Here is a 56,418-nt window from a genome sequence, read left to right on the forward strand (position 1 = left end):
GGGCGAGGGCGCTTACGGACATGCGCATTATTCTAGATCTGGCTCAACGTCCAAAACTTGCGATAGACGATATTGGACCGTTCTTTGCGAGGTTCCTTGTTGATGGCTCCCCAGGAGAGGGCGAAGACCTCGAAGTCGAAGAGAATGACGTCGAGGCGGTCATATGGTCCTGGGAGCAGGAACAAGAGCTGTCGGGTGGTGCCGTGCCGCATGTCTTTATGAGTTTCACCGGCGAAAGCGGCAACGTGTTCTGCGATCCAGATGCGGGCAGGCCCCCTTCCGAAGACTCAGCCACCTTTTCGTTCTCCGTAGTGAACCCGACGGGCGCATATCAAACTGGGAGCAGGTTGCGACGCCGGACGGTCTATACTGATCAAGGTCTCGTTCTCGGCACGAGGGGTCATCACCTGGAACTTGGCTCGGCTGTGATGGTCCTCGCGAAAGAACTCGTCATTGACGCCGACACAATTCGAGTGACAGCGAAGAGCGGCGAGGCTGCTGGAATCTTCGCCGCCCATGTCTCGGCAAATACATTGTCGCGAGTGGAAGCGCCTGCGGATTCTCTGCGTGTGGGCACCTCGAACCCACCACCTCTTCTTCGGCCCTACGCGAAGGGGTCACGGGGTGACACTTCGGAATCTGCGGTCCGGAGGCTTTTTGTGGATTACTCGCAGTTTGTTGACCTGCGAAATGTGTTAATGGCGTTCTTGCCCAGCATGACTGGGGCTCGATCCCATATTAATTATGTCGAGAATCGGATCATACGTGGGGCCGATTTCCGGAGCGCGCTCCTGGCCGATCTAGAAAAGCGGAAGATCATTCGCCGCGAGGGTCAGTGGTTCTACCTTGCGACCAGCAGGCTCACCGACCTGGGCTTCGGCCTGATGGACGTCAAGAGCGGGGAGCCGGGTCCTGCGGTTCTGGACTACCTAGCCAGCGTCAAGGTGTAGCGGCCTGTAGCGGAGGCGGCAGGGTCGTGCGGAGCGTGTCCGTCTCGGTGTGTCGGTACCGCGTGACAGAGTAGGCGTGTGCCAGACGAGTCCGAGAAGCAGTTGCACATCGCTCCGACCGTGGTTGACATGTTCTGTGGGGCGGGCGGGTTGGCTCGAGGCTTCGAGCGAGCCGGCTTTCGCGTCACTGCAGGCACGGATCACGACCCCGACGCGATGGCGACGTTCGCCGCCAACTTCCCGAACGCGCACGCGATCACCGGCGACCTTCGGAAGCCCAAGGTCCGTGCCCAGCTCGTCGATGTAGCCAGAGGTGCCGACGTGGTCGTCGGTGGTCCTCCCTGTCAGGCGTTCTCGCAGGTCCGAAACCACTCGCGACTCATTGATGATCCGCGCAACTCGCTCTACAGGGAGTTTGTACGCGTTGTCGATCGCCTTCGCCCGCGGATCTTTGTGATGGAGAACGTTCAGGGCATGGCCCAGATGGGGGTTAAGGAGCAGGTCATGCAAGACCTGTCGCTCCGCGGTCGGTACCGGGTCAGCGCGAAGGTCCTCGATGCTGCCGACTTCGGCGTCCCGCAGACCCGAAAGCGGCTCATCTTCATCGGCGTACACCGTGATCTTGGTGTCGAACCGCCCCTTGTCGGAGGAAGTGGTGCGAGCGTTGCTCTCGCTCTGATGGCAGATTCGGTTGCAAAGCGTGGTTACCGCCTTGGCCTGCGTAACGACGCCGTCGCGGAGGAGTTGCTTGATCGACTGCGTGACCCCTCCGACCTGGGTATCACATCGGTGGAGCAGGCAATTGGCGATCTGCAGTTTCTAGAGGCGGGAAACAAGATCGACTCGGTGGCAGTCTCCACGCTCGTAAGCCCGGGTTCGGCGTACCAACGAGTGGTGCGTAACATTGATACGCTCGAGAACCTCAGTGTCCCGCGGATGAATCCCGACACGACCATGCGCCTTCATGGCATTCCGCCCGGAGGCAACTACAGAGATCTGCCTGAGGAGCTCCTTGCTCGTTACCTGACGGGTCAGAAATGGGGACCCAGCACGGGATCTGACAACTTAGCTCGCAAGCACTACTCCGCTTACCGCAGGTTGCACCCGGATCTGTGGGCTTGGACGCTGAACACGAAGGCTGACGCGGTCTACCACTTCTCACGACCGCGTGCTTTGAGCGTTCGAGAGTTCTGCCGGCTTCAGTCGTTCGACGACGCCTTCGTCGTTCGAACCGATTCTCGGCGTGGCGAGATTCCTGGACGTCTCCCGAACGGGTCGACCCACAGCAAGTACCGCCAGATCGGGAACGCAGTTCCTGTCCTCTTGGCTCAGCAGATTGCTGCTCGTTTGCTCGAGGTACTCGGTGCCCCGAAAGGTGTGGCGGTTTGACGAACGACGCGGTTGTCGGTGCCGACCCACCCGACCGCGCCTTCGGAGCGGAGAACCGAGCACGTCTGCTCACCGAGTACTTCGACGCGGAGGCCGCCGAAGAGGTCAGGGTCGACACCTCTTGGCGCCACGTCTATCACCTGCTGATGTGGATCGACCGGACCATCGGGTTGGCTCACTGTTACGAGAGTGACAAGTGCCAACCGGGAAGACCTTGGTACGCACGGTCGCTTCGCTTCCATCAGTGGCTTGCAGAGGAGTTAGGCACAACCGCCTCCGACCTGAGTCCTCGAATCGACTGGCTCTTTACGACCGCGGCACAGGACTTGGCGCGTTCGACGGAACTTCGGAGTTCAGCGCTTGGTGATCGTGGTCTCCAGCAGCGGGCGCCTTACGAGCACTTGGGAATGCCTCTTCCGGGGGAGGACCCTGAGCTAGCGAGTGTCATCTCCGAGACTCTGGATGAGCTCCCGCACCCGATTCCTGACGGCCTAGCGAATCGTCTCGCGGACCGGATCCTGGTCTATTTGGGCAGTGAGAACAAGCGGAAAAACCTCGTTGGTGAGGGCTTCGAAGACACTCTTGCGAGCATATTTAGGCGAGTGGACGGCATCGCTGATCGCTACGACATTTTCCTCCGTCCTGCACTCCACGAGCTCCCTGGATTCAACAGGCCGCGCGGAGGCGACAAGACGAAGCGCGTCGACCTTGCTCTGGTCAGGAAGTCGGACAACTGGCGAGTGCTCGTCAGTTGTAAGTGGAGTGTGCGGAGTGATCGTGAGGAGCAGTTCGGCCGCGACTTCGATGCTTACGCTCGACTCGAGTCTCTGGGAAAGAACTTCGGATACGTTATGGTCACGAATGAGTTCGACCCAGCACGACTCGCTGCGGCATGCGAGATGCGCCAACTCAATGAGTTGATCTTTACGGACGTCGTTCACGTGAATCCGGAGGGTCCTCGGGCGGTATATGAAGTGGGCGCCCCGCGACGAATTGGTGGCGGGATTGAACGGGTCATAGGCCATATGGATACAGGTCGGCTTTCTAGCCTGGAGTCGTGGCTTCGCGGGCTGCAGGTGTCCTCGTAGCCAACCTTCTACGACGACTCCGACGATTCCGACTGCTCGTCGTCGGGAACCTCCGGAAGTTCATCAAGAGCTTGCGCATCCAGGATCCCAGAGTCTGGCTGATCTTCTGCCGTCTCGGCTTCGCCGGACGGTTCGGGAATGTGCTCGCCGGGGAAGCCCCAGATTGCTGCCACGGACTTGCTCATCTCAATCTGACGTTTGTTGATGGTGTCGGTCGACCAGTCGTCATAGTCCATGAGTGCCTTCGTCATCAAGATTTCTGACGTGGCGTACGCCTTTTTCTTCTTGGTTGCGAAGTCGGCGTTCTTGATCGAAGTGTTCAGTTTGCGGCTGAGGAGGCTCAGGTTGCCTAGCCTGTTGAGCACTTGGGCATGGTTCGGCCAACGGGCCGCGTCGGGCGTTTGCGGGTAAATGTGCTCAACGTGGACCCGATCCGTGTCCTCCACGGACATCTCCTCAGTGAACCGCATCTCTTGCTCAATCTCGCGAAGCAGGTAGCGAGCGGTAGCGATACGAGCGACGCTCGCGCGGCGGAAGGCGGCAATGAAGGCCGGGGCGCCGGGGGCAAGGTTCTGGAAAGCCGTAACGGCTGTGTCGATGTCTTGGTCGGTTCGCAACGCTGCGGCGGCCTTATAGATCGTGGACTCGAGGGTGGTGCTTTCCTTGCCGCCGATGACGCTATACCTCACTATCAAGGCGGTAAGGGCTTCCGCCAATCTGCGCAAGTCAGCCTTGTCCTCACCCTCGTCCAACATCGCGTAGCCAGAGAGGAGAACTGGGTAGGAGACCTTGGCACCGAGAGCGCGCAAACCGAGTAGCAATCGCTGAAGTTCCTTGTCGGCGTCTCGGCCCCTGACGATCTCTCGATAGATCGGCGCGCTCTCCGCGAGTGCCAACGAGAACTCCACGGAGTCCACGTTCTCCGCCAAGATCGTGGTCTTGATTTCGCGGTAGAGTTTTCTAGCCTTGACGTCACCTCGTTCGCTGACCCAGTAGTGCCGAATGAAGTCTTCAACGCTAGCCTCGTCCGCTATCCCGAGGATGACCTGCCACGCGGCGACGATCCGTTGACGGGCATCAGGACCGCTTGCCCTCCGAAGGAGGAGGTTACGGAGCAGGTCTGGTGTGGACAGGCCGATCCCGCGGTCATTCAGCGTCTCGAATACGGCAGCTGCGTTGTCCTCGTCGGTCGAGGTGACCACCACAACTGACATGTGGTCGCAGAGCACCTTGCCAATGCGGGTGTTGCGGTTGAACCCATCCTGGCCGCCACCGGCAGCTGATTCTTGTTCGGCGATCTTCTCCGAGAAGTAGTCCCGCGCCTTCCGGATGAGTCCGTGCGATTTCAGTTTTGCTGCCGGCCGACTTTGGCCGTCGTATCTCTCATCTTGGACTTCGGCGCGGTAGTAATCTTTGTCGTACACATTCATGGTGAGGACAGGGGTCGTGACGTCACTTGCGTCGTCGAAGTCCGCGATGTATTTACCCTGAAGGCGGGTCGCCGCATCTTTCTTCCACTTGACTCGTGCGTCTCGAAGAACCGAAAGCAAGATGGTTGCAGTCGCGAGCCTTTGCTGACCGTCGAGAAGCAGGTTAGTCGCGCCGCCCGTTACGAGGACGGCAGAGCCGAGGAAGTATTCCTCATTGGTGATGTTGTTGCCTGGGTATGCTTCGTCGAATGCGAGCAGGTCCAGCCAGAAGGCCTCGATCTCCGCCGAGGCCCAAGAATAGGACCTCTGCCACTCCGGCACTTCGATACGAGGACTAGTGGTGCTCAGCAGGGTGCCTATGGTGCGGCGGCCAGCGTCGTATCTCTCGTCGGGCATGCCCACACTCTAGGGACGTGTCAGCCATCGCTACCTAAGGCCGACCCATTGAGGCACCGAGCTAGTTGTGATGTCCAGGGACGTTGGTGCGGTGGGTCGTCCTGATAGGTGAAGGCCTCCGGCGGTGGAGTGGAGCTGTCTAGTTCACCGCTCCTCACACCGGAGGCCTTCATGTCTCACGCTAATGCCACGCTCACTCCGCTGACCCGGTTGCGGCTCGCGCAGCTGGTCGTCGATGCCGGGTGGACCTACGCCGCGGCGGCCACGATGTTTATGGTCCATCCCAGGACCGCGAAGAAGTGGGCTGACTGTTACCGCGAGCACGGCCGCCCGGGCATGGCTGATCGCAGTTCACGCCCGCGGTGCAGCGCCACGAAGACCCCATCAGATGTGGTGCGGCGCATCGTGCGGCTGCGGTGGCGCCATCGGCTGGGACCGGTCCAGATCGCGGGCCGACTGGGCGTGCCGGCCTCGACCGTCCACGCCGTCCTCACCAGATGTCGGATCAACCGGTTGTCACACATCGACCGCGTCACCGGCGAACCCCTGCGCCGCTACGAGCACGACCACCCCGGGTCGCTGATCCACGTCGACGTCACGAAGCCATCAGGGGTTCGCCAACATCTCCGGCGGGGGCGGCTGGCGCTACGTCGGACGCCAACAAGGCGGGAGGAACGCTCGTGACACCGCCCGCCGCACCGGTGAACGCGGCAAGAAGTCACGACCCAAGATCGGCACCGCGTTCGTCCACACCGTGATCGATGACCACTCCCGGGTCGCCTACGCCGAGATCTGCACCGACGAAAAGGCGGTCACCGCGATCGGGGTCCTCCATCGCGCGAGCGCCTGGTTCAACGAACGAGGAGTGCACGTCGAGCGAGTGCTGTCCGACAACGGCTTGGCCTACCGCTCCCACGCCTGGCGCGATGCCTGCGCCGATCTCGGCATCGTCCACAAACGCACCCGGCCCTATCGGCCCCAGACCAACGGCAAGATCGAACGGTTCCACCGCATCCTCGGCTACGGCTGGGCCTACGCCCGTCACTACGACAACGACGCCCAACGCCGCGACCAACTACCCAGCTGAGTCCACTTCTACAATCACCACCGAGCACACTCCGCCACCGGCGGACAACCACCCATCAGCAGACTCACCAACCTGCCTGGACATCACAACTAGTGGGGGATGACCCCCGTCGCACCCTGTTGGGGGACCGCCTTGTCGTAGCAGGCGAGATCCTGCCACGGTTCCAGGGCCGTTCGCGGCCTGCGCCAAGGTCCCCGGATACGACGAAAAACCCCCAGCCCGGTGATGGGCTGGGGGCTTCGTCATTGCATGACCGCGAGGGTCTACCTCGGACGAGGGGGAGACCTCACCGAAGCGGGAGCGGCGCTCTGACGCCGGGCCTCGGTGGCTCAATCCGGGGGTTTCTGGGGAACGAGAGCCGCACCTTCACCAGTCTGCCCGTGGTTGTGGGCCCCGTGGGGATCGAACCCACAACCCGCGGATTAAAAGTCCGCTGCTCTGCCAGTTGAGCTAGAGGCCCGCGCACGTGCGCGCGGTGAGCCTAGGCGGTTCGCGCGCGCGGGCGGCGACCGGCGCGGGAGGATGCGCCGGTGGACGCGACAGCACCGCAGGACGCCCCCGGCCTGGCGAGGTGGCTGGAGGGCCTCCGCCTGCCGACGACCCGCCTGCGGGAGGGGTACGAGGTGTCGGACGTGGACGCGTTCCTCGCGGGGGTGCGCGACGACCTCGTGCGACAGGTCCCGCTCGACCGCGGACGCGTCGACGGCGCGGCCTTCCGCCCCACGCGGCTCTCGACCGGCTACGCGATGGGCGCCACCGACGCCGCGCTCGCCCAGCTCGCCCAGCGCCTCGACGGCCTCCGGGCGCCGTCGGCGTCCCCCTCCGGCGACGTGGCGGACCGTCCGGTCGCCGACCCCGGCCTGGCGGCCTGGGTCGCCGGGCTCCGGTTCGCCACCACCGAGTGGACCCGGCAGGGCTACGACCAGCAGCAGGTCGACCGGCTCCTCGCCGGGGTCCGCGCGGACCTCGAGGGCCCCGGGCCGCCGCCGGACCCCGGGCGCGTGCGCGCGCCCACCCTCGACAGGGTCCGGGCGACCCCGGGCTACGACGTCGCCGCCGTGGACGCCGCGCTGGCGGAGCTCGCCGTACGGCTCGACGCGGTGGCGGGCGCCGGGCCCGTGGCGGCTGCCCGGCCGTCCCCACCCTCTCCGACCTCGCCGCACGCCGCGACCCGCTCGTTGGTGCTCCTGCTCCTGCTGACGGTGCTGGCGCTCGGGGCGATCGTCGCCTTGGGGCTGCTGACCTGAGGGCGTGGGCCACCCGGGCGTCCGTCACGGGCTGCGGACTGGGTCCGGGCCCCACCTCGGCGGTAGCGTCGAGCCGGTGTCCGCCCCCGACCTCGACGAGCGTCCCCGCCGTACCTTCGCCGTCATCAGCCACCCCGACGCCGGCAAGTCGACCCTGACCGAGGCGCTCGCGCTGCACGCGTCGGTGATCTCCGAGGCCGGCGCGGTGCACGGCAAGGCCGGGCGCCGCGGCACGGTCTCGGACTGGATGGAGATGGAGCGCGCCCGCGGCATCTCCATCACCTCCGCGGCGCTGCAGTTCTCCTACGGCGGCCACGTGGTCAACCTGGTCGACACCCCGGGCCACAGCGACTTCTCCGAGGACACCTACCGGGTGCTGTCGGCCGTCGACTCCGCGGTGATGCTCGTCGACGCGGCCAAGGGCCTCGAGCCGCAGACGATGAAGCTGTTCAAGGTCTGCACCCTGCGGGGGATCCCGGTCATCACCGTCATCAACAAGTGGGACCGCCCCGGCCTCGAGGCCCTCGAGCTGATGGACCTCATCGAGCAGCAGATCGGGCTCAAGCCGACCCCGCTGACCTGGCCGGTGGGGGAGTCGGGCGACTTCCGCGGCGTGCTGGACCGCCGCGACGGCGGGTTCATCGCCTACACCCGCACCGCCGGCGGCGCCACCCGCGCGCCGGAGCGGCGCATGGATCCGGCCGAGGCGCTCGCCTCGGAGGGTGAGGCCTGGTCGCGGGCCGAGGAGGAGCACGAGCTGCTCTCCGCCGACGACGCCGACCACGACCCCGAGGCCTTCCTCGCGGGCCGCTCGACCCCGGTGCTGTTCGGCTCCGCGCTGCTGAACTTCGGCGTCGCGCGGATCCTCGACGAGCTGCTCACCGTCGCCCCCGGCCCCGGACCGACGACCGCGGTGGACGGCTCGGTGCGCCGCCCCGACGACGAGTTCAGCGCGTTCGTCTTCAAGGTGCAGTCCGGCATGAACGCCGCCCACCGCGACCGGCTCGCCTACGCCCGCGTCTGCTCGGGTGTCTTCGAGCGCGGGATGGTCGTCACCCACGCGCGGACCGGTCGTCCCTTCGCCACGAAGTACGCCCAGACGGTGATGGGCCGCGAGCGCACCTCGGTGGAGACCGCGCTGCCCGGCGACATCGTCGGGCTCGTCAACGCCGCGGCCCTGCGGCCGGGCGACACGATCTACGCCGGCCCGGCCGTCGACTACCCGCCGATCGCGACGTTCGCCCCGGAGCACTTCGCGACCGCCAGCAACGTCGAGACCGGCCGCTCCAAGCAGTTCCGCAAGGGCATCGAGCAGCTCGACCAGGAGGGCGCCATCCAGGTGCTGCGCTCGGACGTCCGCGGCGACGCGAACCCGGTGCTCGCGGCCGTCGGCCCGATGCAGTTCGAGGTCGTGCAGGCGCGGATGCAGGCGGAGTTCGGCGTGCCGATCCGCCTCGAGACCCTCTCGTACTCGCTCGCGCGGGTCACCGACGCCGCCGGCGCCGAGATGCTCGCCGGCACGTCCGGGGCGGAGGTGCTGTCCCGCTCCGACGGCACCCGCCTCGCGGTGTTCGCCGACAAGTGGCGGATGGCCTCCGTGCTGCGCCAGCACCCCGACCTCCACCTCGAGCCCCTGCCCGCCGGCGTCGTCTGAGTCGGCTCCCGGCGACCGGGGGCGGAGCGCCGCGGGGTCCGTGCGCGGAACGGGGCGGTGCGTCCCGCTGCAGGGCCGGTCACACCGCGTCACGTCAGCGGGTGGCCGTTCGGCCGGTGGGGCCGGTGCGGGGGTCGTGGGCGCGGCGCCTCAGCCCGACGTACGGCGGGAGCGGCGCACCAGCGCGCGGTGGAGCTCGTCGGCGGCGTCGAGGAGGAGGGCCGCCACCTCCGCGTGGCGCTCCTCGAGGCGGTGGGTCGGTCCGGAGACGCCGAGGGCGGCGACGACGCCGTCGCCGGCGCCGCGGACCGGGACGCCGACCCCGTCCAGGCCGACCTCGAGCTCGCCGCGGGTGGTGGCCCAGCCGCGATCGCGGGACCGCTCCAGCTCGGCGCGCAGGGTCGCGTGGGTGGACAGGGTGGCGGGGGTGCGGATCTCGAGCCGGCCGAAGGGGAAGCGGACGGCGTCCCAGGCGATCAGCGCCTTGCCGAGCGCCGAGCAGTGGGTGGGCACGTCGTAGCCCACCCAGCTCGCGGCGCCGACGATGTGGGGGCCGTCGACCTGCTCGACGATGACCACGGTGTCGCCGTGGGCGACCGCGAGGTGCACGGTCTCCGCCGTGCGGGCGGCCAGCGTCTGCATCAGCGGGCGGGCGGCGGCGATGAGGGCCTCGGTGCGGTCGAAGCGGGCCGCGTACTCCACGAAGAGCGGACCCCCGCGGTAGCTCCCGGACTCCGTGCGCTCGACGAGGTCGTTGCGCTCGAGGGCGGCCATCGTCCGCGACACCGTGGAGCGCTGCATGCCGGTCGCGTCGACGAGCTCGGTGAACGTCGGGCCGCGCTCCGCACGCACCACCAGTCCCAGCAGCTGGGCGGCGCGATCGAGGACGCCGGGTGGGGGGGCCTGCTCGCTGTTGCGCACAGTGCAACTCTAGTTGCGCTCAACGGAACTGGTCAAACGACTGTCCACCGGGTGTTCGCGCAGGTCAGAGGCCTTCTTGCGGCATTCTTGATGGAGGTCACAAGAACGCGAGATTTCGTCCGTGTTTCGTCTGGCGTGGTGCTTGACGAGGCCCCGTCCGGAGTCCCAGGCTTCCCCTAACTCAGCACGATCCCGGGAGAGCCCATGCACCACTTGTGCGCACTCGACGACGTCGTCCCCGGGGAGGGGCTGCGCGTCGCCACCGTCTCGCCACCGGTCGCGGTGTTCCGCACCGACGACGACGAGGTCTTCGTCCTCGACGACACCTGCTCCCACCAGGACGCGTCCCTCGCGGACGGCTGGGTCGAGGACTGTCGGGTGGAGTGCCCCCTGCACGCCTCCCGCTTCGACCTGCGCACCGGCGAGGTCGACCAACCGCCGGCCAAGCGTGGGGTGCGCGTCCACCGCGCCGAGGTCCGCGACGGCGAGGTCTGGGTCGAGCTGTCCACCGCCGCGCCCAACCTGCCTCCCGGTGTGACGGCCGGCGTGACGACCGCGACGGGGGTGTCGGCATGACCCGCCACGTGGTGGTCGTCGGCGCCTCGCTCGCCGGTCACGCGACGGCACGCTCCCTGCGCGACGCCGGGTACGACGGCGCGCTGACCGTGGTGGGCGACGAGCCGCACCGCCCCTACGACCGGCCCCCGCTGTCCAAGGGCTTCCTCGACGGGTCGCTGTCGGCGGAGGACCTCGCCCTCGAGGACGCCGAGGAGGACCTCGGCGCCACCTGGCTCGTCGGGCAGCGCGCGACGTCCCTCGAGCGGACCTCGGCCGGGCCGGCGGTGACCCTCGACGACGGCACCGTGCTGCTCGCCGACGCGGTGGTGCTCGCCACCGGCGCCCGGGCACGGCGGCTGCCGACCGCCATCGGCGGCGACCTCGCCGGCGTGCACTCCCTGCGCACGCTGGACGACGCCCTCGCCCTGCGGGCCGACCTCGTGCCCGGCGCGCGCCTGGTGCTCGTCGGGGCCGGGTTCGTCGGTGCCGAGATCGCCGCGACGGCGCACCACCTCGGCCTCGACGTCACCCTGGTCGAGGCCACCCGCACGCCGCTGGCCGGCCCGCTCGGCGCCGAGGTCGGCGCCGCCGTGGCGGGCCTCCACGCCCGCCACGGCGTCCCGCTGCACGCCGGTGTGCCCGTCTCCGCGCTCCTCGGCGCCGAGCGTGTCGAGGGCGTGCTGCTCGACGACGGCACCCACCTGCCCGCGGACGTCGTGGTCGTCGGGGTCGGCTCCGCGCCGGCCACCGGCTGGCTGCACGGCTCCGGCCTGGACCTCGACGCCGTCGGCGCCGTGCGGGCCGACCGCGCCGGCGCCACCGCGGTGCCGGGCGTGTGGGCCGTCGGCGACTGCGCCGCCTGGTGGGACGACGCCCTCGGCGACCACCACCGCACCGAGCACTGGAACGACGCGCTGCACCGCCCCCGCGCCGTCGCGGCCGCGATCCTCGGCACCGCCGCCCCGGCCGCCCCGGCGCCGTACTTCTGGTCCGACCAGTACGGCGTGCGCCTGCAGTTCGCGGGCCGCCGGCACGGCGACGAGGTGCTCACCGTCGAGGCGGGCACCCTCGAGGGCGGTGACGCCCTGGTCGTGTGGTGGCGCCACGGGACGCCCGTCGCGGTGCTCGGCATGGGTCAGCCCAAGCTGTTCAACCGCTGGAAGCGGGGCCTCGGCGCCGCCGCGGTGGCCGCGTGACGACCCTCGACCCCGGCCCCGCCCCCCTCGAGGAGCACGGCCGGCCCGAGGCGCAGGACCAGCACGGGGAGCCGCCGGTCACCACCACGCCCGAGCAGGCCGCCCGCGGCGTGACGCCGTCGAGCCTGCTGCGCACGCTGCCGGGCCCGACGTACACCGACGCGGGCTGGTGGGCCGCGGAGTGCGAGCAGGTCTTCGAGCGCTCCTGGTTCTGCGCGGTGCGCGCCGACGACCTCCCACGGCCCGGCTCGTTCCGCACCGTCACGGTCGGGCGCGAGTCCGTGCTGATCAGCCGCACGCGGCGCGGCGAGGTGCGGGCGTTCCTCAACGTCTGCCGCCACCGTGGCGCGCGGATCTGCACGGAGGAGTCCGGGGAGCGGCAGCGGTCGTTCCAGTGCCCCTACCACGCCTGGACCTACGACTTCGAGGGCAAGCTGGTCGCGGCGCCCAACCTCACGAGCATGCCCGACGTGGACCGCGTGGAGTTCGGTCTGCGCACCGTCGACGTCCACACCTGGCTCGGCTACGTCTGGGTCAGCCTGGCGCGCCTGCACGGTGACGAGCCCCCGTCGTTCGCAGAGACCGTCGAGGCCGAGGTGGTCGAGCGGCTGGGCAGCCTCGCCCCGCTCGCGTCGTACGACGTGGACGGGCTGCGGCTGGGCCGGCGGATCACCTACGACGTCGCGGCGAACTGGAAGCTCATCGTCGAGAACTTCATGGAGTGCTACCACTGCGCGACGATCCACCCCGAGCTGACCGAGGTGCTGCCGGAGTTCGCCGACGGCCTCGCCGCGCAGTACTACGTCAACCACGGCGCCGAGTTCGGCGACGACGTCGCGGGGTTCACGGTCGACGGCTCGGCGGGGTTCGACCCGCTGCCGGGCGTCGCCGAGGACCAGGACCGCCGCTACTACGCGATGACGATCAAGCCGCAGGTCTTCGTCAACCTCGTCCCCGACCACGTGATCGTGCACCGGATGGTCCCGATGGGGCCCGAGCGGACCGTGGTCGAGTGCGACTGGCTCTACGCGCCGTCGGTGGTCGAGCGGGCCGGGGCCGGCGACGCGGACGTGCTCGCGCGCCTGGACGCGAGCGTCGAGCTCTTCCACCGCGTCAACAGCCAGGACTTCGAGGCCTGCGAGCGCTGCCAGCCCGCGATGGGCTCGCGGCTGTACGCCGAGGGCGGGGTGCTCGTGCCCAGCGAGCACCACATCGAGGCCTTCCACGACTGGGTGCGTGACCGGGTGGAGGGGGTGGCCCGATGAGCGGGACCCAGCAGAAGGTCGTCGTGGTCGGCGCCGGCGTCGTCGGGGCCGCGGTCGCCGACGAGCTGACGATGCGCGGCTGGACCGACGTCACCGTCCTGGACGCGGGACCGATCCCGCACACCGGCGGCTCCACCACCCACGCGCCGGGCCTGGTCTTCCGGGCCAGCGGCTCGCGGATGATGACCGAGCTCGCCGCCTACACCGTCGACAAGCTCGGGTCGCTGGCGACCGAGGAGGGGCCCTGCTTCCTCCCGGTCGGCGGGCTGGAGGTGGCGACCACCCCCGAGCGACTCGCCGAGCTGCACCGCCGTGCCGGCTGGCTCGCGGGCCACGGCATCGAGGCCCGTGTCGTCGACGCGGCCGAGTGCGTGCGGCTCCACGACCTGCTCGACCCCGACGCGGTCCTCGGTGGCCTGCACACCCCCGGCGACGGGCTCGCCAAGGCGGTCCGGGCGGTCGACGCCCAGACCCGCCGCGCCGAGGCCGCCGGCGTCACGCTCCGCGGCGGCGTCGAGGTCACCGGCCTCGTGCGCGGCGACGACGGCCGGGTGGCCGGCGTCGAGACCACCGACGGCGTGGTCGACGCGGACGTCGTCGTGTGCTGCGCCGGCATCTGGGGCCAGAAGGTCGCCGCGATGGCCGGCCTGCGGCTGCCGCTGGTGCCGCTCGAGCACCAGCTCGCCACCACGACCGCGCTGCCCGCGCACGCGGGGCGGTCGGCTCCCGAGGGCCGGGAGGCGTGGCGCCCGATCCTGCGCCACCAGGGCGAGGACCTCTACTACCGCGACCTCGGCGAGAAGCAGATGATCGGCTCCTACGCCCACCGCCCCATGCCCGTCCGCGTCGAGGAGTTCGAGGGCTGGGGCGGCGCGGTGATGCCGTCGGTGCGCCCGTGGACGCCCGCCGACTTCGAGGGCCCGTGGAAGGCCTCCCAGGAGCTGCTGCCCGCCCTGCGGGAGGCCGAGGTCGAGTCCGGCATCAACGGGATGTTCTCCTTCACCACCGACGGTGGTCCGCTGGTCGGCGAGAGCCGCGACGTCCCGGGCTTCTGGGTCGCCGAGGCCGTCTGGGTGACCCACTCCGCGGGCGTCGGGCGGATGGTCGCCGAGCTGCTCGTCGACGGGGTCTCCACCGTCGACCCGGCCGGCGCCGACCTGCACCGGTTCCCGCCCCACGGCGACGGCCCGGCGTACGTCTCGGCGCGGGGGCAGCAGGGGTTCGTCGAGGTCTACGACATCGTCCACCCCCACCAGTCGATGGACGACCCGCGCCCGCTGCGGCTCCCGCCGTGGCACGACCGCCAGGCCGCGCTCGACGCGGTGTGCGAGTCGGCGGGCGGCTGGGAGCGCCCGCTCTGGTACGGCGCCAACGCGGGCCTGGTCACCGACGCCGACGAGGCCGTGCGTCCCGGCGACTGGGCGGCCCGCTACTGGTCGCCGATCGCCGTCGCCGAGGCGCGCGCGACCCGCGAGGGCGTGGCGCTCCACGACCTGTCGTCGCTGACCCGCGTCGAGGTGAGCGGCCGCGGTGCGGTCGCGTTCCTCGACGGCCTGGTCACCGCGAAGATGGACACCCCGGTCGGGCGCGTCACCTACTGCCTGATGCTCGACGAGCGCGGTCGCGTCCTGTCCGACGTCACCGTCGCGCGGCTCGCCCCGTCGTACGGCCGGGACCGGTTCCTGCTCGGCGTCAACGGGCCCCTCGACGTCGACCGGCTGAAGGCCCTCGCGCCCGACGACGTCGCCGTCGTCGACCTGACGCCCGGCACCTGCTGCGTCGGCCTGTGGGGACCGCGGGCCCGCGACGTGATCAGCGCCGTCAGCACCGACGACTGGAGCAACGAGGCGCTCGGCTACTTCCGCGCCACCGAGGGCCACGTCGGGATGGTGCCGGTCACCGCGATGCGGGTCTCCTACGTCGGGGAGCTGGGCTGGGAGCTCTCGTGCTCCGCCGACCTGGGCCGGCGCCTGTGGGACACGCTGATGGCGGCCGGTGCCGAGCACGGGATCGTCGCGGCCGGCCGGGTCGCGTTCACCTCGATGCGCCTGGAGAAGGGCTACCGGGCCTACGGCTCGGAGATGGGCCGCGACCACACGCCGGCCGAGGCCGGCCTGTCGTGGGCGGTGCGCCGGGGCCGGGGCCCCGAGGTCGTGCCGGAGCCCACCCAGCGCCTGGTCTGCCTGACCTCGCCCGACCCGGCCGCGGTCGTGCTGGGCCACGAGCCCGTCCTGGGCCCCGACGGCGCGTGCGTCGGCCACACCACGATCGGCGCCTGGGGCGCCACCGTGGGCCGGGCGGTGGCCTACGCCTGGGTGCGCCCCGACCTCGCCACCCCCGGCACCGCCCTGGGGGTCTCCGCCTTCGGGACCACCCACCCCTACGAGGTCACCGCCGAGCCGCTGTGGGACCCCGAGATGACCCGCGTGAAGGGCACCTGATGGCCGGCTCGACCAGTGGCATGACCCCCGCTCCCCGTCTGCCGGAGCACCCGCCCCGGCTGTGGCGCGACGCCGAGCCGAGGAAGGCCTACGACGTGGTCGTCGTCGGCGGCGGCGGCCACGGCCTCGCCACCGCGTACCACCTGGCCGCGGACCACGGCATCACCGACGTGGCGGTCCTGGAGAAGGGCTGGCTCGCCGGCGGCAACATGGCGCGCAACACCACGATCATCCGGTCCAACTACCTGTGGGACGAGTCGGCCGGCATCTACGAGCACGCCCTGAAGCTGTGGGAGACCCTCGAGGAGCGGCTCGGCACGCAGGTGATGTTCGACCAGCGCGGGGTGCTCAACCTCGCGCACTCGCTGGGCGACGTCCGCGAGGCCAAGCGCCGGGTCAACGCCAACCAGCTCAACGGCATCGACGCGCAGTGGCTCACCCCCGCCGAGGTCGGCAAGCTCGCGCCGGTGCTCGACGTGTCCGACCGGCCCCGCCACCCGGTGCACGGGGCGACGTTCCAGCCGCGCGCCGGGATCGCGAAGCACGACTACGTCGCCTGGGGCTACGCCCGCGCCGCCCACGACCTCGGCGTCGACCTGGTCTCCGACTGCGAGGTGCAGGGCTTCGACACCGTCGGCGACCGGGTCACCTCGATCCGCACCAGCCGCGGCGACATCGCGGCGGGCACCGTGGTGCTGTGCGCGGCGGGTCACTCGGCGGTGCTCGCCTCCGAGCTGGGCGTGCGGCTCCCGGTGCAGAGCCACCCGCTCCAGGCGCTGGTCTCCGAGCTGCTCGAGCAGGTGCTGGACACCGTCGTGATGAGCAACGCCGTGCACGTCTACGTCAGCCAGGCCCACAAGGGCGAGCTGGTGATGGGCGCCGGGGTCGACCAGCACGTCGGCTACGGACGCCGCGGGTCGTTCCACGTCATCGAGGAGCAGATGGCCGCCGCGGTCGAGCTGTTCCCCGTCTTCGCGCGAGCGCACGTGCTGCGGACCTGGGCCGGCATCGTCGACGTCACCCCCGACGCCTCGCCGATCGTCGGCCCGCTCCACGCCCACGACCGCGCGTGGGAGAACGCCTGGATCAACTGCGGCTGGGGGACCGGCGGCTTCAAGGCCACCCCCGGCATCGGTCACGCCTTCGCCGACACCGTCGCCCACGGCCGCGCCCACCCGCTCGTCGCGCCGTACGCCCTGGAGCGGTTCACCACCGGCCGCCTCATCGACGAGCACGGCGCCGCGGCGGTGGCGCACTGATGCGCGAGTCGGCCCGGGTGCGCACCGGACGGGGCCCGCGCCGTCCCGGATGCTCATCAGGGGCGCACACGGCTGCGGACTCGACCGACGAGGAGGGGTGAGGTCGTGCTGAGGATCCCGTGCCCGCACTGCGGGGAGCGCGACGAGACGGAGTTCGGCTACGGCGGCGAGGCCGGCGTCGACTACCCCGCCGACCCGGCGGCGCTCGACGACGCGGCGTGGGGCGACTTCCTGTTCGTCCGCGCCGACCCGGCCGGGTGGTTCACCGAGCGCTGGTGCCACGTCGCGGCCTGCCGCGAGTGGCTGGTCGTCGAGCGTCACACCGTCACCGACGAGATCCGGTCCGCCCGCTTCGCGGGCGACCCGGTGGGAGGCACCCCATGAGCAGGCGACTGCCCACCGGCGGCAGCCGGATCGACCGCACCCGCGAGCTGACCCTCACCGTCGACGGCATCGCGGTCCCCGCGTACGCCGGGGACACCCTGGCCTCCGCGATGCTCGCCGCCGACCTCGGCCAGGTCGGTGCCGGCATCTACACCGGCCGGCCCCGTGGCGTCGTCGGCATCGGGCGCGAGGAGCCGAACGCCTGGGTCCAGGTGCTCTCGGGTCCCGACGGCACGGGCGCCGAGCCGATGGTCCAGGCCACCACCCTCGAGGTGTACGACGGGCTGGCCGTCGAGCGTCTCGCCGGTCGCGGCCGGCTGCTGCCCGAGGTGCTGCCCTACGACGGCGAGGCCCGCTACGACACCCTCCACCTCCACGCCGAGGTCGTCGTGGTCGGCGGCGGGAGGGCCGGCGCCGAGGCGGCGCGCGCGGCGGCGGCGGCCGGCGAGGGCCGGGTGCTCCTGGTCCACGACGGCCCGGCCGGCCTCGCCGACCCCGCCGACCTCGACGGCGTGCGCGTGCTGACCCGCACCACCGTGGTCGGCGGCCACGCGCACGGCCGCCTGGTCGCCGTCCAGCACCGCCCCGGCGAGCGCACCCGACGCCGGCTCCTGCACCTGCAGGCCGGCCGGGTGGTCCTCGCCGGCGGCTGCGAGGAGCGCCCGATCGCCTTCGCCGACAACGACCGGCCCGGCGTGATGCTGGCCGGGGCCGCCGCGTCGTACGTCGAGCGGTACGGCGTGCTGCCCGGGGAGCGGGCCGTCGTCTGGACCGCGCACGACGGCGGCCTGGCCGCCGCGGACGCGCTGCGCGCCGCGGGGGTCGACGTCGTCGCCGTCCTCGACGCCCGGGACGGCCGCGACGGCGGGCCGGCGGCCGAGGTCCTCGGCACCGACGCCGACGCCGACGGGCGCCTGCGCGCCGTGCGGACCACCACCGGGACCCACGAGGTCGACCTCCTCGCCGTGTCGGGCGGTCTCGACCCCGACCTGCGGCTGTGGACCCACGCCGGCGGGACGACCCGCTGGTCCGACGTCGCCGCGGCCTTCCTGCCCGACGCCGCCCCGCCCGGCGGCCGGTGGAGCGTGGTCGGCAGCGCCGCGACCGGCAGGCCCGGCTCGGCGTGCTTCTGCGCGCACGACGTCGCCGATCCCGAGCGGGTCTTCCTCGACACCCACCGCGACGCCACCCTCGGCGACGTCCGCCGCGCGCTCGACGCGGGGCTGCGCAGCGTGGAGCACGTCAAGCGCCACACGACGATCGGCACCGGCGCCGACCAGGGCCGCAGCTCCGGGGTCGTCACCGCCGGGGTCGTCGCCGGCCTGCTCGGCGAGCCGCTGGGCCGCGTCGGCCACACCGGCGCGCGCCCGCCGCTGGTGCCGCTGTCGTTCGGGCTGCTGGCCTCGCGCCACCGCGGCGTGCTCAGCGACCCGCTGCGGGTCACGCCGATCCACGACCGCGTCGCCTCCGCCCCCATGGAGGACGTCGGCCAGTGGCACCGCCCCCACGCCTTCCCGCGCCGGCGCGAGGACGGCACCGTCGAGACCCTCGACGAGGCCGTCGTGCGCGAGTGCCGCGCCGTGCGGACCGGCGTCGGGATGATGGACGCCTCCACCCTCGGCTCCATCCACCTGCGCGGCGCCGACGTCGGGGCGCTGCTCGACATGGTCTACACGAACCTGTTCTCGACGCTGGCCGTCGGCAAGGTCCGGTACGGCGTGATGTGCGGCCTCGACGGCATGGTCGTCGACGACGGCACCACGATGCGGCTCTCCGAGACCGACTGGCTGATGTCGACGACCACGGGCAACGCCGCCGCGGTGCTGGACACGCTGGAGGAGTGGCTGCGCACCGAGTGGCCCCACCTCGACGTCGTCTGCACCTCGCAGACCGACCACTGGGCCACCGTCGCCGTCGCCGGACCCCTCTCGCGGGCCGTCGTCGAGGCGCTGGCGCCCGATGAGGACTGGTCCGCGGAGGGCTTCGCCTTCATGGCGCACCGCGAGGCCGACCTCGCGGGTCTGCCCGGCCGGGTCGCGCGGGTGTCGTTCTCCGGGGAGCTGGCCTTCGAGCTGACCGTCCCCGCCTGGTGGGGCGCGGCGCTGTGGGACGCGGTCGCGGCCGCGGGAGCGCCGCACGACATCACGCCGTACGGGACGGAGACGATGCACGTCCTGCGCGCCGAGAAGGCGTTCCCCATCGTGGGGCAGGACACCGACGGCACCGTCACCCCCGCCGACCTCGGCCTGGGCTGGGCGCTGTCGCGCAAGAAGACCGACTACGTCGGCAGGCGCTCGCTGGCCCGCGCCGACGCGCAGCGCGAGGACCGGCGCCACCTCGTCGGCCTCGCGCCGCTGGACGGCACCACCCGCCTCGTCGAGGGCGCCCAGCTCGTCGACCACGGGGCCGACCTGGCCGCCGTCCCCGTCGCGATGCACGGCCACGTCACCAGTGCGTACGCCGCGGGCGTCGACGGGCCGTTCGCGCTCGCGCTGCTCGACGGCGGGCGCGACCGGATCGGCGAGGTGCTCGACGCCGTCGACGACCTCGTGCCCACGCCCGTGCGCGTCACCGCGCCCGTGACCTACGACCCCGAGGGGGCCCGCCGTGACGGCTGAGAGCGTGCTGGGGACCCGCCGGACGCCGTTGACCGGCACCGTCTTCGGGCTCGACGCGCCCGCGCTGCGGATGTCCGAGACGCCGTACCGCTCGTTGGTGGAGGTGCGCGGCGGGCGCCCCGCGACCCCGGTTGACGGCCACGTGTGGGGCCTGGGCCCACGGTGGTGGCTGGTCGACGGACCGCCGCCGGAGGTGCCGGCGCTCGAGGTGCCGCTCGCGGCGGAGCTGGGGGGCGTGGACGTCTCCGGCCAGCGCACCGCCCTCGTGCTGTCCGGCGAGCACGCCCTCACCGTGATGGCCCACGGCTGCCCCGTCGACCTCGAGGTGGTCGCCGTCGGCGGCGCCGTCCAGGGCCTGCTCGCCGGCTGCCAGGTCGTCGTCGGCCGGGTGGGGGAGCAGGAGTGGCGCTGCTACGTCCGCGCCTCGTTCGCCCGCCACCTCGCCGCCTGGCTCACGGACGCCGCCTCCGAGTACGCCTGAACGCCGAGTCGTCACGAGATCACCAGATCTCGTGACGACTCGGCGTGCCCGGGGCGGGAGCTCGCGACGGCTCGGCGGGGTCAGCGCCGGTGGGTGCCGACCGCCTCCGCCCGGTGGGCGCCGGGCTCGGTCTGCCCGTCGTCCGTGGCGGGCGAGAGGGTCTCCGGCTCGGGCTCCGTGGCGCCCTCGGCGAGGGCCCGCTCCTCGGCCATCTGCTCGATGCCGGTCTTGGTGCCGAGCGGCAGGTTGGGCAGCAGGGCGACCGCGACGAAGGCGACGACCGCGAGCGGCACCGCGGCGAGGAAGACGTGCGCGACGGCCTCGCCGTAGGACTGCTCGACGACCAGGCGCACCGGTCCCGGCAGCTGCGACAGGTCGGGGATCTGGCCGCTGCCGCCGGAGCCCATCGCGGAGGCGGGGACGCCGAGCGACGCGAGGCCGTCGACGATCCGGCTCGAGGCCTGGCTGCCGAGCAGCGCGCCCATGGCGGACACGCCGACCGCGCCGCCGAGGCTGCGGAAGAAGGTCACCGACGAGGAGCCGGCGCCCATCTCGGTCACGGGCAGCACGTTCTGCGTCACCAGCATGAGGTTCTGCATGACGGCGCCGATCCCGATGCCGACGACGGCCATGAAGACCACGAGGTGCCAGAACGGCGTGTCGTAGTGGATGGTCCCCATCAGCGCGAGGCCGACGGTGAGGAAGAGGGTGCCGGTCACCATGTAGCGCTTCCACACCCCGGTGCGGCTGATCAGCTGACCGATGACGATGGAGGACACCACGGAGCCGAGCACCATCGGCAGCGTCAGCAGGCCCGAGGTCGTCGGGGTCTCGCCGCGCGCGAGCTGCATGTACTGCGAGAGGAACACGGTGGTGCCGAACATCGCCACGCCGACCGCGATGCTCGCGATGATCGTCAGGACGACGGTGCGGTTGCGGAACAGCCACATCGGCAGCAGCGGGGAGTGGGCCCTGCGCTCGACCAGCACGAACAGCACGGCGGCGAGCACCGAGCCGCCCACCATCAGGTACGACGTGAGCGAGGCCCACCCGAACTGCGACCCGGCGAGCGTCACCCAGATCAGCAGGGTGGACACGGCGGCGGTCACCAGCACGGCGCCGAGGTAGTCCAGGCGGACGTCGCCGCTGCGCTCGCGCTTGGGCAGGTGCAGCGTCTTCTGGATCACGACCAGCGCGCCGAGGGAGAGCGGCACGACGAGGAAGAAGTTGGCGCGCCAGCCGACCGCGTCGGTGACCAGGCCGCCGAGCAGCGGGCCGCCGATGGTGCCGATCGACATCACGCCGCCGAGCACGCCCATGTACTTGCCGCGCTCGCGGGGGCTGATGATGTCGGAGATCACGATGATCGCCAGCGACATCAGGCCGCCGACGCCGAGGCCCTGCACGCCGCGGCAGGCGATCAGCTGGCCCGTGGTCTGGCTGAACGCCGCCAGGATCGAGCCGATCGTGAACAGGCCCAGCGACAGCTGCAGCAGCAGCTTGCGGTCGAAGAGGTCCGCGAGCTTGCCCCAGACCGGCGTCGAGACGGTCATGGCGAGCAGGGTGGCCGTCACGACCCAGGTGTAGGACGACTGGCCGCCGCCGAGGTCGGCGATGATCCGCGGCAGGGACGTCGACACGACGGTGCTGGAGAGGATCGCGACGAGCATCCCCAGCATCAGCCCGGACAGGGCGGTGATGATCTCGCGCGGCGTCATGGGCGCGGGGCTCGCGTCGGCGGTCCCCGAGGACGCGGCCGGCGACGTGCCCTCGGCGCGGGTGGTGGGATCGGGCGGTGCGGTGGTCATACGGCGCTCTCCTGCAGGTGCGTGGCGGTGGCGTGGGAGGACGAGACGGCGTCCGGGAGCCGGGAGATCCCGTCGTGCAGGCGGGCCATGAGGCGGGCCAGCGCGACGGCGTCCTCGGGGTCCCAGTCGCCGAGGACGGTGTCGATGGAGGCGATGAGGTCGGCGTGGACGCGCTCGAGCAGCGCCCGGCCGTGCGCGGTCAGCGTCAGCCGGTGGGCCCGGCGGTCCTCGGGCGCGACCTCGCGGGCGACGAGGCCGTCGTCCTCGAGCTGGCGGACCTGGCGGCTGGCGACGGGCAGCCCGATGTGCTGCGCCGTCGCGACGTCGCTGACGCGCGCGGCCTCGCCGTGCTTGTCGGCCTCGGCGATGACGCGGAGCGCGGTCAGCCCGCCGGGACCGACCTCGTCGGGCACCAGCCGGGCGATCTCGCGGCGCAGCGGGCCGATGAGGCGCAGGGCCTCGACGATCTCGCGACTGGCCCGCTGCGTGGCCTCGTCGCGGCTGGTGACCGACATGCCTACCTCCCACAATGATTGCTTTCGGCAATGGTAACCGCGCACAACCACCGGATGTTCCCGGGCGGCGACGACCTCGGTCACCGCACGTTCAGGGGAGGGCCATCCACAGTTCGGACGCGGGGATGGCGGCATCGGTGCCGCGGGTTGCTAGTGTCAGTGGTGCTGAAGGTGCATGTCTTTGCAGGTCGACGCCCGCGGAGTTCGTGTCCAACGGCGTTTCTAGTCCGTGTACTTCTCGGTGTGCGGGTGGGAGCGACGTGTCACCCGCACCTGAAGCGGGTCGCCGAAGTGGCGGCTCACACTGATAGAGGAGTACCAGCACCATGGCTCAGGGCACCGTGAAGTGGTTCAACGCCGAGAAGGGTTTCGGCTTCATCGCGCAGGAGGACGGCGGCGACGACGTCTTCGTGCACTACTCGGCGATCCAGACCCAGGGCTACAAGTCCCTGGACGAGAACCAGAAGGTGGAGTTCGACGTCACCCAGGGTCCCAAGGGCCCCCAGGCTGAGAACGTTCGCCCCGCCTGACCTCAGGCGTCGCCTGTCACCAGGCATCGCAAGACCCCGTCCGGCTCCGCCGGGCGGGGTCTTCGCACGTCCGGAGCCCGCGGCGGGCCGCGGGAGCCCTCAGCAGGCCGCGAAGAGCAGCGGACCCGTCGAGAGGTCCGACACGACGAGCTGGCCGCGCCGCGGGCTCATGTCCATGACGACCGCGCGGCCGTCGGCGACGACCTCCTCGAGCCGGAACCGGTCGCGGAAGCTGCCGCCCTGCCCCGGGGCCTCGCCGGACGCGAGCCGGGCCCGGGGGTCCGCGTCCTCGCGGGCCGCGTCGGCGGTCTCGAGGCCCAGCACGGTGCGGACGTCGCCGCCCGGCACCCGCGCCATCGCGAACGACGTCAGCGGGTGCACCCCGCCGGCCTCGTCGACGAGCCGGTCGCCGCTCGCCTGGTCCACCTCGTCGGCGGTCGTCATCGCGAGCTCCCCGCACGCGTAGGTGCCGGTGTAGACGGCGGCCGAGAGCGCGTCGGGCAGCGGTCCGACGACGTCGGCGACCTCGTCCAGCATGCCCGAGGCCTCCCCGGTCGCGGAGGCCCGGGCGGTCCGGAGGTACGCCGCGGAGTCCGACGTCAGCACGAGGCCCTCGTCGGCCAGCAGCACGACGTAGCCGAACACGGGGCTGAACGCCGGGTCGAGGCGCGCCAGGAGGTCCGCACCGCCCTGCCACACCCCGTCGGCCTCGTCCGGGCGGGCGAAGCCGAGACCCGCGAGCCGCTCGCCGAGCGCGTCCAGGTCGGCGTCCTCGGGCAGCTGGAGGCTGACGACCGCGCCGTCGGTCGACTGGCTGAAGCCCTCCCACTCCACCGTGCCCGGGGAGAGGCCGAACTGCTCCTGCAGGGCCTCGGCGGAGGCCACCGTGGCGCTGGTGGAGACCAGGTCGGAGCGGTAGGCCTCGTCGAGGAAGCGGCGGACGGCGGCGCCGGAGCTGTCGGCGTCCAGGTCCGCCCCACGCTCGGCGCGCACGCCGGCCCAGTCGGTGAAGGACAGCCGCTGCGACGCCGCCGGCGAGACCTCCGCCGCCCGGGCCAGGTCGCCCTCCGGGCCACCGAGCGCACGCACGGCCCACAGCGCGACCCCGACCACGAGCACGACCGCGAGCCCCAGCGCGAGGACCACCCGCCGCGGGCCCGGTCCGAGGGGGCCGAACCGCTCGGCGACACGGGTCATGGGGCGGGTCCTCCTGGTCGCCGGGTGCTGTGAGACTAACGGCCATGGCCCAGCGCAGCGCGCCCTCCACGTCCTCGGATCCCTCGCGCTCGGCGAAGGTCGCCGCGGCGGGCGCGGTCGTCACCCGGGCCGGCGACGACCTGCCCGAGGTGCTCCTCGTCCACCGCCCGTCGTACGACGACTGGTCACTGCCCAAGGGCAAGGTCGACCCGGGCGAGCACCCCACCCGGACCGCCGTGCGGGAGGTCGAGGAGGAGACCGGGCTGCGGGTGCGGCTCGGCCCGGCGCTGCGCGACCAGTTCTACGTCGTCGGCCACGGCCGTGGCGCCCGCACCAAGGTCGTGCACTACTTCGTCGCCCGCGTCGAGGGCGACGACGACGTGACGGGCTACCGCCGCGGCCAGGAGATCGACGAGGTCGCGTGGGTGCCCTGGCTGGACGCGCTGCGCCTGCTGACCTACCCCCGCGACCGGGACACCGTGCGCGAGGCCGCCGCCCTCCGCCGCCGCGCCGACGTCCTCGTCGTGGTGCGCCACGGCCACGCCCGCGCGCGCAAGTCGTGGCGCCGCGACGACCGCGTCCGCCCGCTGACCGCGGCCGGCGCCCGGCAGGCCGAGCGGCTGGTGCCCCTCCTGGAGTCCTACGGCGTGCGCCGGGTGCTGAGCTCCTCGTCGACGCGCTGCGTGCAGACGCTCACGCCGTACGCCGAGGCGCACGACCGCCGGCTGCACACCCGCGAGGAGCTCTCCGAGGAGGGGGCGAGCGCCTCCGGGGTGGCGGAGGTGATCGACGACCTGCGCTCCCGCACGGGTCCCGCCGTCGTGTGCACCCACCGCCCCGTGCTGCCCCTGGTCTACGACGCGCTGGGCACGCACGCGGCCCGGCTGGAGCCCGGCGGCCTGCTGGTCGTGCACCGTCGCAGCGGTCTCGTCCTGGCCGCCGACGAGCTGCCCGCTCCGCGCGGCTGAACGCCCCGGGTCACGGAACGGTCACACGATGCCGGGTGACGTGAGCCACGTCTCCCTCTTTGCCCGTCCGGCGCCGAGTCTCCGGCGTGCGTTCACCGCTCGTTCACCGCTGACGGCGCGCGCGGTCACCTGGTCTGCCTAGCGTCCTCGGCGTCAACTGAACGACCTCTGCAGCACAGACGAACCAGGAGAACGACGTGCGGATCACTTCCCAGCGCCCCCGGCTGAAGCGGGTCCTCCCCGGCCTCGCGGCCGTGACCCTCACCGTGGCCCTCGCCGGCTGCTCGGCGGGCAACGAGGACACCGGCTCCGGCAGCGGAGGCGAGGGCGGCGACAGCGACCTGTCCGGCACCATCGCCGGCGCCGGCGCCAGCTCGCAGGAGGCGGCCCAGGCCGCGTGGCGCGCCGGCTTCCAGGAGGCCAACCCCGACGTCACCGTGAACTACGACCCGGTGGGCTCGGGCGGTGGCCGCGAGCAGTTCATCGCCGGCGGCGTCGCCTTCGCCGGCACCGACTCCTACCTCGACGAGGAGGAGCTCGCCGCCGCCACGGAGCGCTGCGGCGGCGACCCGATCGAGGTCCCGGCCTACGTCAGCCCCATCGCGGTCATCTACAACCTCGAGGGCGTCGACGAGCTCAACCTCGCGCCGGAGACCATCACCGGCATCTTCGAGGGCGACATCACGACGTGGGACGACCCGGCCATCGCCGAGGACAACCCCGACGCCGACCTGCCCGACACGGCGATCACCCCCGTCCACCGCAGCGACGACTCGGGCACCACCGAGAACTTCACCGAGTACCTCTCGGCCGCCGGCGGCTGGGCCGAGGAGCCCAGCGACGTGTGGCCGATCCAGGGCGGCGAGGCCGCCAGCGGCACCTCCGGCGTCGTGGACGCGGTCGGTGGCGGCGACGGCACGATCGGCTACGCGGACGCGTCCCAGGCCGGCGACCTCGGTGCGGCCAACGTCCTGGTCGGCGAGGAGTACGTCGCGCCGTCCCCCGAGGCCGCCGCGGAGATCATCACCGCGTCCCCGGCCGTCGAGGGTCGCGAGGCCAACTCCATGGCCGTCGACATCGACCGCGAGACCGAGGAGGCCGGCGTCTACCCGGTCGTGCTCGCGTCCTACATGCTCGCCTGCCCCTCCTACGAGGACGCCGCCGAGGGCGAGCTGGTCAACGCCTTCCTGACCTACGTGGTCAGCGAGGACGGCCAGGCCGCCGCCGCCGAGACCGCGGGCTCCGCCCCGCTGTCGTCCGAGGTCAGCGAGCAGGCGACGGAGATCGTCAGCCAGATCGGCTGATCGCCACGACGACAGACAGCACCACGGCGGCCCCGCGACATGGGGGCGGGAGTCGCCACGGGGGTCCCGGGACTGCGAGCATGACGGTCCCGGGACCCAGGCGCGAGGCGGGTCCTCGCGTCACGGAGCGCGGACACCGCGAGGAGAACGAGTGAGCACCACGGTTGAGGAGTCACGGCGGTCGGGCCGACGCGTCGGTGACAGCGTGTTCAGCGGTCTGGCGCTCGGCGCCGCGCTGGTCATCCTGGTCGCCCTCGCAGGCGTCGCGATCTTCCTGGTGCTCGAGGGCCTGCCCGGCCTGACGGCGCCGGAGGAGAACCTCGGCGGCGCGTCCAGCTTCTGGGGGTTCGTGTGGCCCCTGGTCTTCGGCACCCTGCTGGCGGCGCTGATCGCGCTGGTGATCGCGACGCCGCTCTCGGTCGGGATGGCCCTGGTGATCTCCCACTACGCCCCGCGCCGGGTCGCCAAGCCGATCGGCTACGTCGTCGACCTGCTCGCCGCGGTCCCCAGCGTCGTGTACGGCGTGTGGGGCATCGTGGTGCTCGGCCCGCAGCTGGTCCCGTCGTACGGCTGGCTGGCGGAGAACGCCTCGTTCATCCCGTTCTTCGCGGGCCCGGCCTCCACGACCGGCCGCACCATCTTCACCGCCGGCCTGGTGCTGGCGATCATGATCCTGCCGATCGTCACCGCGATCTGCCGCGAGATCTTCGCCCAGACCCCGACGCTGCACCAGGAGGCCGCCCTGGCCCTCGGTGCGACGCGGTGGGAGATGATCCGCATGGCCGTCTTCCCCTACGCCAAGTCCGGCATGGTCTCGGCCGTGATGCTCGGCCTGGGCCGCGCCCTGGGCGAGACGATGGCCGTCGCCCTGGTGCTGTCGGCCTCCGGCGTCATCACCTTCAACATGATCTCCTCGACCAACCCCTCGACGATCGCCGCCAACATCGCCCTGCAGTTCCCCGAGGCGAGCGGCCTGACCGTCAACGTGCTGATCGCCAGCGGCCTCGTGCTGTTCGTGATCACGTTCGGGGTCAACTTCGCGGCCCGCGCGATCGCCGGCCGGTCCGAGCGGAGGCTCGCACGATGACCGACACGCTCACCCGTCCGGACGCCCGCGACGCGATGCCGCTGTCCGGGCCGCGCCTGCCGCAGTCGGCGCCCTGGATCGTCGCCGCCGTCGCGGTGGTCGTCGGCGTGGGCCTCGGCCTGCTGCTGGGCCGCGGCGTCGTCGTGATGGCGATCCTCGCGGGCCTCACCTTCGTCGTCGGCATCACCGTGTGGGCCGCGAGCCTCGAGGGTCGGCGCGGCGCGGTCGACCGGCTCGTCACCTCGCTGGTGTGGACGGCCTTCGCGATCGCGCTCGTCCCGCTGCTCTCGCTGGTGTGGACCGTGGTCTCGCGGGGCTTCCCGGCCCTGTCGGTCGACTTCTTCACCTTCTCGATGCGCGGCGTCATCGGCGATGCGCAGGGCGGCATCTACCACGCCCTGATCGGCACGCTCCTCGTGACGCTGGGCGCCGCGGTGATCTCGATCCCGATCGGTGTGATGACCGCGATCTACCTCGTCGAGTACGGCGTGAAGTCCCGCCTGGCCCGGGCGATCACCTTCCTGGTCGACGTCATGACCGGCATCCCCTCGATCGTCGCGGGCCTGTTCGCCTACGCGCTGTTCGTGCTGTTCTTCGGCGAGGGCATCCGGCTGGGCCTCGGCGGCTCGGTGGCGCTGAGCCTGCTGATGATCCCCGTCGTGGTGCGCGCGACCGAGGAGATGCTCAAGCTCGTGCCGGGCGAGCTGCGCGAGGCGGCGTACGCGCTCGGCGTGCCGAAGTGGCGCACCATCACCAAGGTGGTGCTCCCGACCGCGATGAGCGGCATCGTCACCGGCGTCATGCTGGCCATCGCCCGGGTCATCGGCGAGACCGCCCCGCTGCTGATCATCGCGGGCCGCACCGACTCGGTGAACTTCAACCTCTTCGAGGACCGGATGACGACCCTGCCGGTGTTCATCTACTACTCCTACACCCAGCCGGGCGTGCCCCCCGGGCCCGGCGTCGAGCGTGCGTGGGGCGCCGCGCTCGTGCTCATCGCGATCGTCATGGGCCTGAACCTGCTGGCCCGCGTCATCGGCCGGGCCTTCGCCCCCAAGACCGGCCGCTGACCCGCCACCGCCCAGAGAAGGACAGACTCACACCATGGCCAAGAGCATCGACGTCTCGGACCTCAACATCTACTACGGCGACTTCCTCGCCGTGCAGGGCGTCAACATGACCATCAAGGCGCGCTCGGTGACGGCGTTCATCGGTCCGTCCGGGTGCGGCAAGTCGACCTTCCTGCGGTCCCTGAACCGCATGCACGAGGTGATCCCGGGCGCCCGCGTCGAGGGCAAGGTCGTCGTCGACGGTTAGTCGCTCTACGACCCCTCGGTCGACCCGGTCGCGGTCCGCCGCCAGATCGGGATGGTCTTCCAGCGCCCCAACCCGTTCCCGACGATGTCGATCTACGACAACATCCTCGCCGGCAACCGCCTCAACGCCCGCCGCATGAAGAAGTCCCAGGCCGACGACATCGTCGAGAAGTCCCTCAAGGGCGCCAACCTCTGGAACGAGGTCAAGGACCGCCTCGGCAAGCCCGGCATGGGGCTGTCCGGCGGCCAGCAGCAGCGCCTGTGCATCGCCCGCGCCATCGCGGTCGAGCCGCAGGTCCTGCTGATGGACGAGCCGTGCTCGGCCCTCGACCCGATCTCGACCTCGGCCATCGAGGACCTGATCCACGAGCTCAAGACCGACTACACGATCGTGATCGTCACCCACAACATGCAGCAGGCCGCCCGCGTCTCCGACGAGACCGGCTTCTTCAACCTCAAGGCCACGGGCGAGCCCGGCCAGCTGGTGGAGTTCAACCCCACCAAGAAGGTCTTCTCCAACCCCGACGAGCCCTCCACCGAGGCCTACATCTCCGGCCGCTTCGGCTGAGCCCGGCCCCACCCGGGTCTCGCCCCCCGGGGACTCGGCGGACCGACCTCGTCGTCGCCCCGCGGCCCGCGCTGGCGGCGTAGCAGCCACGGTCTCGTCGTCCCGTCCGACCGGGTCGGTCGGCACCACGCGTTCGTGGGGGGACCACCCGGGCGGGGCCGCGACTAGCCGACGGGGAGGACGGCGTGGAGCACCAGGTACGCCGCGGCGGCGGCGGCGCCGGCGGCGGGGAAGGTGAGGACCCAGGCGGTGAGGATGGAGCGGGCGACGCCCCAGCGGACGGCGGACAGGCGCTTGGTGGCGCCGACGCCCATCACCGCGGAGGTGATGGTGTGGGTGGTCGAGATCGGCGCCTCGTACACGTACGCCGTGGTGTAGAGGACGGTGGCCGCGACCGACTCGGCGGCGAAACCGCGGGCGGGGTCGAGGTCGATGATCCGGCGTCCCAGGGTGCGCATGATGCGCCAGCCGCCCGACCAGGTGCCGAGCGAGATGGCGGCGGCGGCGGAGAAGATCACCCAGATCGGCAGGTCGTCGCCGGCCGACACGAACCCGCCGGTGAGCAGCGCCAGGAAGATCACGCCCATCGTCTTCTGGGCGTCCTGCAGGCCGTGGCCGAGCGCCATCGCGGCCGCCGAGACCGTCTGCGCGGCGCGGAACCGGCGGTTGGCGCGACCGGGGTTGGCCCGCCGGAAGATCCACATGATCGCGATCATCACCAGAGCGCCGGCGCCGAAGGCGAACAGCGGCGACAGGATCATCGGGATCAGGACCTTGTCGACGACGGTGTCCCACTTCACGACCGTCCCGGCCACGACCGCGGACCCGGCGAGGCCGCCGATCAGCGCGTGCGACGACGAGCTGGGCAGCCCGAAGTACCAGGTGATCATGTTCCACGTGATCGCCCCGACCAGGCCGGCGAGGACGACGACCAGCCCCGAGGTGCTCTGGGGCGGGCTGATCACCTCCGAGACGGTGCTGGCGACCTGCTGGCCGAGGAACGCGCCCACGAAGTTCATGACCGCGGCCATCGCCAGGGCCACCCGCGGCGTGAGCGCCCGGGTCGACACCGAGGTGGCGATCGCGTTGGCGGCGTCGTGGAAGCCGTTGGTGTAGTCGAAGACCAGCGCCACGACCACGACGGTGACGACGATTGCGAGCTCGGGGCTCATCTGGTCCTCAGGACTCCTTGACCGCGATCTGCTCCACCGTGTTGGCGACCGACTCGAAGGCGTCGACCGCCTGCTCGAGGGTCGTCACGATGTCCTTGAGCTTGAGCACCTCGAGCGCCTTGAAGCTGCCGCTGAACAGGGAGGCCAGGATCCGCCGGTGGTGCTTGTCGGCGAGGTTCTCGAGCCGGTTGATCTCGATCCAGTACTCGCTGAGCTCGCTGTCCTTCATCGACCGCAGCTTGGGCATCGCCGCGGCGGTGATGTCCGCGCACTGCTGGAGCACGTCGACCTGCTCGGACAGCTCGGGAGGCAGCACCTTCACCTCGTAGAGCAGGATGAAGTCGACCGCCTCGTCCATCAGGTCCATGACGTCGTCGAGGCCCGAGGCGAGCGCGTAGATGTCCTCGCGGTCGAACGGCGTGACGAAGGTGCTGTTGACGGCGCGGATGATGCCGTGGGTGGTCTCGTCGGCGGCGTGCTCGGCGTCCCGCATCCGGCGGGCGACGTCCTCGCGGTCCGCGCCCTCGGCGAGCATCTCGGCGAGCAGCGCGGCTCCTCCCACGAGGTGGGTGGCCGAGGTGGCGAAGAGGTCGAAGAACGACGCGTCGACCGGGCGGAACCGGAATGCCACTGCGCTGACCTCGGATGCGTGGGGGACGGGCGGCCACCAACTCTAGGGCCGCCCGTGCCCGGGCCTGCAACCCGAGGTCAGGTGCGGCGGCGCCGCTGCCGCTCGACCAGCGTGTCCTGCACGTGCAGGGTGCCGGGGTGACGGGTCCACGCCCCGTCCGCGTCCAGGTGCCAGGTGTCGGCGTCCTCGGCCGTCACCATGTCGAGCAGACCGCCGACCTCCGCGACCGCGGCCTCGCCGGGGAGCCGGACGAGCACCTCGACCCGACGGTCCAGGTTGCGGTGCATCAGGTCCGCCGAGCCGATCCACACCGCCGGGTCCCCGCCGTTCTCGAACCAGGCGACCCGCGAGTGCTCGAGGTAGCGGCCCAGCACCGAGCGGACCTGGATCGTCTCCGACAGCCCCGGCACGCCGGGGCGCAGCGCGCAGATGCCGCGCACCCACAGCTCGACGCCGACGCCGGCCTGGGAGGCGAGGTAGAGCGCGTCGATGACGGCCTCGTCGACGACGGAGTTGGCCTTGAGCCGGATCCGCGCGGGCCGGCCGGCGCGGTGGTGCGCGATCTCGCCGTGGATCTGCGCGACCAGGCCGTCGCGCACCGACTCGGGGGCGACCAGCAGCCGCTCGTAGGACGACTGACGCGAGTAGCCCGACAGGTTGTTGAACAGGTGGGCCACGTCCTCGCCGATGGTCTCGTCGGCCGTGAGCAGCCCGAGGTCCTCGTAGAGGCGCGCGGTCTTGGGGTTGTAGTTGCCCGTGCCGATGTGGGTGTAACGACGGATCCCCTCGGGCTCGTCGCGCACCACCATCGCCAGCTTGCAGTGGGTCTTGAGCCCCACCAGCCCGTAGACGACGTGGCAGCCGGCGTGCTCGAGCTTGCGGGCCCAGCGGATGTTGGCCTGCTCGTCGAAGCGGGCCTTGATCTCGACGATCACCAGCACCTGCTTGCCGGCCTCGGCGGCGTCGACGAGGGCGTCGATGATGGGGCTGTCGCCGGAGGTGCGGTAGAGCGTCTGCTTGATCGCCAGCACGCGGGGGTCGGCGGCGGCCTGCTCGATGAACCGCTGCACGGAGGTGGCGAACGAGTCGTAGGGGTGGTGCAGCAGCACGTCGCGACGTCGGACGGACTTGAAGACGTCGACGGGCGAGGCCGACTCCACCTCGGCGAGGTGGGTGTGGGTCGTCGGCACGAACGTCGGGTACTTCAGCTCCTCGCGGGGCAGGTCCGCGATGTCGCCCAGGCCGCGCAGGTCGAGCGGGCCGGGGAGGCGGAACACCTCGTCGGGCGCGACGTCGAGCTCGGAGACCAGCAGCCGCAGGACGTCCGGGTCGATCGACTCCTCGACCTCGAGGCGCACGGCGGGCCCGAACTTGCGGCGCAGCAGCTCCTTCTCGAGCGCGGCGAGGAGGTTCTCGGCGTCGTCCTCCTCGACCTCGAGGTCCTCGTTGCGCGTGACGCGGAAGGTGTGGACCTTGACGATCTCCATGCCGGGGAACAGCCGCTTGAGGTGCTCGCGGATGACGTCCTCGAGGGGCACGAAGCGCTGGTTGCCCAGGGGCACGAACCGGTCGAAGATCGGCGGCACCTTGACCCGCGCGAAGGCCTCCTTGCCCGTCTTGGGGTGGCGGACCATCACGGCGAGGTTGAGCGAGAGCCCCGAGATGTAGGGGAACGGGTGCGCGGGGTCGACCGCCAGCGGCGTCAGCACGGGGAAGACGCGGTCCTTGAACAGGCGCTTGCAGTGCTTCTGCTCGTCGCGGTCGAGGTCGTCCCAGCGCAGCAGCTGGATGCCCTCGGACTCGAGCGCGGGGATCATCGTGTCGACGAACAGCCGCGAGTGACGCTCCGCCAGCGCGTCGGTGGTCGCGTGGATCGCCGCGAGCACGTCGCGCGGCATCATCCCGGACGCGGCCCGCACGGCCACCCCGGCGGCGATGCGTCGCTTGAGACCGGCGACGCGGACCATGAAGAACTCGTCGAGGTTGGAGGCGAAGATCGCCAGGAAGCGCACCCGCTCCAGCAGCGGCAGCGACTCGTCCTCGGCCAGCTCGAGCACCCGCTGGTTGAACGCCAGCCAGCTCAGCTCGCGGTCGAGGAAGCGGTCGTCGTACTTCTCGACGGCGCCGAGCGCCTCGTGGTCCGGCACGTACGGCGGCTCGACGTCGAAGCTGTCGGTCTCGATGGCGCCGGTCCCGAGGTCCACCGGGCCGTCCTCGACCGATCCGGCGACGTGCGCGGCGAGGGACTCCTGACTCATCCTCCGATGATCCCACCCGACGGTGAACGGTCGGTGACCTCGCGGCGGCGGTGGGACCGCCCGGGGCGTAAAGACGTCGACCCGCCCCGGTCCGAGGTCCTAGCGTCGTCCCCGGCGGGCGGCGATGAGTCCGGCGCCCCCGTCCGGTCGGAGCAGGCAGGGGCCGGACCCGCCGGCAGCCGGAGGAGGCACGATGAGCTCACCGCTCGCGATCGAGACCCGGGACCTGGTGAAGGTCTTCCGGGGCAAGCAGGGCGACAACCGCGCCGTCGACGGGGTCGACCTCGCGGTCGCCGGCGGCGGCATCCACGGCGTGCTGGGCCCCAACGGCGCCGGCAAGACGACCACGATCCGGATGCTCGCGACCCTGACGGTGCCGGACGCCGGCGAGGCCCGCGTGCTCGGGTACGACGTCGTCCGCGAGGCCGCCGAGGTGCGGTCGCGGGTCGCGCTGACCGGCCAGTTCGCCTCCCTCGACGAGGACCTGACGGGCACCGAGAACCTCGTCATGCTGGCGCGGCTCTACGGCTACTCCCGCACCGCGGCCCGCGAGCGCGCCGCCGAGCTGCTCGACGCCTTCGACCTGACCGCGTCGGCCGGCAAGCAGGTGAAGGCCTACTCCGGTGGCATGCGGCGGCGCATCGACATCGCCGGGTCGATCGTCGTCCGGCCGGAGCTGATGTTCCTCGACGAGCCGACGACCGGGCTCGACCCCCGCAGCCGCAACCAGGTGTGGGAGATCGTCCGGGCCCTCGTGGGCGCGGGCACCACGATCCTGCTGACCACCCAGTACCTCGAGGAGGCCGACCAGCTGGCGGACCGGATCTCCGTCATCGACCACGGCCGCGTGATCGCCGAGGGCACCAGCGGCGAGCTGAAGGCCTCGGTCGGCTCTGGCGCGGTGAAGGTCCGCGTCGCCGACCCGGCCGAGCGCGCTGAGGTCGCCCGGCTGCTGGCCGAGTCGCTCGACCAGGTGCCGGACCTCGACTCCGACCCCGCCTCGCTGAGCCTCCGGGTGGCCCGGCCCGAGCTGGTCGCCGGCGCGCTGCAGCGGGTGGGGGAGCGGGGCCTGGTCGTCAGCGAGTACTCGCTGGGCCAGCCCAGCCTCGACGAGGTCTTCCTCGCCCTCACCGGCCGGCCCGCCGAGGACCAGGCGGACCCCGCGACCCGGACCGACCGGCCCACCACCACCACGACCGACGACGCGCCCACGACGACCCGGGAGGCCCGCGCATGAGCACCGTCCCCACCACCGCCCGGGCCGTGCCCGACAGCGCCGCCGCCGACACCGCGAAGGTGCTCGCCGCGATCGGCTCGGCCGAGCGGCCCGCCCGCGCCGGCGCCGTCAGCTCGTCGCTGACCTTCGGCTGGCGCGCGCTGCTGAAGATCAAGCACGTGCCGGAGCAGCTGTTCGACGTGACCATGTTCCCGGTGCTGTTCACCGTCATGTTCACCTTCGTCTTCGGCGGCGCGATCTCGGGCTCCCCGGGGGACTACCTGCAGTACGCGCTGCCGGGGATCCTCGTGCAGACCGTCGTGTTCATCACGATGTACACGGCCATGACGATCAACACCGACATCGAGAAGGGGGTCTTCGACCGCATCCGGTCGCTGCCGGTGTGGCGGCCCTCGCTGCTGGTCGGGGCACTGCTGGGCGACACCCTGCGCTACCTGATGGCCTCCACGGTGGTCGTGGTCGTCGGGGTGCTGATCGGCTACCGCGCCCCGGGCGGGGTGCTGGGCGTGGTCGCGGCGGTCGCGGTGCTGCTGGCGTTCTGCTTCTCGATCAGCTGGCTGTGGCTGATCCTCGGGCTCAAGCTGCGCACCCCCAACGCGGTCATGGGCACGGCGATGATGGTGCTGTTCCCGCTGACCTTCGTGTCGTCGGTCTTCGCGCCCCCGGAGACGATGCCGGGCTGGCTGCGGGCGTTCGTCGAGGTCAACCCGGTCTCGCTGCTCGTCGAGGCCGCCCGCGGGCTCATGGACGGGGTGCCGGACGGCGGGGACATCGGCCTGGTGCTGGTGCTCGCCGTCGTGGTCACCGCCGTGTTCTCGCCGATCGCGATGCGGCTGTACAACCGCGCCTCCTGACCGCCGGGCGGCACGAGCACCGGCGGTCGATAGGGTCGCGGCCCATGACCCGACGTCGCGGTGCGCAGGAGCTGGCCCAGGCGGCCGTCTTGAAGGGGGTCCTGGCGCTGCCGGGCTCGGTACGGCGGCGCCTGACGTCCGCGCACGGTGCGCACGGCCAGTGGCTGGCCAACGACGTGCGGCTGATGCTGCGCCTGATGCAGCTGGCCGGCGAGCCCGGCCCCGAGACCCTCCCGGTCGACGAGGGCCGGGTGGCGATGGCCCGGCAGACCGCCGCGGCGGGCGGGCGGCGACGGGTGGCGTCGGTGCGCGACCTCCGTCTCGGGGAGGGGGACGACGCCCTCCTGGCCCGCCTGTACGTGCCCCGGTCGCGGCTGCTGGAGCAGACCGCGCCCACGCTGCTGTTCCTGCACGGCGGCGGGTTCGTCTTCGGCGACCTCGAGACGCACGACGGCGCCTGCCGCTTCCTCGCGGAGGAGGCCGGCGTCCGGGTGCTGGCCGTGGACTACCGCCTCGCCCCCGAGCACCCCTTCCCGGCCGCGCACGACGACGCCTGGGCGGCGTACCGCTGGCTGCTCGAGCACCCCGAGCTCGTCGGCGCCGACCTCGACCGCCTGGCCGTCGGCGGGGACTCGGCCGGCGCGAACCTCGCGGCGCACGTCGCCCGGCGCGCCGCCGCCGAGGGCCTGCCGCTCGCGTTCCAGCTGCTGGTCTACCCGATCACCGACGCGACGCGCACCGGCGGCAGCCGGGAGGCCTACGCGGAGGGCTACTACCTCACCGGCGGCTTCATCGAGCTCGCCGAGCGCAGCTACACCCCCGACCCGGTCAGTCGCACCGACCCGCGGATGTCGCCGCTGCTGGCCGACGACGTCCCCGACGGGCTGGCGCCCGCGCACGTCGCGACGGCCGGGTGGGACCCGCTGCGCGACGAGGGCGAGGACTACGGCTACGCGCTGCAGCGCGCCGGCGTCCGGGTCGAGGTCCGCCGCCACCCCAGCCAGATCCACGGCTTCCTCAACACCGTCGGCGTCGCGCCGACCTCGCGCCTCGCCGTGCGGGAGGTCGCGGCGGCGCTGAAGGAGGCGCTGGGCTGACTCGGCCCGGATGCGCAGGCGGAGGGGCTCGAGTCGGCCCGGATGCGCAGGCGGAGGGGCTCGAGTCGGCCCGGATGCGCAGGCGGAGGGGCTCGAGTCGGCCCGGATGCGCAGCCCGATTCCGTGCGGGAGGTCGCGGCGGCGCTGAAGGAGGCCCTCGGCTAGGGGCGGGCGTACATCACGTGGGTGTCGACGTCGGCGTGGGTGAACCCGTAGCCGGCGTACAGGGCGACCGCGGCGGTGTTGTCGGCCTCGACGTACAGCTCGACCTCCCGTACGCCGTGGCCCGCGGGGCCGCCGTCGACCAGGTGGTGCAGCCCGGCGAGGGTCAGCACCTTGCCGAGACCGCGGCCCTGGGCGGCGGGGGCGATGCCGAGCACGTAGACCTCGCCGAGGTCGGCGGTGCTGCGCTTGGTCCAGTGGAAGCCCAGCAGCTCCCCGGTCGCGGCGTCGCGGGCGAGCAGCAGTCCGGCCGGGTCGTACCAGTCCTGCGCCATCCGGGAGGCCAGGTCGGCCGCGTCCATCGCGCCCTGCTCGGGGTGGGCGGCGAAGGCCGCGGCGTTGACGGCGAGCAGGTCGTCCGCGTCCGCGTCGGTGTACGACGCGACCACCACGCCGTCGGGCACCGTCGCCGGGTCGAGCGGGGTGCTCGAGGGCCGGCGCATCACCCACAGCTCACGCACCCGCGCGAAGCCGTGGGACGCGGCGAGCGCGGCCGCCGCCGGGTGGTCGGCGTGCGACCAGGCGCGCAGCGGCTCGCCCTCGGTGACGGCGAGCACCTCCTCCAGCAGCCCGGTCCCCAGGCCGGCGCCGCGGGCGTCGGGGGCGACGGCCAGCCCGAGGTCGCCGTCGACCTCGACCGCCACGCCCCCCTCGGCCAGCCACCAGCCGACCTCGACGGCGGGCCGGTCGTGCAGGGCCCGCCAGGTGGCCTCGTCGAACGGCGCGGCGCCGTCGGCGGCCTCGCACGCCGCGGCGACCTCACCGATGCGCACCAGGACGTCGGTGTCCAGGGGCGTGCCGGCGTCGGGGGGCAGGTCCTGCGGGGCACCGTCGCTCATGCGACGAGCCTAGGAAGGGCCCCGCTCAGGCGTCGGCGGGGGTGCTGCGGGACGCCCCGTCACGGGCGTCGCGGGCCCCGTCGTCGGCGGCGTCCGCGGACGCGGCCCGGTCCGCCTGCTCGCGGGCGCTGGGCAGCACGAACCGGTAGCCGACGTTGCGCACGGTGCCGATGAGCGTCTCGTTCTCGGGGCCGAGCTTGGCGCGGAGGCGGCGCACGTGGACGTCGACGGTGCGGGTGCCGCCGAAGTAGTCGTAGCCCCACACCTCCTGCAGCAGCTGCTGGCGGCTGAAGACGCGGCCCGGGTGCTGGGCCAGGAACTTGAGGAGCTCGAACTCCTTGAACGTCAGGTCCAGCGAGCGCCCCGACACCTTCGCCGTGTAGGTCGCGTCGTCGACGAGCACCTCGCCGGTGCGGATGACGTGGGCCTCGGGGTCGTCGGCCTCCCGCGCGGCGGCGAGGCGGTCGGCGGCGAGCCGGATCCGGGCCTCGAGCTCGGCGGGGCCGCAGGTGTGGAGCACGACGTCGTCCATCGCCCAGTCCGCGGCGACCACCGAGAGCCCGCCCTCGGTGACGACGAGCAGCACGGGGACCTCGGAGCCCGTCGTACGGATCAGGCGGCAGAGGTCGCGCGCGGAGGCGAGCTCGGTGCGACCGTCCACGAGGATCAGGTCGGCCGCCGGCGCCTCGAGCAGCGCGCTGCCCTCGGCGGGGAGCACCTTCACCTGGTGGCGCAGCAGCGACAGGCTGGGCAGCACCTCGGTGGAGGACTGGAGGGCGCTCGTCAGCAGCAGCAGCGTGCTCATCGCGGTCCTCCTCCGGCCCGGCTGGAGTGACCGAGGATACTTCACCCATGACGGGTCCCGGCACGACCGACCAGCGTGAGAGCGGCCACGCCGCGACGGCGGGCACGGTGCGGGTGCAGTACTGGGCCGCAGCGCGGTCCGCGGCCGGGGTCGGCCACGACGACGTGCCGGTCCACGGCGACGTCTCTCTCGCGGAGCTCCGGGAGGCCGCGCTGGCCCGCCGCGGGGACGACGACCGGCTGCGCCGGGTGCTCGACGTCTGCTCGGTGCTGGTCGGGGACCGGCCCGCCGGCGCGGGCGACCCGGCCGAGGTGCTCGTCCGGCCCGGCGAGCAGGTGCAGTTCCTGCCGCCCTTCGCCGGGGGCTGAGGCCGGCGAGCGACCCGCCGGGCTCGCGCCCGTCCGGCGGGTCCGGGGAGGACCGGCGGCCGGTGAGGCAATAACCCGCGCGCTCGTGGCGTTCGGCCCGGTGTGACCGAGACCCCCCACCTGCGCGACGAGCTCGACGCGCTCGGCGTACGACGGGGGGAGCGGGTGACGCTCGTGCAGCTGTCGACGAAGTTCTGCGCGCCGTGCCGCGCGACCCGCACGACGCTCGCGGGCGTGGCGGAGCTGGTGCCCGGTGTGGTCCACGTCGAGGTCGACGCCGAGGAGCACCTCGCGCTCTCCCGGCGCGTGGGGCTCGAGGTCACCCCGACGACGCTGGTGCTCGACGGCGCCGGCGTCGAGGTCTCCCGGGCCGCCGGGGTCCCGCGGCGGGAGCAGGTCCTGGGGCTTCTATCCCAGATCGTGGACGACGTGTCCACATGACGAGACATCCTGGCGACCGCCGGCAGCTCGGCCCCTACGGTGGAGGCGTGCCCACGATCATGCTGACCCGTCGACGCGCGGTGGACCACTGCCGCGTCCGCTCGGCGCTGTGTCGCATGCCCTGACGCGGCGCACCCGTCTGTCCTGACCGCGGCCCTGTGGTGGCCCGCCGTCGCCGCGCCCGTCCGGTCCTCCGGGCCCCGACGCCCCGCGTCGGTCCGAGCACGTCAGCAGCACCTCAGCACGCATCCAACCCAACGAAAGGTCGCCCATGAGCCGCGAGTCCGCCCTCGTCACCGCCCAGTGGGTCGAGGACAACCTCGACAACCCGAACGTCGTCCTGGTGGAGGTGGACGAGGACACCGCCGCCTACGACAAGGGCCACATCAAGGGCGCCATCAAGCTCGACTGGACCACCGACCTGCAGGACCAGGTGCGTCGCGACGCCATCAGCTCCGAGGGCTTCGGCAAGCTCCTGAGCGAGAAGGGCGTCAAGAACGACGACACCGTCGTCCTCTACGGCGGCAACAACAACTGGTTCGCCGCCTACGCCTACTGGTACTTCAAGCTCTACGGCCACGACGACGTCAAGCTGATGGACGGCGGCCGCAAGAAGTGGGAGCTGGACTCCCGCGAGCTCGTCTCCGACGAGGTCAGCCGCGAGGCCACGACGTACTCCCCGAAGCCCGCCGACCTGGCGATCCGGGCGTTCCGCGACGAGACCGTCGAGGCGATCGGCACCAAGAACCTCGTCGACGTCCGCAGCCCCGACGAGTACGCCGGCCGCCTGATGGCCCCCGCCCACCTCCCGCAGGAGCAGGCCCAGCGCGCCGGCCACATCCCGACCGCCGCCAACGTGCCGTGGTCGAAGGCCGCCAACGACGACGGCACCTTCAAGTCCGACGACGAGCTGAAGGACATCTACACCGAGGCCGGCGTCGACTGGAGCAAGGACACCATCGCCTACTGCCGCATCGGCGAGCGCTCCAGCCACACCTGGTTCGTGCTGCACGAGCTGCTGGGCCAGGAGAACGTCAAGAACTACGACGGCTCCTGGACCGAGTACGGCTCGCTCGTCGGCGTCCCCGTGGTGCTGGGCGACGAGCGGGGTGAGGCCTGATGTGCGGCGCCACCGAGGGTGGCCTGTCGCTGGACGGCATCGACGTCGCGAAGGAGGCCATCATCCAGGGCCAGGTCCTGCGCGGCGGCGAGGGCGGTGAGCCCGTCGGCAACGCCTACGTGCGCCTGCTCGACCGCACCGGCGAGTTCACCGCCGAGGTCCCGACCTCCGCGTCGGGCCACTTCCGCTTCTTCGCCGGCGACGGCGAGTGGACCCTGCGGACGCTGGCCCCCAAGGCCGACCCGGTCGACAACACCGTGACCGCGAAGACCGGCGTCGTCGCCGAGGTCGCCGTCGCGATCTGACGTCGCTGCTGTCCGCACGCCGGCCCGCCGCCCCTTCCCGGGGTGGCGGGCCGGCGTCGTCGGCGGCCCGTGGTGTGGGCGCGACCCGCGCAGGGTAGGTCGAGACCATGGACGCCTCCCTCCCGCCGATCGGCCGCTCGGCGCTCGACCCGATGACGGCCCCGCCCCGTGACGGTGGTGCGGTGATCGCACACGGTCGGAGGCCGTCCTGACCGCCCCCGGGGGTGCCCGGGGCTCCCGGCGCCACCCGTACGCGCCTCCGGACCCCCGGTCGACCTGGAGCCGGGTCGTCTCCTGGCTGGGCCTCGTGCTCCTCGCCGGCACGGCCGGGATCGCCCTGCTCCTCGGGCTGGCGCAGGTCGACGAGGCGCGGGGGTGGGCGGCGCTGCTGGTCGGCGCCGCCGTCACGGTGCTCGTGGCCCTCGGCCTCGCCCGCGAGGTGGCCGCCGCGCGTGGTGCGAGGCGCCCGCCCCATCCCCGGCTGGGCCATCTCGACGGCGAGCCGGCCCTGGTGCTGCCGCGCGACCCGGCACCGACCCGTCTGGTCTCGTGGGCGCTCCTCGCCCTGGCCGTGGTGCTGCTGGTGGGCGCCGTCCTCGCGGCGTGGTCCCGGGAGTGGGTCCTGCTGGCGCTCCTCCTGGCCGGCGGCGGAGGACTGGCGTACGTCGCCGCTCCCGGCCGCGACCTGTCCGGGGGCCTGTGGTTCACCCCGACCCGCGTGGTCGGCGACCACCTGGGCGTGCGGTGGCAGCTCGCCTGGCACGACGTCACCGGTGCCGTCGACACCCAGCCGATGCCGCTGCTGCACCACGAGGGTCGGGTCACGGTGGACCGCACGGGTCCCCGGGGTCGCGGCTGGGACCCGCTGCGGCAGGACGGGATGGTCGCGGTCGACGTCTCCGCGCTCGCGGGCGGGAGCCGGATCGCGTCGTTCGTCGTCCTGACGTGCGTCGCGGACCCCGCACAGCGGGCCGTGCTGGGCACGCCCGCCTCGCTGCCGCCGACCCCGCGGCGCTGAGCTCGGGGTGTACCGGCACGGCCCGGCGCCCGCCGCCGGCCCGGCACCGGTCGCTACGGGCTGTCGAGCACCAGCGTCACGGGCCCGTCGTTGACGGAGGCGACCTGCATGTCGGCGCCGAAGACGCCGCGGGAGACCCGGGCGCCGAGGGCCTCGAGCTCCGCGCACACCGCGTCGTACGCCGGCTCCGAGACGTCGCCGGGGGCCGCGGCGCTCCAGGTGGGTCGGCGGCCCTTGCGGGCGTCGCCGTAGAGCGTGAACTGGCTGACGACGAGCACCGGGGCGTCGACGTCGGACGCGCTCCGCTCGTCGCGCAGGATCCGGACACCCCAGATCTTGCGGGCCGTCCAGGAGACCTCGGCCGCACCGTCCCCGTGGGTCACCCCGAGCAGGACGAGCAGGCCCGGCTCGGCGATCTCGCCGACGACCGTCCCGTCCACGGTGACTGACGCCGAAAGAACTCGCTGCACGACCGCTCTCACGCCGCAAGTCTGGCATCGTCTCTGGCAGCATGCGGGCCATGAGCCACCCCGCGGACCTGCTGATCACCGTCGCGCCCACCGGCGCGGAGACCGCGAAGGCCGACGCGCCCGCGCTGCCGACCACCCCCGAGGAGATCGCGGCGACCGCCCGCGACTGCGAGGCCGCCGGCGCCGGGATGATCCACGTGCACGTCCGCGACCACGACCACGCCCCGACCCTCGACGGGGGGCTGTTGACGGAGTGGGTCGCGGCGATCCGCGAGTCCAGCGACCTGGTCGTCCAGCTGTCGACCGGCGGCTCGGTCCACGACCCCCTCGAGCAGCGGCTGAAGGTGCTCGACGCCGAGCCCGACTCGTGCAGCCTGACGATGGGCACGACCAACTTCGGCGACGACGTCTTCGCCAACCCCTGGCCGTTCGTCTGTGAGCTCTACCAGCTCAGCCAGGAGCGGCGGGTCGTGCCGGAGTTCGAGCTCTTCGACCTCGGCCAGGTCCACGCCCTGTCGCGGCTGCTCGACCGCTACGGCCCGCCGTACGGCGGGAAGGTGCACTGCGACCTGGTGATGGGCGTGCCCGGCGGGATGCCCGGCACGGCCGACGCGCTGGTCGCCGCAGTCGCGATGCTGCCGGCGGCGACGACCAGCTGGGGCGCCACCGGGATCGGCCGGACGACGCTGCCGGTCGCGCTCGCCTCGCTGTCGAAGGGCGGCCACCTCCGCGTCGGGATGGAGGACGTGCTGACGATCAGCCGCGGCGTCGCGGTGGAGTCCAACGCCCAGCTCGTGGAGCGTGCCGTGGCCCTCGGTCGTCTCGCCCAGCGGGAGCCAATGACGCCGGCCGGGGCCCGCGAGCTGCTCGCCGTACGGGCGCGCTGAGGGCTCGTGACCGAATCGTGACCCGATCATGAGGTCGGTTCATGATGTGGTGCTTGACACGTTTCAACGCGCGCTGGTTCTCTCAGCCCACCCTGATCTCACGCACAAGCAGCGGACAGGGCTTCGTCGGGTCGTCGACCCGCGTCGAGAGGACACCCATGCGTTCATCCCCCCTCCGACGGCGGGTCGCCGCCGTCGCCGTCCTGGCCCTGATCCCCGGTCTCGCCGCCGCCGCGACCTCCGGGACCGCCGCGGCGGACCCGACCTCGCCCCCGGCAGGCTCGAGCCCCGGAGCCACCTCCAGCCACGGGTCGGCGGACGGCCACGACCACGACCACGGCCTGTTCCACGAGGCCGGCGAGGAGACCTCGGTCATCGAGGTCCAGGTCGCCGACACCGCCGAGCTCGACGAGCTGCTCGCCACGGGGGTCGACACCACGCACGGCATCGAGCCGCGCGACGGCGGCATCGTCGTGCCCGTCGTCGTCACCCCGAGCGAGGCCGAGAGCCTGCGCGAGGCGGGCTACGAGCTGGGCGCCACCCAGTCGCGACCCGACCAGGACGCCGCGGCCGCGCTCGCCGAGCGCGAGCGCACGCTGGCGGCGGCCCGCCGGGCCAACCGCAGCTTCGCCGCCCGCGCCGACGACCCCACCGCGCCCGACGTCTCCGACGTCCGCATCATCCGCGCGGACTACTACACCAACTACGGCCAGGCCTTCGTCTCCGTCGAGGCGAAGTGGGCCGACGGCCAGACCAACGCCGGTGCGCTGACCGTCGAGCGCGACAGCGGCCCGGGCACGGAGTTCGGCTCGGGTGGCACGCAGACCATCACGCGCTTCGTCGACGCGGGCGTCTACCTCTACCACCGCGGCGCCGCTCCCGCGGCGACCGTCGGCGAGGGCGACGCGGCGGTCGCCGTCCGGCCCGACCGCGTGCGGATCACCAGCCCGTCGGGCGACGTGGCCATCGCGAAGGTCGCCGACTGGCTGCCGACCTCCGGCGACGACCCGTTCAAGGGTCCGGGCTACCAGGAGGACTTCATCGACTCCTACCTCGACCCGACCCAGCTCTACGACCGCATCGCGGCGCTGGCCGAGGAGTTCCCCGACCAGGCCGAGCTCGTCGAGCTGCCCTACGCGTCCAACGGCTACCGCCGCCCGTCGCAGGCGCTGCTCGACCCGCCGGGCAACCGCGTCGTCCTCGGCGCCGGCTCGTCCCGCGCCGAGTACGCCTACGTGCCGAGCACGACGCTCGGATCCGCCGTGCCCGCCGGCGGCCTCGCCGCGGCGCCCGTCGCCGCCGTGAGCGCCGCACCCAACCAGGCGTGGCCCAACGCGACGCCGGCCCAGGGCTGCGGTCCCTTCGCCGACTTCCCCTCGGGCGCGGTCGCCGTGGTCGAGCGGGGAGAGTGCGGCTTCGGCGACAAGGCCGTCAACGCCCAGCAGGCCGGCGCCTCCGCCGTCCTCATCGCCAACAACGTGGCGGGGCTCCCGACCGCTCCCGGCGGCACGGCTCCCGGCGTGACCATCCCGGTGGTCGCGGTCTCCCAGGCCGACGGCCGCACGCTCCGCGCCGCCGCCGGCACGCCGGCGAGCCTCGTGCCCGGAGCGACCCCGGCGAGCAACGCCCGGGTCGGCCTGGACAGCAAGGCGTGGGGCCACGAGGGCGGGGACGACGTCTCCGCACGCCTGTCGCGCCCGGCCTCCTCGCCCTCGGACCTCGTCGTCCGCGTCGCCGGCACGAGCGTCGACGTCGAGCTCGCCACCGACGCGGGGGGCGCGATCACCACGACCGCCGCCCAGGTGGTGGCCGCGATCGACGGCGACCCCCGGGCCTCCGCGCTCGTCAACGCCTACACCTACCGCGGCTCCGCCGGTGACGGCGTGGTCGCCCCGACCCGCCTGATCGGGCTCGACGACAACCTCAACGCCCCCGACTACGTCTCCCACGACCCGCAGCCGGTCTACGCGCTGCGGATCGGCACGGCGCCGGAGGGCGAGAAGCCCGGCGTCCTGGCCTACGCGCAGGAGCACGCCCGCGAGTGGGTGCCGCCGCTGGTGACGATCGAGACCGCGGAGCGGCTGCTGCGCAACTACGGCAGCCACGCGCCCACCACCGACCTGGTCGACAACCTCGAGACCTGGATCGCGCCGTCCATCAACCCCGACGGTGGGCACTACTCCTTCTACGACTTCGCCAGCCAGCGCCGCAACATGGTCCGGTACTGCGCCGAGGGCGGCAACTACGACGTGGGCGCCCGCAACGCGTGGGGCGTCGACCTCAACCGCAACCACGAGATGTACAGCGCCTTCGACGGCTACGACGGTGCGTCGACGACCAACTGCAACTCCGACACGTTCGCGGGCCCCTCGGAGCACTCCGAGGGCGAGGCGCGCAACGTCGAGTGGCTGGGCGCGAAGGACAACGTCAAGTTCTCGATGAACCTGCACAGCTCCGGCAACTACTTCATGTGGTCGCCCGGCTCCTACATCCGCGAGGGCCGTGTCACCGCGCCGCGCCCGAGCCTGCAGGACGAGCAGTTCTTCGAGCAGGCCTCCGAGAAGATCCTCACCGGCATCAAGCGCCACCGCGGCACGTCGGTCACCCCGGCCCGCACCGGCGTCACGGCCGACGTCCTCTACTCGGCGGCCGGCAACTCCGGTGACCAGCTGTACTACAAGCACGACGTGTACGCCTGGAACTTCGAGACCGGCGTGATGTTCCAGCCGCCGTTCACCAACCCCGACCCGACCGGCGGGTCCGCCCAGGCGGAGTCGATGGAGTTCGCCAACGGCCTGATTGAGATGCTGCGGGTCGCCCGTGAGCTCGAGCAGGACACCCTGGCGCCGACCACCGTGGTCGACGTCGCGGAGGCCGGCACCGCCGGCAAGGTCAACGTCACCTTCGACTCCTCCGAGGCCGTCGAGATCCGCTACACCCTCGACGGCACCCGGCCGACCGCCACCAACGGCGAGACGCTGCAGGCCAACGGGGTGCGCGAGGGCGGGGAGACGCTGCTCGTCGACGAGGGCGCGACGATCTACTGGTACGCGACCGACCCCGCCGGCAACGTCGAGGGCGGCTACGACCCGACCGCGGAGTCCGGCACGGGCTTCCGCAAGTGGATCGCCGAGGTCGGCTACGAGCTCGCCCCGGCGGCGTCCACCGTCGAGCTGGACCTCGACCCGGCCGCCGTGCGGGTCGGTCGGTCGGTCGAGGCCACCGTGAGCGTGACCTCCGCCAACGACTTCGACCTGGCACCGTCCGGCGTGGTCACGCTCACCGCCGACGGGCTCGAGCCCCAGGTGGTCGAGCTCGGCGACGACGGCACGGCGACGACGGACCTCGGCCCGTTCCGTGGGGCCGGCGACGTCGAGGTCACGGCCTCCTACGCCGGCGACGACACGAGCGCCGCGTCGACCTCGGACCCGCGGACGGTCGAGGTGAGCACCGTGCCCACGGGCACCCGGGTCGCGCGTCAGCAGCCCGCCCGGGTGCTGACCGACGGGCCGGCGGCGCGCACCCGCGCCCGCCTCGTGGTCCGGGTCGACCTCGCCGACGACGCGGACAGTGCGCCCGCCGGCTGGGTGCAGGTCCGGCGCGCCGGCGAGGTGATCGCCCGCGGCCGGGTCGACGCGGGCCGCGCCGTGGTGACGCTCCCGCGGTTCGCGCAGCCCGGCGCCAAGCAGCTGCGGGTCCGTTACAACGGCTCCGCGACGTTCGGCGCCTCGGCGACCGGCTACCGACTGGTGGTGAGCCGCCCGTAGGGCCCGCACTCCCGTCGTACGTCCGGACCGGCGTCACCCCCTCGGGTGGCGCCGGTCCGGCGCGTCCGGGGTCGTTTGCACCATGAAGGTTAAGTTTTCATCTAACGATGTGATTTCTCTTCGGTGAACGCCTGACACCTTCTACGGTTTGTGCTGCGGGGGCTCCGGCTCCCGAGACCAGGGGGGCGCGGTGGGGACCGCGTCGACAACTCAATGTATGATTTCCGGGGGGAAATTCGTCATGCGCAGCAGCCGCACGAGAAAAGTGTTCATCGTCGTCGGGGCCTTCGTGCTCGCGATGGTGGGGTCGATCGCCTTCGCGTACTGGACGTCGGACGGGTCCGGCACCGGCTACGCGGACACGGGGGACACGCGACCGGTCGTGATCGAGCAGACGTCCGTCGTCAGCGACCTCCGGCCGGGCGGGGCGCCGCAGACGCTGAGCGGCCGCTTCGACAACCCGAACGCCGGACCGGTCTTCATCGGCACGGTGACGGCCAGCATCGACGGCGTGACGACGGCCGCGGGGGCGGTCGGCGAGTGCACCGCCGACGACTACGTGCTCAGCGGAGCCGAGATGACCGTCAACTCCGAGATCGCGGCCGGCGACGACGTCGGCACGTGGTCCGGCGCGAGGCTCGCCTTCGACAACAAGGCGACCGTCGACCAGGACGGCTGCAAGGGCGCGACCGTCACCCTGGCCTACACCGCCCGCTGAACCGCGTGCGCTGGTCCTCCTGGCTGCTCCACCACCGGGGAGGGGTGGTGGAGCAGCGGGGCCGAGCGAGGAGGAGGGGTCGTGGGGCGAGGCAGGCACCGCGCCGAGCGGGTGCGTCCGCGGTGGCGTGGCCGCGCGGGTGGGGTCGTGGCCTCGCTCGTGGTGGCGGGGGTGGTGACCGGGGTCGTCGCGGTCGCGGTCGAGGCCGTGATGACGCTCGGCACCGGGACCGGTACGGCGGCCGCGAGCTCCGCCGTACCGGTCACCCTCGGCCGCGCGACCGGTGGTGCCGACCTGCGCCCGGGGGGACGCGGGACGGTGCGGCTGGTGGCGACGAGCTCGGCCGACGCCGTGGTCCGCCTCGCGCGGCTGGAGCTCGACGCGGCTCGCGGCGACGGCGGGTTCTCGACGGACCGGCCGGGTTGCCCCGGGTCGGCGTTCGGGTTCAGCGCGCAGGACCGCGGGGGTGAGGGCTGGCGCGTGCCCGCGCGCTCGGGCGGGACCGACGGGTCGCTGGCGATCGCGCTGCCCGGGGCGGTGTCGATGACCAGCACGGCGCCGGACGCCTGCCAGGGCGCCACCGTGACCGTGCACCTGCGGGCCGGGCGCTGACGGACCGGGACGGGGAGGTGGAGCGCGTGGTCGGAGGGGCGCTACGACGGGGCGCGGCCGTCGGCCTCGCCGCCGGGCTGGTGCTCGCCGCTGCGCAGGGCCACGCCTTCTGGACCGCCACCACCACGGCCGGGTCGGCGGGGGAGGCGTCGGCGCTGCGGATGCCGGCCGGGCCCGTGCCCGACGTCGAGGTCTCCGACCGCGACGACGTGCGGGTGACCTGGGCGGGGGTCGGGCTCGCCGACGGGACCCCGGCCGACGCCTACGTCGTCACCCGCGTCGCCGACGACGGCACGACGTACGCCGCGACCGGCGGCTGCGCGGGTCCGGTCCCGGCGGGGGCGACGACGACCACCTGTCGCGAGGACGGCGTCCCGGACGGCGTCTGGACCTATCGCGTCGCGCCCCGCCTGGCCTCCTGGTCGGGGCCCGTGGGCGCGGCGAGCGCCGCCGTGCGCACCGACGCGACCGCGCCGAGCACGACCGTCGGGGTCCGCGGGGAGGTCGGCGGGTCGGCGCTCACCGGGTCGACGGTCTGGTTCCGCGGGGCGGCGGCGGGGTCCTTCCGCGTCGTGACCACCGTCGCCGACCCCGGGGGCTCGGGTCCTGCGCGGGCCACGACCTCCGCCGTCGGGGCCCCGGGCTGGACCCACGCCGGCGGACCGGTGACGACCCCGCCCGGCGGGCCCTACCTGTCCGCGCCGGTCGCGTGGGCCGCGGGCACCACCGCCGGCCACGACCTGACCGTGACCGGCGCCGACGTCGCCGGCAACACCCGCGCCCTCACCCTCGCCGTACGCCGGGACGACGACGCCCCGACCGGTGGCGAGGTCGGGCTGCCCGACGGCGCGACCACCGCGACGACGACCGCGGTCCGGGTCGACGCCGCCCAGGACGGCGGGTCCGGGGTCGCGGGCCGACGGCTCGAGGGCACCAGCGCGCCGCTGGCCGGCAACGCCTGCGGCGACTTCGGCCCGTGGACCCTGCTGAGCGTCGACCCCGGCCCGACGTACGACTGGGCGACGCCGGCCGGGCGCTGCTTCCGCGCCCGCCACGTGGTGGTCGACCGCGTCGGCAACGCCCGCGAGGCGGTGGCCCCGCAGACCGTGAAGGTGCGCGACTACGCCGCCACGATCACCGCCACCCCGGGCCTGGTGTCCTACTGGCGCCTGGGGGAGCGCGCCGGGTCCACCCTCACGGCCGTCCGCGGCTCCGCCGGCTCGTACGGCGGGGGGCCGGGCCTGGGCGGGGCCGGGGCGATCGTGGGGGACCCGGACACCGCGGCGTCGTTCGACGGGGTCGACGACCACGCGTCGGTGGCGCGACCGGTGTCGGGGTCGTTCTCGCTGGAGCTGTGGTTCCGCTCGGTCCAGGGCCGGGGCTCCTCCGGCAGCTGGACCAACGGCGCCGCCCTGCTCGACGCGTCGACGCCGACCTTCCTCGGGGAGAGCGGCTTCGGGATCTCGGTGTTCGCCGACGGCCGGGTCGTGGCCGGTGTCGCCGACGGCCTCTTCGCCCCGGCCCGGACCGCGGTCTCGTCAGGTGGACACCTCGACGGGCGCTGGCACCACGTCGTGATGACCCGTGACGCGAGGTCCGGCCGGGTCGAGCTGTACGTCGACGGCGAGCTCCGTGCCGTCGCGGCGGGCTGGACCGGTGCGCTGTCCCGCGCGGCGCGGATGGGCCTCGGGCGCCTGCAGGGCGGCGGCAACGCCTTCCAGGGGGACCTCGACGAGGTCGCGGCGTACGACCGTGTGCTGGACGCGGGGACCGTCCGCGACCACTACCTCTCCGGGTTGCCGTGATGTCGGACCACACACGCGATCGTGCAACTTGAGGAAATCCTCGGTTAACGATGGCGGGATCGCTGTCGGCGTGGCCTATGCTCACGACCACAAGCACACACACATGGGGAGTCCCGCGCATGAAGAAGATCATCGCCAGCCTGGCTGTCGCGTTCCTGATGACCGCCGGCCTCGTGGCCGGCACCTCCACGACGGCCTCGGCCGGCCCGTACAGCGGTACGATCACCACGATCCCGCAGGTGCAGGCCCCGGTCGTCCGTCCCGGCCAGCGCGGTCGGATCCGCCTCGAGGTCCAGTCCGAGGCCGGCAACGCTCCGGTGCGTGGCCCGGTGCTCATCACCATCTCGAAGCGCCCCAGCGGCGTGGCCCGCACCGTCAAGCGCTTCTACAACGGCAACCCGCGGAACTACCGCCTGCCCAAGCTGGCCCCGGGTCGTTACACGCTGGTCGTGACGTACGTGGGCTACCCGCGTTCGGTCTACAAGCCGAGCACGCAGGTGCGCAACCTGTTCGTCCAGCGCTGATCCACCTCTGACGCCCCGTCGCTTCGGCGACGGGGCGTCAGTGCGTTCGGAGGGAGTACACGGTGGGGAAGCGCCGCCTTCTCGTCCTGGTCAGTCTGCTCGTCGTGGGGGCGCTCGTCGCGTTCGCGGGCTGGGTCGCCTGGTTGGGGTGGCAGGCGCAGGGCGACCTGCGCGAGGCCCAGGACCACGCCACCCAGCTGCGCGCCGCCCTGGGCGACCGCGATGCCGCTGCGGCGGAGCGCGCCGGCGACGCGCTGGCAGCGTCCGCGCGCTCGGCGATGGATCGCACCGACGGGCTGGACTGGACGGTCGCGACCTGGTTGCCGGTCATCGGCGACGACGCCGAGGGCGTGCGCGCGATCAGCTCGTCCCTGCACACCCTGGCGGTCGACGGCGTCGCGCCGCTGGTCGCGGCGAGCGGCGACGTGGACCGGTTGACCGTCGAGGGTGGAGTCGACCTCGACGTGGTCGCAGGTCTGCGGGAGCCCGTGGAGCAGGGGTACGACGCGGTGACCCGAGCTGCGGACGAGGTCCGCGCCGTCGACAGCGACGGCTTCGTGGGTCGGGTGCGAGCGCCGTACGAGGAGTACGTCGAGCTGGTCGAGGGGCTCGAGTCCGGCCTGGGCGCGGCGCGCACCGCGGTGGACCTCCTGCCGCCGATGGCCGGCGGTGAGGGCCCTCGCGAGTACCTGCTCGTGGTGCAGAACAACGCCGAGATCCGCGCCTCGGGCGGCCTGCCCGGGGCCTTCGTCCTGCTGGGAGCCGACGGGGGGCGACTCAGCATCCTGCGACAGGGCGGTCCCCGGGACTTCGAGAGCGACCTCGAGCAGCCCATCCTTCCCCTCAGCGAGGCCGAGCAGCTCGTCTACGACGACCTGCTCGGCACCTTCTTCCAGGACGCCAACTTCACCCCCGACTTCCCCCGCACGGCAGAGCTCATGAACGCCCACTGGGAGGCCTCCGGTGCACAGGCGGACCTCGACGGCGTCCTGTCCATCGACCCGGTCGCCCTCAGCTACGTGCTCGGGGCGATCGGCCCGGTCGAGGTCGACGGCCGCACCCTCACGCAGGACAACCTGATCGAGGAGCTGCTCTCGACGCCCTACCTCGAGCTCGAGCCCGAGGCTCAGGACCAGCTCTTCGCGGATGCCGCGCGGGTGATCTTCGAGGAGGCCGTCGGCGGTGGTCTGGGAGACCCGCTGGCATTCCTGGAAGGCCTCGCCCGAGCCGGTCGTGAGGGCCGCTTCCTCATCAGCTCGTTCGACGAGGCCGAGCAGGAGCAGCTCGCGGGGACCCGGGTCGCCGGGGAGCTGACCGGTGACGACGGGGCCACCCCTCATGTCGACGTCAGTCTCAATGACGCCACCGGGTCGAAGATGTCCTACTACCTGCGCTACGGCGTCGAGACTGTCTCGGAGGGGTGTCGCGACGACGGCCAGCGGCTGGCGGGTTCGATGCGGATGCGCCAGACCATCGACCAGGCCGACGCGGAGGAGCTGCCGGAGTCGGTCACTGGTGGCGGCATCCGCGGCACGCCGGCGGGGGCGCAGCTGGTGATCGTGCGCCTCTACGGCCCCTACGGTGGATCGATCGACCGGGTGCGCCTCGGCTCCGATGTGCTGAACCCCGGGATCGTCGAGCTCGACGGGCGGCCGGTGGCCGTGCTGAACGTGTTCCTGTCGTCCACCGAGCCGATCGACCTCGACTGGCGCATGACGACGGCCGCCGGTCAGACCGACGACGTCGAGGTCGGTGTCACGCCGAGCATCGTCCCGGGCGACAAGAACTTCACCACCGCCAGCTCCTGCACCGACTGAGGGAGTGTTCACCTCGCCCCACTCCCACCTCGCCAACGGAGGTCGAGGTGCGAGGGGCCCTGGCGACGGGCCGCGGGACCCGGTGGGTCGGGCGCCGCGTTAGTCGGGCGGCTCGTTGGTCGGAGGTCGAGGTGCGAGGAGCCCTGGCGACGAGCCACGAGACCCGGTGAGCCGTACGCCGCCTTGTTCGGAGGTCGAGGTGCGAGGAGCCCTGGCGACGAGCCACGAGACCCGGTGAGCCGTACGCCTCCCGACCGACGATCACTCCAGGCGCAAACCCCGGGTGATCAGCCCCGCTGCAGGCGCGCCCAGGCGCGCGGCTGGAGGGCGTGACCCTCGGCGGCGACGTCGTAGGCGTAGAGCAGGTCGCCCTCGACGTTGCCGTAGAGCCGGGTGGCGCCGACGACCTCGTGGGCCGACTCGGTGCGCGCGACGGCGTCGGTGGAGAGGTCCAGGCGGCCGCCCGAAGCCTCGCCGTAGTAGATCTCGACCACCCCGGTGTGGTGGGCCACGACCATCTCGACCCGGGCAGTGCCCTTGCCGTCGGAGGTGCCGCGCAGGAACCCGGTCTCGACCATGTCCTCCCGCACGTGCTCGCCGGCGTCGTCGACGACCCAGGTGCGGGACAGGTACTGCAGGAACGGCCGCCCGTCGTGGGTGAAGATCAGCTCCTGGCCGAACTCGTGCTTGTCGATCGTCGGGTAGTCGCCGTGGCCGTTGCCGCGCCACGTGCCGAGCATCCAGGCCAGCGGGGCGACGTCGGGGTGCAGGTCGGAGGGCAGCTCGAACGCCATGGCCGCCAGTCTAGGGTCGAGCCATGTCGCGCTCGCTGGTCGTCAAGGTCACCTGTGGAGCCGAGGACGCCGAGCGCTGCAACCAGGGCTTCACCGTCGCCTCGACGGCCCTCGCGGCCGGCGCCGAGGTCTCGCTGTGGCTGACCGGCGAGGCCGCCTGGTACGGCGTGCCCGGGCGTGCCGAGGACTTCTCGTTGCCGCTCGCCACGCCGCTGGCGGACCTGCTCGCCGCGCTGCTGGCCGCCGGGCGGGTCACGGTCTGCAGCCAGTGCGCCGCCCGCCGCGACATCGACGCCGACGCGGTGCTGCCGGGCGTGCGGATCGCCGGGGCCGCGACCTTCGTCGAGGAGGCGCTGGCCGACGGGGCCCAGGCGCTCGTCTACTGACGCTCCTCTGCAGGCCTGCCTTGCGAGCTCGCTGCGGGATCGTTGCACTGACCACGCAGGAGCGCTGCGTGAGGGTTGAGGTGCGCGGGGGAGTCTCGTCACGAGCACGGGGGTCGTTCTCTGTCGAGGAGGCTCCTGGATGCTGCGGTTGTTCACGTGGGCGCTGGTCGCGACGCTGGCCGTCGTGGGGGTGCGGATGGTGGTCGAGGCCCAGGTCGCCGGCGCGGGCTCGGCGTCCCGAGCTGCCGCCGTGGGGAACGGCGACCCGACCTCGACGGTGGGTGCGGGATCCGTGGTGCACGTTCCCGGGCCCGTCGCCGGGGTCCAGCCGCCGCTGATGGCGGTCCGGGACGCGTTCGGCGCGGCCCGCGGTTACCTCGCCCTGACCGGCTTCTCGCCGTCGTCCCTGGTGGCCCAGCTGAGGGCCGACGGGTTCACGCGCTCGGTGGCCTGGGGTGTGGTGGCCGGCCTCGAGGTGGACTGGAGCGCCGAGGCGGTGGAGGTGGCGTGGTCGGTCGTCCGCAACGCCGGGGTCGGCTCGGAGGAGCTGTCGACGAGGCTGCGCGCCGAGGGGTTCACCCCTGAGCAGGTCCGGGTGGCCGTCGCGACCGTCCGCGGCCCGACGTGAGAGCGGCGGTGACGGGGGCGGTCCACCGGCCCGGGGGTGGTGAGCCGGTCTAGGATCGCGGACATGAAGAGCCGCGCCGAGACCGACTGGCGCGAGAAGCTGCGGGGGAGCGGCTACCGGCTCACGCCGCAGCGCGAGCTCATCCTCGCCGCGGTCGACGCGCTGGGTCACGCCACCCCCGACGAGGTGCTCACCGAGGTCCGCAAGAACTCCTCGGCAGTCAACGTCTCGACCGTCTACCGCACCCTCGAGGTCCTCGAGGAGCTCGGGCTGATCCGTCACACCCACCTCTCGGACCGGGCGCCCACCTACCACTCGGTCTCCGACCACGAGCACTTCCACCTCGTGTGCCGCGGCTGTGGTCGGGTCACCTCGATCGACGCGGCCGTGGCGGCGGAGTTCGCGGCGCTGCTCGAGCGGCAGCACGACTTCGTCGCCGACCTCGGCCACCTCGCGGTCCACGGCCACTGCCGCGACTGCGCCGAGGGTGCGGGAGCCGAGGATGCCGGCGCCGGCGCCGGCACCGCCGCCCAGGCGACCCCCACCCACCACGACCACGACTGAGGCCGGGTGTCGCCGATCACGGCCCGACGTCTGCTCGCGGCGTACGCCGTCCTGCTCGCGGTCGTCTTCCTCTGGCCCGCCGGAGACGCGCCGAGTCGGGCGGTGGACCTGCTGACCGCCGGGGTGCGGACGCTCGGCGTCGACCCCCGGCTGGCCCACCCGGCGATCGTGGAGGTCCTGGCCAACGTCGCCATCACGGTGCCGCTCGCCGTCCTCGGTCGGCTCGGCTGGCCGGCGTCGCCCTGGTGGCAGTGGGCCCTGCTGGGGCTCGCGGTCGGCGTCGGCGCGGAGAGCGCGCAGGCGCTCCTGCTGCCCGACCGGTTCGCCAGCCCGGTCGACGTCGTCGCCAACACCCTCGGCGTCGCCCTCGGCGCTGGGCTCGCCGCGCCGGCCGCCCGTCGGCGACACGCCCGGGCGACCGGGGTGTGAGATCCGGGACGGTTGGTGATTACACTTTCAACGACTTCCGTCCACCTCGTACGACGGACGTCGCAGCCCCGCGACCGCGGGGCCGCCGTCACGCTGAGGAGGACCCCATGAGCAGCACCGACCCGACCCACCCCGCGGAGCCCGCCGGCCACCGCGCCGGCCACCGTGCCGGCCACCGTGCCGACGACCACGCCGACGACCACGCCACCGGGGCTCCCCTCGCCGACCGCAAGAGCACGGTCGCCCGCGAGAAGGAGGCCTACGGCGGCGTCAAGGTCGGCTCGGCCTTCTTCGGCTGGCTGACCGCGACCGGCATGGCCGTCATCCTGACCGCCCTCGTCGCCGCCGCCGGCGCCGGTGTCGGCCTCGTCTCCAGCGCCTCCGAGGTCGCCGACGCGGCCGGCGCGCAGGGCATCTCCGCCGAGGAGATCGGCTGGGCCGGCGTGATCCTCGTGCTCGTCGTCGTGTTCGTCTCCTACTACAGCGGCGGCTACGTCGCCGGTCGCATGGCCCGCTTCAACGGCCTGCGCCAGGGCATTGCCGTCTTCGGCTGGGCCGTCGTCGCCGCGATCGTCGTCGCCGTCCTCGGCGCCATCGGCGGCGCCCAGTTCGACGTCCTCGACCAGCTCAACGCCTTCCCCCGCATCCCCGGCAGCCTCTCCGACATCAGCATCGCCGCCGCCGTCGCGCTGATCGGCGTCATCGCCGCCAGCCTGGTCGGGGCGATGCTCGGCGGGCTCGCGGGCATGCGCTTCCACCGCAAGGTCGACAAGGCCGGCCTCGGCCGCTGAGCCCGACCCCCCGCGCCCCGCGCGGACCAGTCACCGCCGACGGGCGGGGAGCCGACCGGCTCCCCGCCCGTCGGTGCGTCGAGGGAACCCACGGGATGCGTCCCGATCAGCGACTCAGCCGGCGGCGCGACCCGGCACCGCGAACCGCCGGCGCGCCTCGCGGGCGAGCCGACGGGCCCGGCGTTCGGCCTCGACGGCTGTG

General features: G+C 72.5%; 51 protein-coding genes, 1 tRNA gene and 2 pseudogenes (1 of these 54 cut by a window edge). 40 read left to right on the plus strand and 14 right to left on the minus strand.

What is annotated here, in order from left to right; translation table 11 throughout:
* From ABD158_RS08095 to ABD158_RS08105, 3 genes are all read left to right on the plus strand, one after another.
* On the plus strand, positions 1-950 hold a 950-nt coding region (locus ABD158_RS08095; RefSeq protein WP_344005940.1), incomplete at its 5' end, for a hypothetical protein.
* 78 nt (positions 951-1,028) lie between these two features.
* On the plus strand, positions 1,029-2,339 hold the full coding sequence (locus ABD158_RS08100; RefSeq protein WP_344005942.1) for a DNA cytosine methyltransferase: 1,311 nt from the start codon (positions 1,029-1,031) through the stop codon (positions 2,337-2,339).
* Positions 2,336-3,427 (plus strand): hypothetical protein, encoded by a 1,092-nt coding sequence (locus ABD158_RS08105; RefSeq protein ID WP_344005944.1) that lies wholly within the window; start codon positions 2,336-2,338, stop codon positions 3,425-3,427. The genes ABD158_RS08100 and ABD158_RS08105 overlap by 4 nt, the downstream gene beginning before the upstream one ends.
* 8 nt (positions 3,428-3,435) lie before the next feature.
* Here ABD158_RS08105 and ABD158_RS08110 read toward each other — a convergent pair whose 3' ends face one another.
* Positions 3,436-5,253, minus strand: coding sequence for a DUF262 domain-containing protein (locus tag ABD158_RS08110; RefSeq protein ID WP_344005946.1), 1,818 nt, complete (start codon positions 5,251-5,253; stop codon positions 3,436-3,438).
* A 171-nt stretch (positions 5,254-5,424) separates the two neighbouring features.
* On the opposite strand from ABD158_RS08110, the pseudogene ABD158_RS08115 reads away from it, so the two are divergent.
* Positions 5,425-6,433, plus strand: a pseudogene (locus ABD158_RS08115) (IS481 family transposase).
* A 294-nt stretch (positions 6,434-6,727) separates the two neighbouring features.
* Here ABD158_RS08115 and ABD158_RS08120 read toward each other — a convergent pair.
* A tRNA-Lys gene (locus ABD158_RS08120) sits at positions 6,728-6,800 on the minus strand.
* 70 nt (positions 6,801-6,870) lie between these two features.
* Between ABD158_RS08120 and ABD158_RS08125 the strand changes: the two genes are divergently transcribed.
* Both ABD158_RS08125 and ABD158_RS08130 read left to right on the plus strand, forming a co-directional pair.
* Positions 6,871-7,587, plus strand: coding sequence for a hypothetical protein (locus tag ABD158_RS08125; protein WP_344005948.1), 717 nt, complete (start codon positions 6,871-6,873; stop codon positions 7,585-7,587).
* A gap of 76 nt (positions 7,588-7,663) precedes the next feature.
* Positions 7,664-9,241, plus strand: coding sequence for a peptide chain release factor 3 (locus tag ABD158_RS08130; RefSeq protein WP_344005950.1), 1,578 nt, complete (start codon positions 7,664-7,666; stop codon positions 9,239-9,241).
* A gap of 150 nt (positions 9,242-9,391) precedes the next feature.
* Here the strand turns inward: ABD158_RS08130 and ABD158_RS08135 are convergent, their stop codons facing one another.
* A complete protein-coding gene (locus ABD158_RS08135) occupies positions 9,392-10,162 on the minus strand; it encodes an IclR family transcriptional regulator (protein WP_344005952.1) in 771 nt (256 codons plus the stop codon).
* A 204-nt stretch (positions 10,163-10,366) separates the two neighbouring features.
* Between ABD158_RS08135 and ABD158_RS08140 the strand changes: the two genes are divergently transcribed.
* From ABD158_RS08140 to ABD158_RS08175, 8 genes are all read left to right on the plus strand, one after another.
* Positions 10,367-10,738: a bifunctional 3-phenylpropionate/cinnamic acid dioxygenase ferredoxin subunit gene (locus ABD158_RS08140; RefSeq protein ID WP_344005954.1), complete on the plus strand. Its 372-nt coding sequence runs from the start codon at positions 10,367-10,369 to the stop codon at positions 10,736-10,738.
* Positions 10,735-11,916, plus strand: a complete 1,182-nt coding sequence (locus ABD158_RS08145; RefSeq protein ID WP_344005956.1) for an NAD(P)/FAD-dependent oxidoreductase — start codon at positions 10,735-10,737, stop codon at positions 11,914-11,916. The genes ABD158_RS08140 and ABD158_RS08145 overlap by 4 nt, the downstream gene beginning before the upstream one ends.
* The gene (locus ABD158_RS08150) at positions 11,913-13,181 is read left to right on the plus strand and encodes an aromatic ring-hydroxylating oxygenase subunit alpha (protein ID WP_344005958.1); all 1,269 of its coding nucleotides are present in this window, start codon (positions 11,913-11,915) and stop codon (positions 13,179-13,181) included. Before ABD158_RS08145 ends, ABD158_RS08150 begins: the two co-directional genes overlap by 4 nt.
* The gene (locus ABD158_RS08155) at positions 13,178-15,622 is read left to right on the plus strand and encodes a GcvT family protein (protein ID WP_344005960.1); all 2,445 of its coding nucleotides are present in this window, start codon (positions 13,178-13,180) and stop codon (positions 15,620-15,622) included. Before ABD158_RS08150 ends, ABD158_RS08155 begins: the two co-directional genes overlap by 4 nt.
* A 20-nt stretch (positions 15,623-15,642) precedes the next feature.
* Positions 15,643-16,881: a sarcosine oxidase subunit beta family protein gene (locus ABD158_RS08160; protein WP_344005961.1), complete on the plus strand. Its 1,239-nt coding sequence runs from the start codon at positions 15,643-15,645 to the stop codon at positions 16,879-16,881.
* A gap of 105 nt (positions 16,882-16,986) precedes the next feature.
* Positions 16,987-17,265, plus strand: a complete 279-nt coding sequence (locus ABD158_RS08165) for a sarcosine oxidase subunit delta (protein ID WP_344005963.1) — start codon at positions 16,987-16,989, stop codon at positions 17,263-17,265.
* Entirely contained in the window at positions 17,262-19,883 is a 2,622-nt protein-coding gene (locus ABD158_RS08170; protein ID WP_344005965.1) for a 2Fe-2S iron-sulfur cluster-binding protein, read from the plus strand. The genes ABD158_RS08165 and ABD158_RS08170 overlap by 4 nt, the downstream gene beginning before the upstream one ends.
* Positions 19,873-20,364, plus strand: a complete 492-nt coding sequence (locus ABD158_RS08175; protein ID WP_344005967.1) for a sarcosine oxidase subunit gamma — start codon at positions 19,873-19,875, stop codon at positions 20,362-20,364. Before ABD158_RS08170 ends, ABD158_RS08175 begins: the two co-directional genes overlap by 11 nt.
* Positions 20,365-20,444: 80 nt before the next feature.
* Here the strand turns inward: ABD158_RS08175 and ABD158_RS08180 are convergent, their stop codons facing one another.
* Positions 20,445-22,172, minus strand: a complete 1,728-nt coding sequence (locus tag ABD158_RS08180) for an MDR family MFS transporter (RefSeq protein ID WP_344005969.1) — start codon at positions 22,170-22,172, stop codon at positions 20,445-20,447.
* Entirely contained in the window at positions 22,169-22,687 is a 519-nt protein-coding gene (locus ABD158_RS08185) for a MarR family winged helix-turn-helix transcriptional regulator (protein ID WP_344005971.1), read from the minus strand. The genes ABD158_RS08180 and ABD158_RS08185 overlap by 4 nt, the downstream gene beginning before the upstream one ends.
* A 326-nt stretch (positions 22,688-23,013) precedes the next feature.
* Between ABD158_RS08185 and ABD158_RS08190 the strand changes: the two genes are divergently transcribed.
* Entirely contained in the window at positions 23,014-23,217 is a 204-nt protein-coding gene (locus tag ABD158_RS08190) for a cold-shock protein (protein WP_134766768.1), read from the plus strand.
* A 99-nt stretch (positions 23,218-23,316) separates the two neighbouring features.
* Here the strand turns inward: ABD158_RS08190 and ABD158_RS08195 are convergent, their stop codons facing one another.
* The gene (locus ABD158_RS08195; RefSeq protein WP_344005975.1) at positions 23,317-24,414 is read right to left on the minus strand and encodes a hypothetical protein; all 1,098 of its coding nucleotides are present in this window, start codon (positions 24,412-24,414) and stop codon (positions 23,317-23,319) included.
* 44 nt (positions 24,415-24,458) lie between these two features.
* On the opposite strand from ABD158_RS08195, the gene ABD158_RS08200 reads away from it, so the two are divergent.
* The 5 genes and pseudogenes from ABD158_RS08200 (at position 24,459) to pstB (ending at position 29,657) form a co-directional block, all read left to right on the plus strand.
* Positions 24,459-25,382, plus strand: coding sequence for an NUDIX hydrolase (locus tag ABD158_RS08200; RefSeq protein WP_344005977.1), 924 nt, complete (start codon positions 24,459-24,461; stop codon positions 25,380-25,382).
* A gap of 197 nt (positions 25,383-25,579) precedes the next feature.
* Positions 25,580-26,686: a phosphate ABC transporter substrate-binding protein PstS gene (gene pstS / locus ABD158_RS08205; RefSeq protein ID WP_344005979.1), complete on the plus strand. Its 1,107-nt coding sequence runs from the start codon at positions 25,580-25,582 to the stop codon at positions 26,684-26,686.
* Positions 26,687-26,837: 151 nt separating this feature from the next.
* Positions 26,838-27,773 (plus strand): phosphate ABC transporter permease subunit PstC, encoded by a 936-nt coding sequence (pstC, locus tag ABD158_RS08210; protein WP_344005981.1) that lies wholly within the window; start codon positions 26,838-26,840, stop codon positions 27,771-27,773.
* Positions 27,770-28,843, plus strand: coding sequence for a phosphate ABC transporter permease PstA (pstA, locus tag ABD158_RS08215; RefSeq protein WP_344005983.1), 1,074 nt, complete (start codon positions 27,770-27,772; stop codon positions 28,841-28,843). The genes pstC and pstA overlap by 4 nt, the downstream gene beginning before the upstream one ends.
* Before the next feature lie 34 nt (positions 28,844-28,877).
* Positions 28,878-29,657, plus strand: a pseudogene (gene pstB, locus ABD158_RS08220) (phosphate ABC transporter ATP-binding protein PstB).
* A gap of 164 nt (positions 29,658-29,821) precedes the next feature.
* Here the strand turns inward: pstB and ABD158_RS08225 are convergent.
* From ABD158_RS08225 to ABD158_RS08235, 3 genes are all read right to left on the minus strand, one after another.
* Positions 29,822-30,829, minus strand: coding sequence for an inorganic phosphate transporter (locus tag ABD158_RS08225; RefSeq protein ID WP_344005985.1), 1,008 nt, complete (start codon positions 30,827-30,829; stop codon positions 29,822-29,824).
* 7 nt (positions 30,830-30,836) lie between these two features.
* Positions 30,837-31,460: a DUF47 domain-containing protein gene (locus tag ABD158_RS08230; protein WP_344005987.1), complete on the minus strand. Its 624-nt coding sequence runs from the start codon at positions 31,458-31,460 to the stop codon at positions 30,837-30,839.
* A 77-nt stretch (positions 31,461-31,537) separates the two neighbouring features.
* Complete coding sequence (locus ABD158_RS08235; RefSeq protein ID WP_344005989.1) at positions 31,538-33,718, minus strand: RNA degradosome polyphosphate kinase; 2,181 nt, start codon at positions 33,716-33,718, stop codon at positions 31,538-31,540.
* Between the two features lie 193 nt (positions 33,719-33,911).
* Here ABD158_RS08235 and ABD158_RS08240 point away from each other — a divergent pair, with 193 nt between their 5' ends.
* The 3 genes from ABD158_RS08240 to ABD158_RS08250 are packed head-to-tail and all read left to right on the plus strand — an operon-like array spanning position 33,912 to position 36,906.
* The gene (locus ABD158_RS08240; protein ID WP_344005991.1) at positions 33,912-34,955 is read left to right on the plus strand and encodes an ATP-binding cassette domain-containing protein; all 1,044 of its coding nucleotides are present in this window, start codon (positions 33,912-33,914) and stop codon (positions 34,953-34,955) included.
* On the plus strand, positions 34,952-35,809 hold the full coding sequence (locus tag ABD158_RS08245; RefSeq protein WP_344005993.1) for an ABC transporter permease: 858 nt from the start codon (positions 34,952-34,954) through the stop codon (positions 35,807-35,809). The genes ABD158_RS08240 and ABD158_RS08245 overlap by 4 nt, the downstream gene beginning before the upstream one ends.
* A 44-nt stretch (positions 35,810-35,853) precedes the next feature.
* Positions 35,854-36,906 carry an alpha/beta hydrolase gene (locus ABD158_RS08250; protein WP_344005995.1) on the plus strand — a complete coding sequence of 351 codons (1,053 nt, stop codon included), beginning with the start codon at positions 35,854-35,856 and terminating at the stop codon, positions 36,904-36,906.
* A gap of 161 nt (positions 36,907-37,067) precedes the next feature.
* Here the strand turns inward: ABD158_RS08250 and mshD are convergent, their stop codons facing one another.
* Both mshD and ABD158_RS08260 read right to left on the minus strand, forming a co-directional pair.
* A complete protein-coding gene (gene mshD, locus ABD158_RS08255; protein ID WP_344005997.1) occupies positions 37,068-37,967 on the minus strand; it encodes a mycothiol synthase in 900 nt (299 codons plus the stop codon).
* Positions 37,968-37,992: 25 nt separating this feature from the next.
* A complete protein-coding gene (locus ABD158_RS08260) occupies positions 37,993-38,772 on the minus strand; it encodes a winged helix-turn-helix transcriptional regulator (protein WP_344005999.1) in 780 nt (259 codons plus the stop codon).
* A gap of 47 nt (positions 38,773-38,819) precedes the next feature.
* On the opposite strand from ABD158_RS08260, the gene ABD158_RS08265 reads away from it, so the two are divergent.
* From ABD158_RS08265 to ABD158_RS08285, 5 genes are all read left to right on the plus strand, one after another.
* A complete protein-coding gene (locus ABD158_RS08265; protein ID WP_344006001.1) occupies positions 38,820-39,140 on the plus strand; it encodes a MoaD/ThiS family protein in 321 nt (106 codons plus the stop codon).
* 102 nt (positions 39,141-39,242) lie between these two features.
* Positions 39,243-39,581: a thioredoxin family protein gene (locus ABD158_RS08270; protein ID WP_344006003.1), complete on the plus strand. Its 339-nt coding sequence runs from the start codon at positions 39,243-39,245 to the stop codon at positions 39,579-39,581.
* A gap of 271 nt (positions 39,582-39,852) precedes the next feature.
* Complete coding sequence (locus tag ABD158_RS08275; protein WP_344006005.1) at positions 39,853-40,701, plus strand: sulfurtransferase; 849 nt, start codon at positions 39,853-39,855, stop codon at positions 40,699-40,701.
* Entirely contained in the window at positions 40,701-41,006 is a 306-nt protein-coding gene (locus tag ABD158_RS08280) for a DUF1416 domain-containing protein (RefSeq protein WP_344006007.1), read from the plus strand. The genes ABD158_RS08275 and ABD158_RS08280 overlap by 1 nt, the downstream gene beginning before the upstream one ends.
* Positions 41,007-41,313: 307 nt before the next feature.
* Positions 41,314-42,024, plus strand: a complete 711-nt coding sequence (locus tag ABD158_RS08285) for a hypothetical protein (RefSeq protein WP_344006009.1) — start codon at positions 41,314-41,316, stop codon at positions 42,022-42,024.
* 53 nt (positions 42,025-42,077) lie between these two features.
* On the opposite strand, the gene dtd is transcribed toward ABD158_RS08285, so the two are convergent.
* Complete coding sequence (gene dtd / locus ABD158_RS08290) at positions 42,078-42,506, minus strand: D-aminoacyl-tRNA deacylase (protein ID WP_344006011.1); 429 nt, start codon at positions 42,504-42,506, stop codon at positions 42,078-42,080.
* 38 nt (positions 42,507-42,544) lie between these two features.
* Between dtd and ABD158_RS08295 the strand changes: the two genes are divergently transcribed.
* The 7 genes from ABD158_RS08295 to ABD158_RS08325 all read left to right on the plus strand — a co-directional run bounded on the left by ABD158_RS08295 (position 42,545) and on the right by ABD158_RS08325 (position 52,624).
* Positions 42,545-43,381, plus strand: a complete 837-nt coding sequence (locus ABD158_RS08295; protein WP_344006013.1) for a beta-keto acid cleavage family enzyme — start codon at positions 42,545-42,547, stop codon at positions 43,379-43,381.
* Positions 43,382-43,539: 158 nt separating this feature from the next.
* Positions 43,540-47,148 carry a M14 family zinc carboxypeptidase gene (locus ABD158_RS08300; RefSeq protein WP_344006015.1) on the plus strand — a complete coding sequence of 1,203 codons (3,609 nt, stop codon included), beginning with the start codon at positions 43,540-43,542 and terminating at the stop codon, positions 47,146-47,148.
* 241 nt (positions 47,149-47,389) lie between these two features.
* Entirely contained in the window at positions 47,390-47,866 is a 477-nt protein-coding gene (locus tag ABD158_RS08305) for a hypothetical protein (protein ID WP_344006017.1), read from the plus strand.
* A gap of 147 nt (positions 47,867-48,013) precedes the next feature.
* Entirely contained in the window at positions 48,014-48,478 is a 465-nt protein-coding gene (locus ABD158_RS08310) for a hypothetical protein (RefSeq protein WP_344006019.1), read from the plus strand.
* A 26-nt stretch (positions 48,479-48,504) separates the two neighbouring features.
* Positions 48,505-50,283, plus strand: a complete 1,779-nt coding sequence (locus tag ABD158_RS08315; protein ID WP_344006021.1) for a LamG-like jellyroll fold domain-containing protein — start codon at positions 48,505-48,507, stop codon at positions 50,281-50,283.
* 119 nt (positions 50,284-50,402) lie between these two features.
* A complete protein-coding gene (locus tag ABD158_RS08320) occupies positions 50,403-50,807 on the plus strand; it encodes a peptidase associated/transthyretin-like domain-containing protein (RefSeq protein WP_344006023.1) in 405 nt (134 codons plus the stop codon).
* A gap of 62 nt (positions 50,808-50,869) precedes the next feature.
* Entirely contained in the window at positions 50,870-52,624 is a 1,755-nt protein-coding gene (locus tag ABD158_RS08325) for a DUF4012 domain-containing protein (protein ID WP_344006025.1), read from the plus strand.
* A gap of 287 nt (positions 52,625-52,911) precedes the next feature.
* Here the strand turns inward: ABD158_RS08325 and ABD158_RS08330 are convergent, their stop codons facing one another.
* Positions 52,912-53,418, minus strand: a complete 507-nt coding sequence (locus tag ABD158_RS08330) for a heme-binding beta-barrel domain-containing protein (protein ID WP_344006027.1) — start codon at positions 53,416-53,418, stop codon at positions 52,912-52,914.
* A gap of 23 nt (positions 53,419-53,441) precedes the next feature.
* Between ABD158_RS08330 and ABD158_RS08335 the strand changes: the two genes are divergently transcribed.
* The 5 genes from ABD158_RS08335 to ABD158_RS08355 all read left to right on the plus strand — a co-directional run bounded on the left by ABD158_RS08335 (position 53,442) and on the right by ABD158_RS08355 (position 56,216).
* Entirely contained in the window at positions 53,442-53,804 is a 363-nt protein-coding gene (locus ABD158_RS08335) for a DsrE family protein (protein ID WP_344006029.1), read from the plus strand.
* A 139-nt stretch (positions 53,805-53,943) separates the two neighbouring features.
* Positions 53,944-54,432 carry a hypothetical protein gene (locus ABD158_RS08340; protein WP_344006031.1) on the plus strand — a complete coding sequence of 163 codons (489 nt, stop codon included), beginning with the start codon at positions 53,944-53,946 and terminating at the stop codon, positions 54,430-54,432.
* 63 nt (positions 54,433-54,495) lie between these two features.
* Positions 54,496-54,996 carry a Fur family transcriptional regulator gene (locus tag ABD158_RS08345; RefSeq protein WP_344006033.1) on the plus strand — a complete coding sequence of 167 codons (501 nt, stop codon included), beginning with the start codon at positions 54,496-54,498 and terminating at the stop codon, positions 54,994-54,996.
* A gap of 6 nt (positions 54,997-55,002) precedes the next feature.
* Positions 55,003-55,425 (plus strand): VanZ family protein, encoded by a 423-nt coding sequence (locus tag ABD158_RS08350; protein WP_344006035.1) that lies wholly within the window; start codon positions 55,003-55,005, stop codon positions 55,423-55,425.
* Positions 55,426-55,532: 107 nt separating this feature from the next.
* Positions 55,533-56,216: a hypothetical protein gene (locus ABD158_RS08355; RefSeq protein ID WP_344006037.1), complete on the plus strand. Its 684-nt coding sequence runs from the start codon at positions 55,533-55,535 to the stop codon at positions 56,214-56,216.
* Positions 56,217-56,330: 114 nt separating this feature from the next.
* On the opposite strand, the gene ABD158_RS08360 is transcribed toward ABD158_RS08355, so the two are convergent.
* Positions 56,331-56,418, minus strand: partial view of a hypothetical protein gene (locus ABD158_RS08360; RefSeq protein WP_344006039.1) — the final stretch only. The gene runs 203 nt beyond the window's last position; only the last 88 of its 291 coding nucleotides appear in the window; its start codon lies beyond the right edge, outside the window — the gene reads right to left on this strand; the stop codon is at positions 56,331-56,333.

Origin of the sequence: Nocardioides lentus (genome assembly GCF_039529515.1) — a bacterium.
GTDB classification, from domain to species: Bacteria; Actinomycetota; Actinomycetes; order Propionibacteriales; family Nocardioidaceae; genus Nocardioides; species Nocardioides lentus.

What these genes read in the sequence shown, in the direction of transcription:
- ABD158_RS08320 (WP_344006023.1), top strand. Translation starts at nt 50,403, where the DNA reads ATGAAGAAGATCATCGCCAGCCTGGCTGTCGCGTTCCTGATGACCGCC.
- ABD158_RS08195 (WP_344005975.1), bottom strand. Translation starts at nt 24,414, where the DNA reads ATGACCCGTGTCGCCGAGCGGTTCGGCCCCCTCGGACCGGGCCCGCGG.
- ABD158_RS08180 (WP_344005969.1), bottom strand. Translation starts at nt 22,172, where the DNA reads ATGACCACCGCACCGCCCGATCCCACCACCCGCGCCGAGGGCACGTCG.
- ABD158_RS08280 (WP_344006007.1), top strand. Translation starts at nt 40,701, where the DNA reads ATGTGCGGCGCCACCGAGGGTGGCCTGTCGCTGGACGGCATCGACGTC.
- ABD158_RS08295 (WP_344006013.1), top strand. Translation starts at nt 42,545, where the DNA reads ATGAGCCACCCCGCGGACCTGCTGATCACCGTCGCGCCCACCGGCGCG.
- mshD (WP_344005997.1), bottom strand. Translation starts at nt 37,967, where the DNA reads ATGAGCGACGGTGCCCCGCAGGACCTGCCCCCCGACGCCGGCACGCCC.
- ABD158_RS08185 (WP_344005971.1), bottom strand. Translation starts at nt 22,687, where the DNA reads ATGTCGGTCACCAGCCGCGACGAGGCCACGCAGCGGGCCAGTCGCGAG.
- ABD158_RS08275 (WP_344006005.1), top strand. Translation starts at nt 39,853, where the DNA reads ATGAGCCGCGAGTCCGCCCTCGTCACCGCCCAGTGGGTCGAGGACAAC.
- ABD158_RS08170 (WP_344005965.1), top strand. Translation starts at nt 17,262, where the DNA reads ATGAGCAGGCGACTGCCCACCGGCGGCAGCCGGATCGACCGCACCCGC.
- ABD158_RS08200 (WP_344005977.1), top strand. Translation starts at nt 24,459, where the DNA reads ATGGCCCAGCGCAGCGCGCCCTCCACGTCCTCGGATCCCTCGCGCTCG.
- ABD158_RS08265 (WP_344006001.1), top strand. Translation starts at nt 38,820, where the DNA reads ATGACGGGTCCCGGCACGACCGACCAGCGTGAGAGCGGCCACGCCGCG.
- pstA (WP_344005983.1), top strand. Translation starts at nt 27,770, where the DNA reads ATGACCGACACGCTCACCCGTCCGGACGCCCGCGACGCGATGCCGCTG.
- ABD158_RS08355 (WP_344006037.1), top strand. Translation starts at nt 55,533, where the DNA reads ATGAGCAGCACCGACCCGACCCACCCCGCGGAGCCCGCCGGCCACCGC.
- ABD158_RS08110 (WP_344005946.1), bottom strand. Translation starts at nt 5,253, where the DNA reads ATGCCCGACGAGAGATACGACGCTGGCCGCCGCACCATAGGCACCCTG.
- ABD158_RS08245 (WP_344005993.1), top strand. Translation starts at nt 34,952, where the DNA reads ATGAGCACCGTCCCCACCACCGCCCGGGCCGTGCCCGACAGCGCCGCC.
- ABD158_RS08190 (WP_134766768.1), top strand. Translation starts at nt 23,014, where the DNA reads ATGGCTCAGGGCACCGTGAAGTGGTTCAACGCCGAGAAGGGTTTCGGC.
- ABD158_RS08225 (WP_344005985.1), bottom strand. Translation starts at nt 30,829, where the DNA reads ATGAGCCCCGAGCTCGCAATCGTCGTCACCGTCGTGGTCGTGGCGCTG.
- ABD158_RS08235 (WP_344005989.1), bottom strand. Translation starts at nt 33,718, where the DNA reads ATGAGTCAGGAGTCCCTCGCCGCGCACGTCGCCGGATCGGTCGAGGAC.
- ABD158_RS08260 (WP_344005999.1), bottom strand. Translation starts at nt 38,772, where the DNA reads ATGAGCACGCTGCTGCTGCTGACGAGCGCCCTCCAGTCCTCCACCGAG.
- ABD158_RS08300 (WP_344006015.1), top strand. Translation starts at nt 43,540, where the DNA reads ATGCGTTCATCCCCCCTCCGACGGCGGGTCGCCGCCGTCGCCGTCCTG.
- ABD158_RS08250 (WP_344005995.1), top strand. Translation starts at nt 35,854, where the DNA reads ATGACCCGACGTCGCGGTGCGCAGGAGCTGGCCCAGGCGGCCGTCTTG.
- ABD158_RS08140 (WP_344005954.1), top strand. Translation starts at nt 10,367, where the DNA reads ATGCACCACTTGTGCGCACTCGACGACGTCGTCCCCGGGGAGGGGCTG.
- ABD158_RS08330 (WP_344006027.1), bottom strand. Translation starts at nt 53,418, where the DNA reads ATGGCGTTCGAGCTGCCCTCCGACCTGCACCCCGACGTCGCCCCGCTG.
- ABD158_RS08335 (WP_344006029.1), top strand. Translation starts at nt 53,442, where the DNA reads ATGTCGCGCTCGCTGGTCGTCAAGGTCACCTGTGGAGCCGAGGACGCC.
- ABD158_RS08240 (WP_344005991.1), top strand. Translation starts at nt 33,912, where the DNA reads ATGAGCTCACCGCTCGCGATCGAGACCCGGGACCTGGTGAAGGTCTTC.
- ABD158_RS08145 (WP_344005956.1), top strand. Translation starts at nt 10,735, where the DNA reads ATGACCCGCCACGTGGTGGTCGTCGGCGCCTCGCTCGCCGGTCACGCG.
- ABD158_RS08160 (WP_344005961.1), top strand. Translation starts at nt 15,643, where the DNA reads ATGACCCCCGCTCCCCGTCTGCCGGAGCACCCGCCCCGGCTGTGGCGC.
- ABD158_RS08305 (WP_344006017.1), top strand. Translation starts at nt 47,390, where the DNA reads ATGCGCAGCAGCCGCACGAGAAAAGTGTTCATCGTCGTCGGGGCCTTC.
- ABD158_RS08340 (WP_344006031.1), top strand. Translation starts at nt 53,944, where the DNA reads ATGCTGCGGTTGTTCACGTGGGCGCTGGTCGCGACGCTGGCCGTCGTG.
- ABD158_RS08345 (WP_344006033.1), top strand. Translation starts at nt 54,496, where the DNA reads ATGAAGAGCCGCGCCGAGACCGACTGGCGCGAGAAGCTGCGGGGGAGC.
- ABD158_RS08155 (WP_344005960.1), top strand. Translation starts at nt 13,178, where the DNA reads ATGAGCGGGACCCAGCAGAAGGTCGTCGTGGTCGGCGCCGGCGTCGTC.